53 protein-coding genes and 1 pseudogene (1 of these 54 running past the window's edge) are annotated in these 56,180 nt (G+C 72.5%); 38 read left to right on the forward strand and 16 right to left on the reverse strand.

The window, feature by feature from the left end; genetic code table 11:
• Positions 1-187: 187 nt before the first annotated feature.
• Entirely contained in the window at positions 188-1,057 is an 870-nt protein-coding gene (locus tag G3I54_RS10285) for a hypothetical protein (RefSeq protein WP_164613422.1), read from the forward strand.
• A complete protein-coding gene (gene mycP / locus G3I54_RS10290; protein ID WP_164613314.1) occupies positions 1,054-2,244 on the forward strand; it encodes a type VII secretion-associated serine protease mycosin in 1,191 nt (396 codons plus the stop codon). The genes G3I54_RS10285 and mycP overlap by 4 nt, the downstream gene beginning before the upstream one ends.
• Before the next feature lie 20 nt (positions 2,245-2,264).
• On the opposite strand, the gene G3I54_RS10295 is transcribed toward mycP, so the two are convergent.
• Complete coding sequence (locus tag G3I54_RS10295) at positions 2,265-3,215, reverse strand: DMT family transporter (RefSeq protein ID WP_164613316.1); 951 nt, start codon at positions 3,213-3,215, stop codon at positions 2,265-2,267.
• Between the two features lie 69 nt (positions 3,216-3,284).
• On the opposite strand from G3I54_RS10295, the gene G3I54_RS10300 reads away from it, so the two are divergent.
• From G3I54_RS10300 to G3I54_RS10310, 3 genes are all read left to right on the forward strand, one after another.
• A complete protein-coding gene (locus G3I54_RS10300; RefSeq protein WP_239144320.1) occupies positions 3,285-3,896 on the forward strand; it encodes a TetR/AcrR family transcriptional regulator in 612 nt (203 codons plus the stop codon).
• 62 nt (positions 3,897-3,958) lie between these two features.
• Positions 3,959-4,687, forward strand: coding sequence for an SseB family protein (locus G3I54_RS10305; RefSeq protein ID WP_164613318.1), 729 nt, complete (start codon positions 3,959-3,961; stop codon positions 4,685-4,687).
• Between the two features lie 116 nt (positions 4,688-4,803).
• A complete protein-coding gene (locus G3I54_RS10310; RefSeq protein WP_164613320.1) occupies positions 4,804-5,517 on the forward strand; it encodes an MIP family channel protein in 714 nt (237 codons plus the stop codon).
• Positions 5,518-5,631: 114 nt separating this feature from the next.
• On the opposite strand, the gene G3I54_RS40130 is transcribed toward G3I54_RS10310, so the two are convergent.
• Positions 5,632-6,729, reverse strand: coding sequence for an alpha/beta fold hydrolase (locus G3I54_RS40130; protein ID WP_164613322.1), 1,098 nt, complete (start codon positions 6,727-6,729; stop codon positions 5,632-5,634).
• Positions 6,730-7,056: 327 nt separating this feature from the next.
• A complete protein-coding gene (locus G3I54_RS10320) occupies positions 7,057-8,514 on the reverse strand; it encodes a sulfatase-like hydrolase/transferase (RefSeq protein WP_343240304.1) in 1,458 nt (485 codons plus the stop codon).
• A 497-nt stretch (positions 8,515-9,011) separates the two neighbouring features.
• On the opposite strand from G3I54_RS10320, the gene G3I54_RS10325 reads away from it, so the two are divergent.
• The 4 genes from G3I54_RS10325 to G3I54_RS10340 are packed head-to-tail and all read left to right on the forward strand — an operon-like array spanning position 9,012 to position 15,120.
• Positions 9,012-11,231 carry an MMPL family transporter gene (locus G3I54_RS10325; RefSeq protein WP_164613324.1) on the forward strand — a complete coding sequence of 740 codons (2,220 nt, stop codon included), beginning with the start codon at positions 9,012-9,014 and terminating at the stop codon, positions 11,229-11,231.
• 34 nt (positions 11,232-11,265) lie between these two features.
• Complete coding sequence (locus G3I54_RS10330) at positions 11,266-12,795, forward strand: streptophobe family protein (protein ID WP_164613326.1); 1,530 nt, start codon at positions 11,266-11,268, stop codon at positions 12,793-12,795.
• Between the two features lie 31 nt (positions 12,796-12,826).
• Complete coding sequence (locus tag G3I54_RS10335) at positions 12,827-13,561, forward strand: response regulator transcription factor (protein WP_203685892.1); 735 nt, start codon at positions 12,827-12,829, stop codon at positions 13,559-13,561.
• An 11-nt stretch (positions 13,562-13,572) separates the two neighbouring features.
• Positions 13,573-15,120 (forward strand): HAMP domain-containing sensor histidine kinase, encoded by a 1,548-nt coding sequence (locus G3I54_RS10340; protein ID WP_343240305.1) that lies wholly within the window; start codon positions 13,573-13,575, stop codon positions 15,118-15,120.
• A gap of 83 nt (positions 15,121-15,203) precedes the next feature.
• Here G3I54_RS10340 and G3I54_RS10345 read toward each other — a convergent pair whose 3' ends face one another.
• Entirely contained in the window at positions 15,204-15,566 is a 363-nt protein-coding gene (locus tag G3I54_RS10345; RefSeq protein ID WP_164613333.1) for a DUF1844 domain-containing protein, read from the reverse strand.
• A 332-nt stretch (positions 15,567-15,898) separates the two neighbouring features.
• Here G3I54_RS10345 and infC point away from each other — a divergent pair, with 332 nt between their 5' ends.
• The 9 genes from infC (at position 15,899) to G3I54_RS10390 (ending at position 25,845) form a co-directional block, all read left to right on the forward strand.
• On the forward strand, positions 15,899-16,615 hold the full coding sequence (gene infC, locus G3I54_RS10350) for a translation initiation factor IF-3 (RefSeq protein ID WP_103507614.1): 717 nt from the start codon (positions 15,899-15,901) through the stop codon (positions 16,613-16,615).
• A 121-nt stretch (positions 16,616-16,736) separates the two neighbouring features.
• A complete protein-coding gene (rpmI, locus tag G3I54_RS10355; RefSeq protein ID WP_003970213.1) occupies positions 16,737-16,931 on the forward strand; it encodes a 50S ribosomal protein L35 in 195 nt (64 codons plus the stop codon).
• Positions 16,932-17,038: 107 nt separating this feature from the next.
• Positions 17,039-17,422 (forward strand): 50S ribosomal protein L20, encoded by a 384-nt coding sequence (gene rplT / locus G3I54_RS10360; RefSeq protein WP_003970214.1) that lies wholly within the window; start codon positions 17,039-17,041, stop codon positions 17,420-17,422.
• Positions 17,423-17,536: 114 nt separating this feature from the next.
• Entirely contained in the window at positions 17,537-18,382 is an 846-nt protein-coding gene (locus tag G3I54_RS10365) for an RNA methyltransferase (protein ID WP_164613335.1), read from the forward strand.
• A gap of 173 nt (positions 18,383-18,555) precedes the next feature.
• The gene (locus G3I54_RS10370; protein ID WP_164613337.1) at positions 18,556-19,692 is read left to right on the forward strand and encodes an ATP-binding protein; all 1,137 of its coding nucleotides are present in this window, start codon (positions 18,556-18,558) and stop codon (positions 19,690-19,692) included.
• Between the two features lie 116 nt (positions 19,693-19,808).
• A complete protein-coding gene (gene pheS, locus G3I54_RS10375) occupies positions 19,809-20,948 on the forward strand; it encodes a phenylalanine--tRNA ligase subunit alpha (RefSeq protein ID WP_164613339.1) in 1,140 nt (379 codons plus the stop codon).
• The gene (pheT, locus tag G3I54_RS10380) at positions 20,948-23,461 is read left to right on the forward strand and encodes a phenylalanine--tRNA ligase subunit beta (RefSeq protein WP_164613341.1); all 2,514 of its coding nucleotides are present in this window, start codon (positions 20,948-20,950) and stop codon (positions 23,459-23,461) included. The genes pheS and pheT overlap by 1 nt, the downstream gene beginning before the upstream one ends.
• A 417-nt stretch (positions 23,462-23,878) precedes the next feature.
• Positions 23,879-25,228 (forward strand): transcriptional regulator, encoded by a 1,350-nt coding sequence (locus G3I54_RS10385; RefSeq protein WP_164613342.1) that lies wholly within the window; start codon positions 23,879-23,881, stop codon positions 25,226-25,228.
• A gap of 86 nt (positions 25,229-25,314) precedes the next feature.
• Entirely contained in the window at positions 25,315-25,845 is a 531-nt protein-coding gene (locus tag G3I54_RS10390; protein ID WP_164613344.1) for an NUDIX hydrolase, read from the forward strand.
• Positions 25,846-25,979: 134 nt separating this feature from the next.
• Here G3I54_RS10390 and G3I54_RS10395 read toward each other — a convergent pair whose 3' ends face one another.
• Positions 25,980-26,840 carry a 3-hydroxybutyryl-CoA dehydrogenase gene (locus G3I54_RS10395; protein WP_032793898.1) on the reverse strand — a complete coding sequence of 287 codons (861 nt, stop codon included), beginning with the start codon at positions 26,838-26,840 and terminating at the stop codon, positions 25,980-25,982.
• Between the two features lie 234 nt (positions 26,841-27,074).
• Between G3I54_RS10395 and G3I54_RS10400 the strand changes: the two genes are divergently transcribed.
• Complete coding sequence (locus tag G3I54_RS10400) at positions 27,075-28,364, forward strand: family 10 glycosylhydrolase (protein WP_164613428.1); 1,290 nt, start codon at positions 27,075-27,077, stop codon at positions 28,362-28,364.
• 60 nt (positions 28,365-28,424) lie between these two features.
• Here the strand turns inward: G3I54_RS10400 and G3I54_RS10405 are convergent, their stop codons facing one another.
• Both G3I54_RS10405 and G3I54_RS10410 read right to left on the reverse strand, forming a co-directional pair.
• Positions 28,425-28,634, reverse strand: coding sequence for a DUF1918 domain-containing protein (locus tag G3I54_RS10405; RefSeq protein WP_164613346.1), 210 nt, complete (start codon positions 28,632-28,634; stop codon positions 28,425-28,427).
• 47 nt (positions 28,635-28,681) lie between these two features.
• Entirely contained in the window at positions 28,682-29,725 is a 1,044-nt protein-coding gene (locus tag G3I54_RS10410; RefSeq protein WP_164613347.1) for a DMT family transporter, read from the reverse strand.
• On the opposite strand from G3I54_RS10410, the gene G3I54_RS10415 reads away from it, so the two are divergent.
• The 5 genes from G3I54_RS10415 (at position 29,724) to G3I54_RS10435 (ending at position 34,445) form a co-directional block, all read left to right on the forward strand.
• Positions 29,724-31,178, forward strand: a complete 1,455-nt coding sequence (locus G3I54_RS10415) for a PLP-dependent aminotransferase family protein (RefSeq protein WP_164613348.1) — start codon at positions 29,724-29,726, stop codon at positions 31,176-31,178. The genes G3I54_RS10410 and G3I54_RS10415 overlap by 2 nt on opposite strands.
• Before the next feature lie 70 nt (positions 31,179-31,248).
• Positions 31,249-31,824, forward strand: coding sequence for a histidine phosphatase family protein (locus G3I54_RS10420; RefSeq protein WP_164613349.1), 576 nt, complete (start codon positions 31,249-31,251; stop codon positions 31,822-31,824).
• Between the two features lie 119 nt (positions 31,825-31,943).
• Positions 31,944-33,113: a serine hydrolase domain-containing protein gene (locus G3I54_RS10425; RefSeq protein ID WP_164613350.1), complete on the forward strand. Its 1,170-nt coding sequence runs from the start codon at positions 31,944-31,946 to the stop codon at positions 33,111-33,113.
• Between the two features lie 74 nt (positions 33,114-33,187).
• Positions 33,188-33,685, forward strand: coding sequence for a peptidylprolyl isomerase (locus G3I54_RS10430; RefSeq protein ID WP_164613351.1), 498 nt, complete (start codon positions 33,188-33,190; stop codon positions 33,683-33,685).
• A 220-nt stretch (positions 33,686-33,905) separates the two neighbouring features.
• A complete protein-coding gene (locus G3I54_RS10435; RefSeq protein WP_164613352.1) occupies positions 33,906-34,445 on the forward strand; it encodes a hypothetical protein in 540 nt (179 codons plus the stop codon).
• Positions 34,446-34,556: 111 nt separating this feature from the next.
• Here G3I54_RS10435 and G3I54_RS10440 read toward each other — a convergent pair whose 3' ends face one another.
• The gene (locus G3I54_RS10440; RefSeq protein ID WP_164613353.1) at positions 34,557-34,955 is read right to left on the reverse strand and encodes a DUF5997 family protein; all 399 of its coding nucleotides are present in this window, start codon (positions 34,953-34,955) and stop codon (positions 34,557-34,559) included.
• Positions 34,956-35,013: 58 nt separating this feature from the next.
• On the opposite strand from G3I54_RS10440, the gene G3I54_RS10445 reads away from it, so the two are divergent.
• Together G3I54_RS10445 and G3I54_RS10450 are read left to right on the forward strand one after the other, a co-directional pair.
• The gene (locus G3I54_RS10445; protein ID WP_164613355.1) at positions 35,014-35,829 is read left to right on the forward strand and encodes a LysR family substrate-binding domain-containing protein; all 816 of its coding nucleotides are present in this window, start codon (positions 35,014-35,016) and stop codon (positions 35,827-35,829) included.
• 86 nt (positions 35,830-35,915) lie between these two features.
• Complete coding sequence (locus tag G3I54_RS10450; RefSeq protein WP_239144321.1) at positions 35,916-37,358, forward strand: hypothetical protein; 1,443 nt, start codon at positions 35,916-35,918, stop codon at positions 37,356-37,358.
• On the opposite strand, the gene G3I54_RS10455 is transcribed toward G3I54_RS10450, so the two are convergent.
• From G3I54_RS10455 to G3I54_RS10465, 3 genes are read right to left on the reverse strand one after another with little or no spacing between them, the layout of a single operon-like run.
• Positions 37,269-38,267 (reverse strand): MerR family transcriptional regulator, encoded by a 999-nt coding sequence (locus tag G3I54_RS10455; protein WP_164613357.1) that lies wholly within the window; start codon positions 38,265-38,267, stop codon positions 37,269-37,271. The two genes, G3I54_RS10450 and G3I54_RS10455, sit on opposite strands and share 90 nt — an antisense overlap.
• 3 nt (positions 38,268-38,270) lie before the next feature.
• A complete protein-coding gene (locus G3I54_RS38920; protein ID WP_343240306.1) occupies positions 38,271-39,122 on the reverse strand; it encodes a HEAT repeat domain-containing protein in 852 nt (283 codons plus the stop codon).
• Positions 39,123-39,158: 36 nt separating this feature from the next.
• Positions 39,159-39,767, reverse strand: coding sequence for a GPP34 family phosphoprotein (locus G3I54_RS10465; RefSeq protein WP_164613359.1), 609 nt, complete (start codon positions 39,765-39,767; stop codon positions 39,159-39,161).
• Positions 39,768-39,984: 217 nt separating this feature from the next.
• Here G3I54_RS10465 and G3I54_RS10470 point away from each other — a divergent pair, with 217 nt between their 5' ends.
• Positions 39,985-41,340, forward strand: coding sequence for an ankyrin repeat domain-containing protein (locus G3I54_RS10470; protein WP_164613361.1), 1,356 nt, complete (start codon positions 39,985-39,987; stop codon positions 41,338-41,340).
• A gap of 63 nt (positions 41,341-41,403) precedes the next feature.
• Positions 41,404-41,616, forward strand: a pseudogene (locus G3I54_RS10475) (deoxyxylulose-5-phosphate synthase); the annotation flags it as partial.
• 41 nt (positions 41,617-41,657) lie between these two features.
• On the opposite strand, the gene G3I54_RS10480 reads toward G3I54_RS10475, so the two are convergent.
• Complete coding sequence (locus G3I54_RS10480; protein WP_164613363.1) at positions 41,658-43,007, reverse strand: MFS transporter; 1,350 nt, start codon at positions 43,005-43,007, stop codon at positions 41,658-41,660.
• Positions 43,004-43,669, reverse strand: coding sequence for a winged helix-turn-helix domain-containing protein (locus tag G3I54_RS10485; protein WP_164613365.1), 666 nt, complete (start codon positions 43,667-43,669; stop codon positions 43,004-43,006). The genes G3I54_RS10480 and G3I54_RS10485 overlap by 4 nt, the downstream gene beginning before the upstream one ends.
• Positions 43,670-43,878: 209 nt before the next feature.
• Between G3I54_RS10485 and G3I54_RS10490 the strand changes: the two genes are divergently transcribed.
• Positions 43,879-45,306 carry an NAD(P)/FAD-dependent oxidoreductase gene (locus G3I54_RS10490; RefSeq protein WP_164613367.1) on the forward strand — a complete coding sequence of 476 codons (1,428 nt, stop codon included), beginning with the start codon at positions 43,879-43,881 and terminating at the stop codon, positions 45,304-45,306.
• Between the two features lie 61 nt (positions 45,307-45,367).
• Here the strand turns inward: G3I54_RS10490 and G3I54_RS10495 are convergent, their stop codons facing one another.
• Positions 45,368-46,387, reverse strand: coding sequence for a zinc-binding dehydrogenase (locus G3I54_RS10495; protein ID WP_164613369.1), 1,020 nt, complete (start codon positions 46,385-46,387; stop codon positions 45,368-45,370).
• A gap of 61 nt (positions 46,388-46,448) precedes the next feature.
• Here G3I54_RS10495 and G3I54_RS10500 point away from each other — a divergent pair, with 61 nt between their 5' ends.
• From G3I54_RS10500 to G3I54_RS10540, 9 genes are all read left to right on the forward strand, one after another.
• On the forward strand, positions 46,449-46,757 hold the full coding sequence (locus G3I54_RS10500; protein ID WP_164613371.1) for a metalloregulator ArsR/SmtB family transcription factor: 309 nt from the start codon (positions 46,449-46,451) through the stop codon (positions 46,755-46,757).
• Between the two features lie 358 nt (positions 46,758-47,115).
• Positions 47,116-48,135 (forward strand): aldo/keto reductase, encoded by a 1,020-nt coding sequence (locus G3I54_RS10505; RefSeq protein ID WP_164613373.1) that lies wholly within the window; start codon positions 47,116-47,118, stop codon positions 48,133-48,135.
• A 220-nt stretch (positions 48,136-48,355) separates the two neighbouring features.
• On the forward strand, positions 48,356-49,222 hold the full coding sequence (locus tag G3I54_RS10510) for an alpha/beta hydrolase (RefSeq protein WP_164613375.1): 867 nt from the start codon (positions 48,356-48,358) through the stop codon (positions 49,220-49,222).
• Positions 49,223-49,369: 147 nt separating this feature from the next.
• Positions 49,370-49,945, forward strand: coding sequence for an SMI1/KNR4 family protein (locus tag G3I54_RS10515; RefSeq protein ID WP_239144322.1), 576 nt, complete (start codon positions 49,370-49,372; stop codon positions 49,943-49,945).
• 158 nt (positions 49,946-50,103) lie between these two features.
• Positions 50,104-51,132 (forward strand): N-acetyl-gamma-glutamyl-phosphate reductase, encoded by a 1,029-nt coding sequence (gene argC, locus G3I54_RS10520; RefSeq protein ID WP_164613377.1) that lies wholly within the window; start codon positions 50,104-50,106, stop codon positions 51,130-51,132.
• On the forward strand, positions 51,129-52,283 hold the full coding sequence (gene argJ / locus G3I54_RS10525; protein ID WP_164613379.1) for a bifunctional glutamate N-acetyltransferase/amino-acid acetyltransferase ArgJ: 1,155 nt from the start codon (positions 51,129-51,131) through the stop codon (positions 52,281-52,283). The genes argC and argJ overlap by 4 nt, the downstream gene beginning before the upstream one ends.
• Positions 52,280-53,224: an acetylglutamate kinase gene (argB, locus tag G3I54_RS10530; protein WP_164613381.1), complete on the forward strand. Its 945-nt coding sequence runs from the start codon at positions 52,280-52,282 to the stop codon at positions 53,222-53,224. The genes argJ and argB overlap by 4 nt, the downstream gene beginning before the upstream one ends.
• Entirely contained in the window at positions 53,221-54,426 is a 1,206-nt protein-coding gene (locus G3I54_RS10535) for an acetylornithine transaminase (protein ID WP_164613383.1), read from the forward strand. Before argB ends, G3I54_RS10535 begins: the two co-directional genes overlap by 4 nt.
• A 25-nt stretch (positions 54,427-54,451) precedes the next feature.
• Entirely contained in the window at positions 54,452-54,988 is a 537-nt protein-coding gene (locus tag G3I54_RS10540; RefSeq protein ID WP_019764598.1) for an arginine repressor, read from the forward strand.
• A 10-nt stretch (positions 54,989-54,998) separates the two neighbouring features.
• Here the strand turns inward: G3I54_RS10540 and G3I54_RS10545 are convergent, their stop codons facing one another.
• Positions 54,999-55,712, reverse strand: coding sequence for a L,D-transpeptidase family protein (locus G3I54_RS10545; protein ID WP_164613385.1), 714 nt, complete (start codon positions 55,710-55,712; stop codon positions 54,999-55,001).
• 97 nt (positions 55,713-55,809) lie between these two features.
• Positions 55,810-56,180, reverse strand: the 3' end of a protein-coding gene (locus G3I54_RS10550) for a HEAT repeat domain-containing protein (RefSeq protein ID WP_164613387.1). 1,087 nt of this gene lie beyond the right edge of the window; 371 of the gene's 1,458 nt are visible here — the last part of the coding sequence; its start codon lies off the right edge, out of view; its stop codon occupies positions 55,810-55,812.

Raw genomic sequence — 56,180 nt, forward strand, 5'->3', positions numbered from 1 at the left:
CCCCGCAAGCCCCGCAAGCCCCGCAAGCCCCGCAAGCCCCGCAAGCCCCGCAAGCCCCGCAAGCCCCGCAAGCCCCGCAAGCCCCGCAAGCCCCGCAAGCCCCCCGGCCCCGGCCCCGCCCTCCGCGAGTCCGGCGCCCTCCGGCCCGCCTCCCGTCCCCCGGCGCAGGCCCGTCGGGGCCGTCGACCTGACGCCCGCGCCGGGAGCCGTTCCGCCGCCCCCCGGCGGCTACCCGGTGCCGGTCCGCTACGGCTACCCGGAGACCCCCGCCGAGACCACCACCCGGCTGCGGCCGGTCCGGCCCCGGCAGCGGTGGCGTACCGTCGCGGCCGCCGCCTGCGTCGTGCTCGGGCTCGGGCTGATCGGCGGGGCGGCCACCGGAGCCTGGCTGACCGGCGACTCCTCGGCCGAGACCACCCGGAACCCGTACACCACCGCCCGCGACGCCTGGCACAGCGTCCCCGTCGACACGCTGTTCCCGCGCACCCTCCAGGGCAAGGGCGCGGGCCCCGGCTCCACCCACCGCACCTGGACCCGGCTCGCCGTCGCCGCCGACAGCACCTGCACCGACGGACTCGACCCGCTGCTCCTGACCACGCTCCGGTCCGTCGGCTGCGAACGGCTGGTGCGCGCCACCTACACCGACGCCACCCGCTCCGCCGTCACCACCGTCGGCCTGGTCTTCACCGAGGCCGACGCGCCGGGCATGGAGGCCCTGCGCACCCGGTTCACCGAGCAGAAGCTCGGCGCGCGCAAGGACCTCATGCCGCGGACGTACGCCCCCGAGGGCACCCCCGCGGCCTCCTTCGGCGACAAGCAGCGCGCCAGCTGGACGGTCAACCCGCTCACGGAGATCCCGGTCGTCGTCCTCGCCGTCTCCGGCTTCGCGGACGGCCGCCCCGTCGCCGAACCGCAGCCCGCGCCCGACGCCATGGCACCGGGCGCGGCGACGGACATCGCCCAGGCCGGGCTCGGCCACGAGGCGAAGGGCATCGCGGACCGGGTGGAGCGCGGACTGCGCACGACCGTCGCCGAACTCACGGAGCAGCCCGGATGACCCGACGACCCCACCGCGTCCTCGCCGCGGTCTGCGCCGCCGCCGTCCTCGCCCTCACCCCCGTCGCGCCCGCCCACGCGGACGCCATCCGCGACCAGCAGTGGGCTCTGAAGGCCCTGCACACGGACCGGGCCTGGCAGACCACCCGGGGGCAGGGCGTCACCGTCGCCGTGCTGGACACCGGGGTCGACGACGCCCACCCCGACCTGACGGGCCAGGTGCTCCCCGGCAAGGACCTCGTGGGCTTCGGCGCGGCCCGGGGCGACTCCTCCTGGGCCCTGCACGGCACCGCGATGGCCGGCATCATCGCCGGACGCGGCAACGGCCCCGGGCGCGCCGACGGCATCCTCGGCATCGCCCCCGAGGCCCGGATCCTGCCGGTCCGGGTGATCCTGGAGTCCAAGGACCCGGCCCGCGCCAAGGCCCGCAAGTCGCGCGGCACCGCCCTCGCCGACGGCATCCGCTGGGCCGCCGACAACGGCGCGGACGTCATCAACCTCTCCCTGGGCGACGACAGCAAGTCCGCCCACCCCGACCCCGGCGAGGACGCGGCCATCCAGTACGCCCTGTCCAAGGGCATCCCGGTGGTCGCATCGGCGGGCAACGGCGGCGAGAAGGGGGACCGGATCTCCTACCCCGCCGCGTACCCCGGAGTGATCGCGGTCGCCGCCGTCGACGAGTACGGCACCCACGCCTCGTTCTCCACCCGCCGCTGGTACGCCACCGTCAGCGCCCCCGGCGTCGACATCGTGGTCGCCAACCCGGACGGGCACTACTACATCGAGTGGGGCACCTCGGCCGCCGCCGCGTTCGTCTCCGGCGCGGTCGCCCTGGTCCGTGCCGCCCACCCCGGTCTCGGCCCGGCCCAGATCAAGAAGCTGCTCGCCGACACCGCCCGCGACGCCCCCGCCCAGGGCCGCGACGACGCCCGCGGCTACGGCATCGTCGACCCGGCGGAGGCCATCGAGGCGGGCTCCCGGCTGCGCCCGGCCGACGTGGGGGACCTGGACGCCAAGGCCGCCCCGGCCGGACACCGCGGGCGGTACTTCGGCGACGGCCCGGACCCGGCCCCGGCCGCCGACGGAACGGTCAACTGGGCGGCTCCGCTCGCCGGCGGCCTCGGCGCGGTGCTGCTGGCGGCCGCCGTCGTCCTGTGGCGCGGCCGGAACGCCTCCGGCCGCCGCTGAGCCCTGCCCGGACCGCGGCCTCACCGCCCCGCCCCGGGCAGGGCTTCCGCCCGGTCGCGCGCGCCCGGCTCCGGTTCCGGCTCCCCGGCGGGTCCGTCACCACCCGGTGCGGCCCCCCGGTACACCACGGCCACCGCCACCAGGCCGAGGGCCAGCCCGAGCGCGGTCCGCGGCCCGAACGGCTCCCCGAACATCAGAGCGCCCCAGACCGCCGTGACCGGGGCCATCAGGAACATGAGCGTGTTGACCGCGGTGACGCCCGAGCGCCGCAGGATCAGCCAGTACAGCCCGTACCCGCCGAAGGTGGACAGCACCACCAGCCAGCCGACCGCGCCCCAGAACGCGAGCTCGGCGGGCGGCAGCGCGGTCCCGGTGCCGACGGCGAGCGCGGTGAAGATCACGGTGCTGGCGGCGCAGTGGACGGTCAGCGACACCGAAGGGGCCACCCGGGTGGCGGAACGGCTTTCCAGGAAGGTGGCGGCCACCAGCGCCAGCATGCCGACGAACGGCAGGGCGTAGGCCCACCAGGCCACCCCGGCGGCGGCCGAGGCGTCGGCCAGCGTGACCACGGCGACCCCGCTCACCCCCAGGCACAGGCCGAGCCACTGCCGGGCGGTGACGTACTGGCGCAGCAGCGGTCCGGCCAGCGCCCCCGCCACCAGGGGCTGGACCCCGTCGATCAGGGCCGTGGTGCCCGTGGAGACCCCGAGCTGGATCGCGTAGTAGACGGTCAGCAGATAGCCGCTCTGCGACAGCGCGCCGATCACGGCCTGCCGGGCCACGTCCCGTACGCCCAGGCCCCGCCAGGAGGCCCGTGCCACGGTCACCGCGACCGCGACCAGGACGACCGTCAGCGGCAGGAACCGCCACATCAGGATCGTGAGCGCGGACGCGTTGCCGGCGCCGAGCTTCGCCCCGATGAACCCGGAACTCCAGCACAGCACGAAGGCGACCGGAAGCAGGACGTTCATGATGCACGCACCTCGCTATACAGATCGGTATACCTGCCCTCGACTATACAGATCGGTATACTCGGTGGCATGGATGCCGGTACTTCGAACGAGCTGCGACGGATCACCATGACGCCTGCCGCGCGACGGGCCCTGGCGGCCGCCGAGCGGCTGTTCTACGAGCGGGGCATCCACGCCGTCGGGGTGGACCTGATCGCCGCCGAGGCCGGGGTGACCAAGAAGACGCTCTACGACCGCTTCGGCTCCAAGGAGCAGATCGTCGTGGAGTACCTCGCCGGCCGCGACGAACGCTGGCGTGTCCTGCTCGCCGAGCGCCTCGACGCCGCACCGCCCGAGCCGAAGGCGCGCGTCCTGGCCGTCTTCGACGCCTCGCGCGCCTGGATGGCGGACAACGGCTCCAAGGGCTGCAGCATGATCAACGCCCATGCGGAGATCAGCGACCCGTCCCACCCGGCGCACGCGGTCATCACCGGCCAGAAGCGGTGGATGCTGGACCTGTTCACCCGGCTCGCCCAGGGGCTCGACGGCCTCGGCGCCGACGCGGCCGACCGGCTGGGCCGGACGCTGATGCTGCTGCACGAAGGAGCCCTCGCCGCCCACGGCCTGAAGGTCTTCCCCGACCCCGTCGCCCACGCCCGCGACGAGGCGCGCGCCCTACTGACCGGGGCGACCGAGAGCTGAGCCCCCGCCCCCGCTCGCCACCTGCGGGCGAGCCGCGAGGGGCCAGGCACTACCCTCGTCCCGTGGAGCTCAAGAACATTCCGGACCCCGGTTTCTCCGACGACGACGGCTCGGCGTCCCCCGCCCTGACCAGGGCCCTGGACGCCTGGTCCCGGGACCGGAGCGCCGTCGGCCCGGTCCTCGCGGCACTCCAGGGCGCCCGGCTCCTGGTCCCCGTCGTCGCCGTCCTCGGCGAGGTCGAGGAGGACGAGAAGGGGCTCCGGCGCGAGAAGACCAGCGACATGGCCGTGCCCACCCTCCGGGCCGGCGACCGGCGCGCGCTGCCCGCCTTCACCTCCACCGCCTCGCTGGCGCTCTGGGACCCGGAGGCGCGCCCCGTCGCCGTACCGCTGCACCAGGCGCTCCAGGCCGCCGCCCACGAGAAGGCCGACACCGTCGTGCTGGACCTCGCCGGGCCCGTCGCCTTCGAGCTGAGCGGGCAGGCGCTCCTTGCCCTTGCCGAGAACCGCACCTCCACCGACCCGCTCCAGGACCCCGCCGTCATCGAGGCCGTACGGGAGACCGTGGCCGCCGACCCCGCCGTGGTCCGCGCCCACCTCGGGCCCGGCAGCGCGGACGGCACCCTCGCGCTGGTCCTCGCCCCGGACGCGGTGCCCGCCGAGGCGGCCCGCCGCATCGCCGGTGCGCTCTCGGTCAGCGAGGTGCTGCGGGCCCGACTGGTGAACGGCCTGGACCTGGCCCTTCTCCCCGCCGGCACGGCCACTCCGGGAGAGCCCCTCTTCGCGCGCTGACGCGGCGGGGCTGTCGGGCCCGCCCCGGCCCGACGAGCGCGAAGCGCCCACCGCCGTGAGAATGATCGGGAATCCGGAGAAATCCGGCCGACCGACCAAGCTCGCGAGGTGGTTGCATGAAGACGCGGATCGTGGCGTCAGAGTTCCTCGGCACCCTGCTGCTGGTGTTCTTCGCCGTAGGGTCCGCGGTGGTCGCCGTCGAATACCTCGGCACGGTGGGCATCGCCCTCACCTTCGGCTTCACCCTGCTCGCGCTCGCCTACGCGCTCGGCCCGATCTCCGGCTGTCACGTCAACCCCGCGGTGACGCTGGGCATGCTGATGGCCGGCCGGATCGACCTCCGTACGGCCGTCGAGCGCTGGGTGGCCCAGATCCTCGGCGCGATCGTCGGCGCGGCCCTGCTGTTCCTGCTGGCCAAGCAGATCCCTGGCCTTGAGACCAGTGGCGAGTTCGGCACCAACGGCTACGACGACCGGTCGGCCGTCGGCATCAACATCGGCGGCGCGTTCCTCGCCGAGGTGGTGCTCACCTTCCTGCTCGTCTACGTCGTCCTCGCGGTGACCCACAAAGTGGCGGTCACCGGCTTCGACGGACTGCCCATCGGCCTGGCGCTCGCCGCGATCCACCTGGTGGGCATCCCGCTGACCGGCACCTCGGTCAACCCGGCGCGCAGCCTCGGCCCGGCGCTCTTCGCGGGCGGCGCGGCCCTCTCCCAGCTCTGGCTGTTCCTCGTCGCACCCCTGGTCGGCGGAGTGATCGCCGCCTACGCCCACCGGCTCACCCACCCCTTCCCCAACGTGCTGCCCGAAGAGACGGAGGACGCCGCCTGAGGAGCCGCACACGCGGGAGCCCGCCGCCCCACGGGGGGACGGCGGGCTCCTTCGCGTACGGGGGAGGGCGACGGTTCCGACGTCGGCCGGTTGCACGGGCGCTTGGGCGCGCCGTCAGGTGTGCAGTGCGAGGAAGGCGGCTAGTTCCTCGGCGTAGGCGCGGGGGTCGGCATTCCAGGCGCCGGTGTGGCTCGCCCCTTCCACGGTGACGAGTTCGACCTTGTCGGGCCAGTCATGGGCGAACTCGGCGCTGCTGGCGTACGGCACGACGGTGTCTCCGGTGCCGTGGAAGAGCAGGACGGGCTGTTCCGGCCCGCCGCCGCGCCGGTTGGCGGCCAGGGCGTCGACATCGTCGAAGTCGACGCCGGAGCGCAGCCCGACGATCCCGGCCTGGAGAGCGGCGACGGGAGCGGGGAGACCGAGACCGTCGGCGATGGTGTCGAAGGTCGCGCGGTAGTCGAGGGCGGGCGAGTCGAGGACGACGGCGCGTACGGCGCTGGTGTCTTCTGCGCGTTGGAGGTAGGTCTCGACGATGCCGCCGCCCATGGAGTGGCCGAGCAGCACGACGCCGGTGGCCCCTTGGGCGCGGGCGTAGCGGACGGCGGCGTCGAGGTCGCGCCATTCGGTGTCGCCGAAGTGGCGGGTGTTGCTGCCGTCCCGCGGTGCGCCGGGATCGTTGCGGTAGGTGATGTCGAGAACAGGGTGGCCGAGGTCGTGCAGTTGGGGCATGGTGCGCAGTCCCGCGGCGCGTCCGGCGCCGAGGCCGTGGACCTGGATGACCCAGGTGGTGCCGGAGCCGGGGAGGAACCAGGCGGGCATCGGGCCGAGTTCGCCGGGATAGGTGACCTCCTGGTGGGCGAGGCCGAGGGCTTGCTCCGGATCGGAGTTCCAGACGGTGACGATGACCTTCGCTTCGGCGCCCGGGGCGGGCGAGGCTTCGGAGGTGAGTTCGCGGGTGACGGTGTCGTCGTCGGAGGAGAGGACGGGGCCCAGGGTGCCGTGGTGGCGCAGGTCGGTCTCCTCGTCCTGCCAGATCAGCCCGAATACGCCGGTGCAGCGGCTGTCGGCGGTGGCGGGGAGGGTCACTTCGCCCGGTGCGGAGGCGACGATGTAGGTGTTGAGCGGGGTGTCGTCCATGGGGCGGACGAGCCTGCCCGCGGCGAGCCAGAGCAGTCCGGCGGTGGCGCAGAGGGCGAGGGCGAGGACGCTCACGAGACCGACGACCAGACGTCGGCGCAGTCGGGAACGACGGGTTCGGCGGCCGGACGCGGGGGTCTGTGGGGCGGCTTCGGATCTGGCGGCCTCCTGGGCGGAGGTTTCCGGAGCAACGGCCTCCGGAGCGGTGTGCTCGGGTGGGGTGCGGTCGTGGGGCATGGGCGGTGACGGTTCCCGGTTCATGAGCGCTTGAGGGTGGTGGGGTCGGTGGGGCCGGTTCATGAGTGCTTGAGGGCGGTGCGGGTGAGGCGGCCCGAGGCGCCGTTCGGGCAGGGGCCACCAGGTGGCGGCCGCGCGACGCGCATGGCGCCGACTCCCTCACCTCTATGCCGGATAGGGCAGCAGGCCGGCGTCGATCCCTTCCCAGGCTGTCCTCAGCTCGGCCACCAGTCGCGGTTCGTGTGCCGACCGGTCGGCACACTCCCGCTGGTCCTGCTCCATGTCGTAGAGCGAGTCCTTGTCGTCCTTGTGCGGGAACCTGGCCTTGGCAGCGCGGTGGTACTTCCACTTGCCGCGGCGCAGGGCCCGCTCCTCGCGGGTGCGCCAGAAGAGGTCCCGTTCGGGTGCCTTCTCGCCGCGCAGCAGGTATCCGGTGAGGCTCATGCCGTCCAGCGGGGTGGCCGGGTCGGGGCGGGCTCCGGCGACGTCGAGGAAGGTGGCGGTCCAGTCCGGGGTGAACACGGGTACGCGGCTGACCTGGTGACCGTCGACACGGGCGGGCCACCGCAGGATGGCCGGTACCCGGATTCCGCCTTCGAGTAGCGCGTACTTGCCTCCGGTCAGCGGCCAGCTGTTGGAGTAGCGCTCCCCGCCGTTGTCGCTGGAGAAGACGACGAGGGTGTCGCGTTCCTGCCCCGAGCGTTTCAGGGCCCGCATGACCTCGCCGACGGAGCGGTCGAGGTTCTCGACCATCGCCCGGTACGTGGCCAGGGACCCGCCGTCCAGATGCGCGAGGGCGAGTTGGGCCTGTTCGAGCGGTAGTCCGAGGACGAGCCGCTCCAGCCGCTCGGCCTCCTCCGTGTCGCCCTCGGCGATCCAGGGCCAGTGCGGGGTGGTGAAGTTGAGGTTGAGCAGCCACGGCCTGTCGTGGTCGCGGGCGATGAACTCGCCCGCCCGCTCGGTGAGGACCCGTGTGTAGTAGCGCAGGTCCTTGTAGGGCGTCTCGCCCTCGTACAGGTCGTAGACCCTGTCGCTGGTGAGCTTCGAGTAGTACTCCAGGGCGCCGCCGAAGTTCCCGAAGAACTCGTCCCAGCCCGACCGGGTGGGGGAGTGGTCCGGCAGGAAGCCGCAGTGCCACTTTCCGATCATCGCCGCCCTGTACCCGGCTCGGCCCAGGAGTGAGGCCAGCGTGGAATGGGAGGGTTCGAGACCGACGGCGGACCTCTCCACGATGGGCTCCTCCAACCCGGCCTCCGTACGCCCCGGATAGCGGCCGGTGTAGAGGCTGAGCCTGGTGGGCGAGCAGGTCGAGGACCCCGCGTAGCCGTCGGTGAACCGCACGCCCTGCGAGGCGAGCCGGTCGAGGTGGGGGGTCTTGATGTGCGGCGAGCCGTAGCAGGCGAGATCGGCCCAGCCGAGATCGTCGGCGAGTATGCAGAGCAGGTTCGGCCTCTTGGCCCTTCGGCCCGTGGCGGCCCGGAAGGGCCGCTCCGCGGTGGCCCCGGACGCGGTCGGCGCCGCGTGGGCCACCGAGGCGGGCGGACCCACCACAGCGGCGGCGGCCCCTGCTCCGACCGCACCTCCGAAGGCTCGGCGCGACAGGTTCTGTTCAGGCTTTGGCACGGTTGGCTCCTTGTGCCGGGCGGGACACGGAGTCGGTGCTGCCCGGAAGTTGGGAAGACAGGGCGAGAGCATGAAGCGGTGAGGCAGCTCGACGGGGCCGGCCATGCGCCGTGGCGCCTGTCCGTTTCCGAGGAACTGCCGTTGCCGGTATCAGCTTGGCCACCGCGACGATCGCGCATTCATCTCCGGTGGCCCCCTTCTGTGTGTTCTCTGGGAATCCCCTGGCTCGCAGGCGGGTGAAGAACGGGGCAATCCGGTCGCTTTCTTGACAGCGGCCGGGCCGGATACCCAGGAAATTCCCAGGAACTCTCCGAAAGCGGCGAAGTCCGGTTGGGAGAGTGCGGCCACGCCGGCGGACGACGGCGTCGGCGGACGTGACGTTCGCCTTCCCGGACATGACGTTCACCGGACCCCTGTGCGCGGGTGCCGTGCGACTGCCCGTCAAGGTCGTCCGCCCGGTGGCCTCCCGTAAATCGAACCCTTCCCAGGAGCCACACGTGGCAGCCCTTCTCCACCGACTCGGCCGGTTCGCCCACCGGCGCCGCTATCTCGTGGTCCTGCTGTGGATCTGCCTGCTCACGCTGGGCGGTGTGGCCGCGGCTCAGGCCCCCGCCGCCGGGCCCACGTCCTTCGCCATGCCCGGCACCGAGTCCCAGCGGGCCTACGACCTGATCGACGAGCGGTTCGAAGGGCAGCGGGCCGACGGCGCCACGGCACGGGTGGTCTTCAAGGCGCCGGAAGGCGGCAGGATCACCGACCCGGACCTGCGCGACGTGGTCGCGACCACCGTCGACGAACTCGCCGCCGGACCCGAAGTGGCCCAGGTGACCGACCCGTTCGAGGCCAGGACCGTCAGCGCCGACCGGTCGGCCGCGTACGCCCAGGTGACCTACGAGGTCTCCGGCACGGAACTCTCCGAGCAGACCCGCCGGGCCCTCGCCGACACGATGGCGAAAGCCTCCCGTTCGGGCCTGACGGTCGAGGCCGGGGGCACCGCCCTCAAGGGAGAACGGGGATCCCACACGGCCGAGCTCGTCGGACTCGCCGTCGCCGCAGTCGTCCTGCTGATTACCCTGGGGTCGCTGCTCGCCGCCGGGCTGCCGCTGATCACCGCGCTCATCGGCGTCGGCATCGGCGTGTGCTCCATCACCGCCCTGGCGTCGACGTTCGCACTGGACTCCACCACGTCCGTGCTGGCCACGATGCTGGGGCTGGCCGTAGGCATCGACTACGCCCTGTTCATCGTGTCGCGCTACCGCGGTGAGCTGGCCGACGGGCGGCTGCCGGAGGACGCGGCCGGACGGTCGCTCGGTACGGCGGGCTCGACAGTGGTCTTCGCCGGTCTGACGGTGGTGATCGCGCTCGCGGGCCTGGCCGTGGTCGACATCCCGCTGCTCACGAAGATGGGCGTCGCGGCGGCGGGGACCGTGCTGCTGGCCGTACTCGTCGCGCTGACTCTCGTCCCCGCACTCCTGGGTGTGGCCGGCGGCCGCATCAAGGCACCGAGGACGCGGAACAAGTCGGCGAACCCCGAGCCCATGGACGGCTCCGGCACACCGCGGGCATCGAACATGGGCGGCCGCTGGGCGTCGTTCGTGATCCGCCGCCCCGTGGCCGTGCTGGTGGCCGGCGCGGCCCTGCTGTGCACGCTCGCCGTCCCGGCGGCGTCCATGCGACTGGGGCTGCCCGATGAGGGCTCACAGTCGGTGGCCGGCACGCAGCGCAGGGCGTACGACCTCATCTCGGAGAACTTCGGCCCCGGCTTCAACGGACCGCTCCTCGCCGTCGCCGACGCGCGAGGAAGCGACGACCCGAAGCGGACCGTGGACGAACTCACCACCGTCATGAAGGACATCGACGGAGTCGCCACCGTCGGCCCGCCCCGCTTCGACGACGCCGGCGACACGGCCATGATCACCGTCATCCCCGCAGCACGTCCCGGAAGCGCCGGGACAGAGGCCGCGGTCCACGCCATCCGCGCCGCGGGCGGCGACGTCATGAACGACGGCGGCGGCCGGTTGATGGTGTCCGGCAGCACGGCGATGAACGTCGACGTGTCGCAGAAGCTGAACGACGCTCTCCTGCCCTACCTCGCCCTCGTCGTCGGACTCGCCTTTCTCCTGCTCACCCTGGTCTTCCGCTCTCTCGCCGTGCCGCTGAAGGCCGCCCTGGGCTTCCTGCTCTCCGTCGCCGCCTCGCTGGGCGCGGTCGTCGCGGTCTTCCAGTGGGGCTGGCTCTCCTCGTTGCTGGGCGTCACCGACCCGGGGCCGGTGATGTCGATGATGCCGATCTTCATGGTCGGAATCGTCTTCGGCCTCGCCATGGACTACGAGGTGTTCCTGGTCACCCGCGTCCGCGAGGCGTACGTCGGCGGGCGGACGGCCCGTGAAGCGATCACCGCCGGATTCCGCCACAGCGCCCGTGTGGTGACGGCCGCGGCCCTGATCATGATCGCCGTGTTCGCCGGCTTCATGGGGGCGGACGAGCAGATGGTTAAGACCATCGGCTTCGGCCTGGCCGTCGCGGTGTTCATCGACGCCTTCATCGTGCGGATGACCCTTGTTCCGGCCGTACTGGCACTCATGGGCGACCGGGCGTGGTGGCTTCCCCGCCGGCTCGACGCCGTCCTCCCCCACCTGGATGTCGAAGGGGACGGCCTGCGGGTCGAAGAGAAGCACCAAGAAGGCTCCGTGCTCGCGCACGGCACCCGTTCCTGACGGCCGAATGCCGAATACAGAAAGAACGCTCCTGATGCCCATCCTGTCGAAGAAGAACACCTCCCCGGAACCCATGCCGAAACGCCCAGGAACGGTCGCCGGCCACCTCCTGGAAGGCGTGGGTTCCGTGGTCGTCGCCGTCCTGGCGATGGCGCTCGTGGGGTACGCGGCTCTGCGGAGTCTGCACGCCGAATCGATCGGCACGCCGACTCAGCTGGTGCCGCTGCTCCTGGCCATGGCGGTCGGCGGCTCGCTGACGCTGTCGTCGGCGGGCGGCGCTCCGGCCGTGGGCGACGGAGCGGCCGGCGGCGGGCCGGGTGGTCTCCTCGGAGGCGGGGGAGGCTCCGGTGGTATACGCCTGGAGGTGACCGGCGGTCTGGACCTCATGCCGCTGTCGCTCACGCTCGTCGGCTCCGTGGTTCTCGCCGCGCTCTTCTTCCGGCCGCTCCGGCGACGGGTGAGGCCGACCGGGCCCATGCTCGGCGCTCGCTGCGGAGGGGCGGCGCTCGCCGCGGTGACGCTGTTCGCCGTGGCCGCCTCCCGGGCGTCCGGGACGCTGCGGTTGCCGGAGTACGTCACCTCGCGGCTCGGCGAGGGCAAGGGCGGCGGTCGCGCCGGGGGGCGGGGACTGAGCGACGCGATGAAGGACGTCGCCGTCGATGTCGACGCCGGAGCGGTCGCCGCCCAGGGACTGGCCTGGGCGTCCGTCGTCCTGCTGATCGGCTGGGTCGTCGCCCGCCGTACCACCCTGCCCCGTGGTCTCGCGGCGTCCTCGCTCCGGCTCCGGTGGAACCCGGCGGCCTCCGCGGTCGTCGGCGTCCATCTGACGCTGGCCCTCGTCCCGCTGCTGCTGTCCGCAGCCCTGGCCGCCGTGGCGCTGGGAGGTCGCGATCTGCCGGGCGCGACCGGCAAGGCCGTCGGTGGGCTGCTGCTCCTGGCGCCCAATCTCCTGACCATCCTGCTCACCGCAGGCCAGGGCTACGCCTGGCAGGGGACCATGGAGAGGGATCAGGGCAGCGGCGGCCTCGCGGGCATGTTCGCGGGCCGGGCCGAGGCGGCAGCCGAGTCGGCTCCCCGCGGCAGGAACGTGATGGACGTGGCCGTCGCGGGGATCCCCGTGTGGGCCGTCGGGCTGGCCCTGCTGCTGGCCACACTGCTCGTCTGCGGCTATGTCGCCACCGCGCGCACCCCTCGCCCCACCCCGCGTGAGGCCGCGGACGCGCTCCTCGGCCACCATCTGCGGATCGCGGTGCGCATCGGCGTCGTCACGTCCCTGGGCACGGTCCTCGCGTCCTGGCTCACCACGGCTTCCGGCGGATTCGGCGTCGGTATCATGGGCATGCGATTGGGCGGCGCCACCGCCGACCTCGGCGGGGACTGGGTCCTGGCCTGTCTCACCGGAAGTCTGCTCGGCACCGCCGCAGGCTACGCTGGAAGCCGTCTCCATCGCGTACTGCGCATGCGGCGACCCGCCACGGCTCCTGTCGTGAAGCGCCGCCCCGGCCCGAGCCCGTCCGCGCCGGCGGACCGCGCGTCCGCGGCCGCCGCAGCCAAGAGCCCGTGAACGCGCCACCAGGCGACCGACCCTGTCCAGGATGCCGACGATGACCACGCCCTCCCCGACGTCCGGCGGAAATCTGCTCGTCGTCGACGACGAGCAGACCGTCCGGGAGCTGCTGCCGACCGCACTGCGCTACGCCGGCTTCACCGTGGACACGGCCGCCACCGGCGAACAGGCCCTGGACAGGGCGGCGCAGCACCCACCGGACCTGGTCCTGCTCGACGTGATGCTCCCCGACATGGACGGCTTCGAAGTGATCCGACGCCTCCGTGAGCAGCCGAACGCGGCCACGACCGACCGGCTGGGTCCCGTTCCCGTCATCTTCCTCACCGCCCGCGAAGCGACCCGGGACAAGGTCAACGGACTCCTGCTGGGCGGAGACGACTACGTCACCAAGCCGTTCGACCTCGAGGAGCTGATCGCCCGGATCCAGGCGATTCTGCGGAGGACCAAGGGAAATCCCCACGCGACCTTGAAGATGGCCGACCTCGAACTCGACCCGGACGGGCATCAGACCACCCGAGGAGGCGTGCCCGTCCGCCTTTCGCCCACCGAGTTCCGGCTGCTGCACTTCCTTCTCTCGAATCCCGGGAGCACCGTGTCCAAGTCGCAGATTCTCGAACACGTATGGCGATACGACTTCGGCGGCGATCCCAGCATCGTGGACACCTACATCAGCTATCTACGGCGCAAGATCGAAAAGGGCGGGCCGAAACTCATCCACACCGTCCACGGAATCGGATACGTGATGCGCGGCCCGCGCACGTGAGGGTGCGCACCGTGGCATCGCGGATCCGGCGGGCGGTGAACCGGTACTCTCTGCGCGCGCGTCTGCTGTTCCTGGCTGCGACGCTGCTGGCCGTCGGCCTGGTGACCAACGCGTTCTTCGTGAGCGGCGCGCTGAGCGGGTACCTGATGGAGCAGGCCGACTCCCGCCTCAAGGTCACCACGCAGATCTGTGCCCGGCTTCCCGTCGCCGCGCTGGAAGCCTCACAGGGCGCCGAGCGCGTTCCCCCGCAGTGGAGCCAGTTCAGCAACCCTGTGGTCGTCTACGTGGACGATCGGGGCACGGTCCTCGATCGGATACCACCACCGCGGAAGCTTCCTCGGGGGAGTGGGCCCGACCTTCCCGACCTCGACGCCCACGCCGTCGACGCGCGGAAGGGCGATCCGTTCACCGTCGGCTCCCGGAACGGGCCGGGGCGGTGGCGGGTCATGGCCGTGCCCTACACCTCGGTCACCGGTGCCCCGGCCGACGGTGGCTCCCGGCCCGACAACGTGATCGTGGCGGCGTCCCTCTCCCACGTCGACGACACGGTGAGCGAGATCCGCACGATATCCGTCACCGTGGGCAGTGTCCTGCTCTGCCTCCTCACGGCGGTCGGCTGGCTGGCCGTGCGCTCGGGCCTGCGTCCGCTGGCCCGTATCGAGGAGACCGCGGCGGCCATCGCGCACGGCGACTTCTCCCGCCGTGTCCCGGCCCTGGCCGGGCCGCGAACCGAGACGGGCCGGCTCACCACATCGCTCAACGGCATGCTCGTCCAGATCGAGACGGCCTTCCAGGCCAGGGAAGAGGCCGAGGCGCGCATGCGCCGCTTCGTCGCCGACGCCAGCCACGAGATGCGCACCCCTCTGGTCGGCATCAAGGGATACACCGACCTCTACCGCATGGGCGCGCTGCCGACCCGGCGGAACGTCGACGAGACGATGGAACGTATCGCCCGGGAGTCCGAGCGCCTGGGCCGACTCGTCGAGGACATGCTGCTGCTCGCGAGGCTCGACGAGGCCACGTACCTCGCCCGGCCGGGGGCCGCCGCGCCGGATCAGTATCCGCTGGAACTCGCGCCCATGGACCTGCGTACCCTCGCGGTCGACGCCCTGCACGACATCCACGCCATGGATCCCACCCGGTCCGTCACCCTGACCGGCCCGGACGCCGGCAAGGCCACCTCGGCCCCCGCCCTGGCGGACGAAGCGCGACTGCGGCAGGTGGTCAGCAATCTGGTCGGAAACGCGGTGAACCACACCCCGCCCGGCAGCGGCATCCGTGTCGGCGTCGGCTCGCTGGACGGCCACGCCGTGATCGAGATCGAGGACACGGGCCCCGGTCTGCCGGCCGATGAGCAGAAGCGGGTCTTCGAACGCTTCTACCGCGCGGACAACTCGCGCAGCCGAACAGCGGGCGGCGGCTCAGGACTCGGCCTCGCCATCGTCCACGCACTCGTCAGCGCGCACGGCGGCCGCGTCGAACTGCGCTCGGAGCCCGGGCAGGGGTGCCGCTTCCGGATTCTGCTGCCCCGGCTGGGCAGCGGGACACCGGAGACGTGAGGCCGGGCGGGCCACACGGCGGGCGCACCCGAGGCCGGGCGGGTCCGGACTGTGCGTGCCGCCGTTGCGGACCGACGGATCCGTCAGCCGTAGACGGGACCGGTGTACTTCTCGCCGGGGCCCTGGCCGGGCTCGTCCGGCACCAGCGAGGCCTCGCGGAAGGCGAGCTGGAGCGACTTCAGGCCGTCGCGCAGCGGCGAGGCGTGGAAGGTGCTGATCTCCGTGGTGCTCGCGTCCAGCAGTCCGGCCAGGGCGTGGACCAGCTTGCGGGCCTCGTCGAGGTCCTTGTGGTCCTCGCCCTCCTCCGTGAGGCCGAGCTTCACGGCGGCTGCGCTCATCAGGTTGACGGCGACCGTCACGATCACCTCGACCGCGGGGACCTCCGCGATGTCGCGGGCCATGTCGTCGAAGCCGAGGTTCTCACTGCTGGGGGTCGCGTCACTCATGACCCACACGATAAGGCCAGGCCATCGCCTTCCCGCGCGCGGGCGGCCCCCGGCCTCCTGGTGCGCGCGCCCCGGAAGGTGCGGTAGTCTGGAGGAACGACCGGCCGGACACCTATGTGCCCGGCCCACAAGTGGAGGCTCCGATCTCCCACCTGGCCGTCCGCATCGGACGGCGGGTCACCGGTCAGGCGGTCCCCATCGTTCCGTACGGACGATGGAGCCGCCCGATGCGCCCCGCGGTTGACCGCGGCGGTGCTCCGGTAGTTCATGGAGCCCCGCCTGTGTCCCGTCCGGGGCATTTTTGTCGTTCCGGCTCGGTTGGTCTTGACGTTATAAGACGTTACGCGGCTGTCCGCCAGGCGGTCGCGTGGTGCTACCGAGGAGGATCCATCAGCGCCGAGCCCCGCATCAACGACCGGATTCGCGTTCCCGAGGTCCGACTTGTCGGTCCCAGTGGCGAGCAGGTCGGGATTGTTCCGCTTGCCAAGGCCCTGGAACTCGCACAGGAGTATGACCTCGACCTGGTCGAGGTGGCGGCGACAGCCCGTCCGCCCGTGTGCAAGCTCATGGACTACGGGAAGTTCAAGTACGAGTCGGCCATGAAGGCCCGTGAGGCGCGCAAGAACCAGGCGCACACGGTCATCAAGGAGATGAAGCTCCGGCCGAAGATCGACCCGCACGACTATGACACCAAGAAGGGTCACGTCGTCCGGTTCCTCAAGCAGGGCGACAAGGTCAAGATCACGATCATGTTCCGTGGTCGTGAGCAGTCCCGCCCGGAGCTGGGCTTCCGACTGCTCCAGCGTCTCGCTTCGGACGTGGAGGACCTGGGCTTCATCGAGTCCAACCCGAAGCAGGACGGCCGGAACATGATCATGGTTCTGGGCCCGCACAAGAAGAAGACCGAAGCCATGGCCGAGGCCCGCGAGGCCCAGGCCGCCCGTAAGGCGGAGCGTCAGGGCACGACCGACGCACCGTCCGAGGACGAGACCGCTGAGGCTCCGGCCGCAGCGGCCGAGGCTCCGGCCGAGACACCTTCCGAGGCGTGACCTTCGGGGGCCGCCATCCAGGCGCCCCCGGGTCATCCCGGAATCCCATAGAGATCTGACGCCCCTGCAGTCCGGTGCCCCGCACCGTGAGGGGCGCCACTGACGAGGAGAGAACGGCGCGATGCCGAAGAACAAGACGCACAGCGGTGCCAGCAAGCGCTTCAAGATCACCGGCTCCGGCAAGGTGCTCCGCGAGAGGGCCGGCAAGCGCCACCTGCTCGAGCACAAGTCGTCCAAGAAGACCCGCTCGCTGACCGGCACGGTCGTCGTGGCTCCGGCCGACGCCAAGAAGATCAAGAAGCTTCTCGGCAAGTGAGGTTCGGCCTCCGGCTCGCCCCGGAGGCACGACCTCGATCACACCGGGACCAATTCGTTTCCGGGCCGTGTGAAGACACCCACGGCCCCGCTACAAGGAGTTAACAAGTGGCACGCGTCAAGCGGGCAGTCAACGCCCACAAGAAGCGCCGGGCGATCCTCGAGGCCGCCAGCGGCTACCGCGGTCAGCGCTCGCGTCTGTACCGCAAGGCCAAGGAGCAGGTCACCCACTCCCTGGTCTACAACTACAACGACCGCAAGAAGCGCAAGGGCGACTTCCGTCAGCTGTGGATCCAGCGCATCAACGCCGCTGCCCGCCAGAACGGCATGACGTACAACCGCCTCATCCAGGGCCTGAAGGCCGCCAACATCGAGGTGGACCGCAAGATCCTGGCCGAGCTCGCGGTCAACGACGCCAACGCGTTCGCCGCCCTCGTCGAGGTCGCTCAGAAGGCCCTCCCGAGCGACGTCAACGCCCCGAAGGCCGCCTGATCCAGGCGCCACCTTCCAGGTACGTGAACCGGACCCGCAGGCGGACGCCGTCTGCGGGTCCGGTGCGTTGCCGCTGAACCCCACCGCCGTACGCAGAGAGGCTCGCCGCCGACCATGGGCACCCCCGAACTGATCTCCCCGCGCTCCCCGCGTGTCGCCGCCGCCCGCCGGCTGGCCCGCCGCAACTTCCGCGGCAAGGAGCGCAGGTTCATCGCCGAGGGACCCCAGGCCGTCCGCGAGGCCGCCGCCCACCGGGGCGGCGACGGCGAGCCGACCCTCATCGAGCTGTTCGCCACCCCCGAGGCCGCCGACCGGTACGCCGACATCGTCGAGGCCGCCCACACGGCGGGCGCCCGGGTGCACCTGGCCGGCGACGACGTCCTCGCCGATGTCTCGCAGACCGTCACCCCGCAGGGCCTCATCGGCGTCTGCCGCTTCCTGGACACCCCGTTCCAGGAGATCCTCGCCGCGAAGCCCACCCTGGTGGCCGTTCTGGCCAACGTCCGCGACCCCGGGAACGCCGGTACGGTACTGCGCTGCGCGGACGCCGCCGGCGCGGACGCGGTGATCCTGACCGACGCCTCGGTCGACCTCTACAACCCCAAGTCCGTACGCGCCTCGGTCGGTTCGCTCTACCACCTGCCCGTCGCCGTCGGCGTCCCCGTCGAGCAGGCCGTGCAGGGCCTGCGGGACGCCGGGGTGCGCATCCTCGCCGCCGACGGCGCGGGCGCCGACGACCTGGACGACGAGCTGGACGCGGGCACCATGGGAGGCCCCACCGCCTGGGTCTTCGGCAACGAGGCCTGGGGGCTCCCCGAGGAGACCCGGGCGCTCGCCGACGCCGTCGTCCGCGTGCCCATCCACGGCAAGGCGGAGAGCCTCAACCTCGCCACCGCCGCCGCCGTCTGCCTGTACGCGTCCGCCCGCGCGCAGCGGCCGCGGCGCGCCCCCGACGCGTAAGACGAGCGCCGCCTTCACGGCCCGTCAGCACACGATCCCGGCCATTCCCGCGCCCCTCCCACCGGCGCACTCCTCTCCGCGCCCCCACAGGGTGTCGCCGGTTCACCACCGCCTAGTAGGGTGACGAACTCGGGGGCCCACTGCACCGGTTCGAGAGGTGGGGATACGGGAAGATGGCTGTCGGCATGAGCTCGCCGCGACCGGCGCACAGCACCGCACCACGCGCTGCGGGCGAGGAGCCGGACGGCCTCGGCGCCGGCATCGACCCGGACGACCTTCCCGACGGTCTCGTCGTCGCCGACGAGAGCGGGCACGTCATCTGCTTCAACGCCGCAGCCGCCCGCATCACCGCCACCCCGCGCGCCGACGCGATCGGCCGGCCCCTGGAGGCCGCCCTCCCGCTGGAGGACCTCAAGGGCAAGCGCTGGTGGGCGCTGACCGACCCGTACGGCGGACTCGCCACCCGTAACGGCCAGCCCGAGCGCAATCTGCTGCTGCCCGGCGGCCGTGAGGTCCTGGTCTCCGCCCGTTACGTACGCGAGCGGCCGACCGGCCCGGTGCGCCGGGTGGTCGTCTCCCTGCGGGGCACCGAGGCCCGTCGGCGTACCGAACGCAGCCACGCCGAGCTGATCGCCACCGTCGCCCACGAGCTGCGCTCCCCGCTGACCTCCGTCAAAGGGTTCACCGCCACCCTGCTCGCCAAGTGGGAGCGTTTCACCGACGACCAGAAGCGGCTGATGCTGGAGACCGTCGACGCGGACGCGGGCCGGGTGACCCGGCTCATCGCCGAGCTGCTCGACATCTCCCGGATCGACTCCGGCCGGCTGGAGCTGCGCCGCCAGCCCGTCGACGTCTCCGCCGCCGTGGCCCGGCACATCCAGGCGCTCATCACGGGCGGCCAGGCCCCCGAGCGCTTCCTCGTCCGCACCCGGGGGCCGCTGCCCGACCTGTGGGCCGACCCCGACAAGGTCGACCAGGTCCTCGGGAACCTCCTGGAAAACGCGGTGCGCCACGGCGAGGGAACCGTCACCATTGAGATCGCCCCCGCACCCGCGCCGGGCGCGTGCGACGAGATGGGAACGGCTGTCACCGTGAGCGACGAAGGCCCCGGCATCCCCGAGGAGTCGATGGGCCGTGTCTTCACCCGCTTCTGGCGGGGGAGCAAGCGCGGCGGCACGGGCCTGGGCCTCTACATCGTCAAGGGCATCGTCGAGGCCCACGGCGGCACGATCACCGTCGACCGGGGGCCCGGCGGCGGGGCCGAGTTCCGATTTATTCTGCCTGTGAGCATGCCCGCCTACCTGGTGTGAGCAGCCCACAGGCTCCCCGACCGTCCTGCGGCCTTTAGACTCGACCTTTGGCACCTTTGCGTCCTCCAGTCGTCGAGCGGGGTCGCGCCATCAGCCAATCGGAAGCACGGGAAGAGATGTCGGCACCGAACAAGTCGTACGACCCAGTCGAGGTCGAGGCACTGAAACCGGAAGAGATCGAGCGCATGCGGGACGAGGCGTTCGCCGCCTTCGCCGCCGCCGGCGACCTCGACGCGCTCGCCCAGGCGAAGACCGCGCACACCGGAGGTACCTCGCCCCTGTCGCTCGCCAACCGCGAGATCGGCGCCCTGCCCCCGCAGGCCAAGGCAGAGGCGGGCAAGCGCGTGGGCCAGGCCCGCGGCGCCGTCTCCAAGGCCCTGGCCGCCCGCCAGGCCGAGCTGGAGGCCGAGCGCGACGCCCGGGTGCTCGTCGAGGAGGCCGTGGACGTCACGCTGCCCTACGACCGCGTCCCGGCCGGCGCCCGCCACCCCCTGACGACCATCATGGAGCGCGTCGCGGACGTCTTCGTGGCCATGGGCTACGAGATCGCCGAAGGCCCCGAGGTCGAGGCGGAGTGGTTCAACTTCGACGCCCTGAACTTCGTGCCCGACCACCCGGCCCGCCAGATGCAGGACACCTTCTTCGTCCAGGGCACCACGCCCGACGGCAAGGCGACCGAGGGCGACGAGTCCGGCGTCGTGCTGCGTACGCACACCTCGCCCGTCCAGGCCCGCTCGCTGCTGGAGCGCAAGCCCCCCGTCTACGTGGTCTGCCCCGGCCGGGTCTACCGCACCGACGAGCTGGACGCCACGCACACCCCGGTCTTCCACCAGATCGAGCTGCTCGCCGTCGACGAGGGCCTGACCATGGCCGACCTCAAGGGCACCCTCGACCACATGGTCCAGGCGCTCTTCGGGCCGGACATGAAGACCCGGCTGCGGCCGAACTTCTTCCCGTTCACCGAGCCGTCCGCCGAGATGGACATGGTCTGCTACGTCTGCCGCGGCGAGTCCGTCGGCAACCCGGACCGCCCCTGCCGCACCTGCGGCAGCGAGGGCTGGATCGAGCTCGGCGGCTGCGGCATGGTCAACCCCAAGGTGCTCACCGCCTGCGGCGTCGACCCCCAGAAGTACAGCGGATTCGCCTTCGGGTTCGGCATCGAACGGATGCTGATGTTCCGCCACAACGTCGAAGACATGCGAGACATGGTCGAGGGTGACGTCCGGTTCACCCGGCCGTTCGGGATGGAGATCTGATGCGCGTCCCGCTTTCCTGGCTGCGGGAGTACGTCGACCTGCCGGCGACGGAGACCGGCCGTGACGTACAGGCCAAGCTCGTCTCCGTCGGCCTCGAGGTCGAGACCGTCGAGCAGATCGGCGCGGGCCTCAAGGGCCCCCTGGTCGTCGGCAAGGTCCTGACCATCGAGGAGCTGGAGGGGTTCAAGAAGCCCATCCGCTTCTGCACGGTCGACGTCGGCACGGCCAACGGCACCGGCGAACCGCAGGAGATCGTCTGCGGCGCCCGTAACTTCTCCGTCGGCGACAAGGTCGTCGTGGTCCTCCCGGGCGCGGTCCTGCCCGGCGACTTCGCGATCGCCGCCCGCAAGACGTACGGCAAGACCTCGCACGGCATGATCTGCTCCACCGACGAGCTGGGCATGGGCGACGACGGAACGCACGGCATCATCGTGCTGCCGCCGGAGCACGAGGTCGGCACCGACGCGATCGAGCTGCTCCAGCTCGTCGACGAGGTCCTCGACATCGCCGTCACCCCGGACCGGGGCTACTGCCTGTCCATGCGCGGTGTCGCCCGCGAGACCGCGACCGCGTACGGGCTGCCGCTGCGCGACCCGGCGCTCCTGGACGTGCCCGCGCCCAACGCGTACGGCTACCCGGTCCAGATCTCCGACCCGATCGGCTGCGACCGCTTCACCGCGCGCACCGTGACCGGTCTCCAGCCCGAGGCCCGCTCGCCGATCTGGATGCAGCGCCGCCTCCAGAAGGCTGGGATGCGGCCGATCTCGCTGGCCGTCGACATCACCAACTACGTGATGCTGGAGCTGGGCCAGCCGCTGCACGCCTACGACCGCACCCGGGTCGACGGGCCGATCGGCGTGCGCCGCGCCACCCAGGGCGAGAAGCTCACCACGCTGGACGGCACCGTGCGCGTGCTGGACGCCGAGGACCTGGTCATCACCGACAACCGCGGGCCGATCGGCCTCGCGGGGGTCATGGGCGGAGCCAACACCGAGATCGCCGACGCCGATGGTGAGCACGCGCTGACCACCGAGGTCGTCATCGAGGCCGCGCACTTCGACGCGATCTCGATCGCCCGCACCGCGCGCCGCCACAAGCTGTCCTCCGAGGCGTCCAAGCGCTTCGAGCGCGGCGTCGACCCGCAGGCCGCCGCCGCTGCCGCGCAGCGCACGGTCGACCTGCTGGTGCTGCTGGCGGGCGGCACCGCCGAGGCCGGGGTCACCGAGATCACCTCGCCCTCCGCGCCGCGCACCATCGCGATGCCGGCGAACCACCCTGACCGGGTGGCCGGTGTGGAGTACGGCCGCGAGACCGTCGTCCGCCGCCTCCAGCAGGTCGGCTGCGACGTCTACGGGCAGGACGAGCTGATCGTCACCGTCCCGTCCTGGCGGCCCGACCTGAACGAGCCGAACGACCTGGCCGAAGAGGTCATCCGTCTTGAGGGCTACGAGAACCTGCCCTCCACCCTGCCGACGCCCCCCTCGGGCCGCGGTCTCACGGGCCGCCAGCGGCTGCACCGCCGCATCGGCCGGGCGCTGGCCGGAGCCGGTTACGTCGAGGCGCTGAGCTACCCGTTCATCGGCGACGCGGTCCTGGACCAGCTCGGCCTGGAGGCGGACGACGCCCGCCGCCGCACGGTCAAGCTCGTCAACCCGATCTCCGACGAGGAGCCGGCGCTCCGCACCACGCTGCTGCCGGGCCTCCTCGGCGCACTGCGGCGCAACGACGGCCGCGGCAGCCACGACCTGGCGCTCTTCGAGACCGGTCTGGTCTTCCGGCCCACGGGTGAGGAGACGGCCGCCGTCCGGCTGCCCGTCGACCGTCGGCCCACCGACGAGGAGATCGCCTCTCTGAACGCGGCTCTGCCGCGTCAGCCGCGCCGCGCCGCCGTCGTCCTCGCGGGCGCCCGCGAGCAGGCCGGCTGGTGGGGCAAGGGCACCCCGGCGACCTGGGCGGACGCCGTCGAGGCGGCCCGCTCGATCGCCGCGGAGGCCGGTGTGGAGGTCATCGTGCGCGCCGACCAGCACGCCCCGTGGCACCCGGGCCGCTGCGCCGCGCTGTACGTCACCGTGAACGGCGAGGAGACCCTCTTCGGACACGCGGGCGAACTGCACCCGCGCGTGATCAAGGCGCTCCACCTGCCCGAGCGGACCTGTGCCGCCGAGGTCGAGCTGGACGTCCTGGAACAGGCCGTCGACGGAGCGCTCCAGGCGCCCCGGATCTCCACCTTCCCGGTGGCGACCCAGGACGTCGCGCTCGTCGTCGCCGGGGACGTCCCGGCCGCCGACGTGGAGCGGGCGCTGCGCGAGGGCGCGGGTGAACTCCTCGAATCGCTGCGGCTGTTCGACGTCTTCACCGGCGAGCAGATCGGCGGGGGCAACAAGTCCCTGGCGTACGCGCTGCGCTTCCGCGCCGCCGACCGCACCCTGACCGTCGAGGAGGCCTCGGCCGCCCGCGACAGCGCGGTGGCCCTGGCCGCCGAGCGTACGGGCGCGGTACTGCGCGGGGCGTAACACCCCCAGGGCGTTGAGAAGGGGCGTATCCGGCCACCGGATACGCCCCTTCTCCGTCCCGCCGATCGGCGGAGGGACCACACGCCGGATCCGGAGCGGGAACCGGGAGGAACGCGGTTCCGGCCGCCGTTCCGCAGCCACCCTCCTTCGTCGTCGGTCAGTGGGTCGTGCGGTCCGGGCGCCGTCCGCGCTGCCTCGGAGTGTCGGGCAGGTCAGCAGTGCGGACGGCGCGGGTGCGGGTCGTGGGCCGTTTACGAGGGGGAGCCGACGACCCGGCCGCCTCTTGCGAGGGAGCTCATTCAATCGAGCCCGGGATCCGTGCGGCAGAGCGCACAGCAGGAGGGTTCGGGCATTCCGTTCACACCCCGTGTGAATCGTGCTCCACTAGGCTCATTGCGACACGCACCTGGGGGGACGATGGAGCCCAATGTCCTGCTCGAAGCTCTGGTCGAGGAGGCCGGCATGTCCCGCGCGGGCCTCGCCGGTCACGTCAACCGGGCGGGCCTGACCCGCGGGCTGAGCCTGCGGTACGAACACACGGCGGTCTCCCGCTGGCTCAAGGGCCAGCGCCCGCGCGGCCAGGTGCCCGATCTGATCTGCGAGGTGCTGGCCGGCCGGCTGGGGCGGCCCGTCGGGCTCGACGACGTCGGGATGGGCGCCCACGCCGCGCCGGGGACGGACACCGGCGCCGAGGGCGCCTCGCTCTCCGGCTTCGTCGAGCGGGCCACCGCCCTGTGGCGCTCCGACGAACAGCGGCGACCGCACCTGGCCACCGTGCCCGCCGTCACCGGCACCCCGGCGGTGATGCCGGTCTGGGAGTGGGAGAACCCGCCGGAGGACACCGATGTCTCACGGCCGGGACCGGGCCGGGTGAGCGCGGCCGACATAGCGATGCTCAAGGCGGCCCGCGACCACTACGAGCAGATGTACCGCAAGACGGGCGGCATCGCGACCAGGTCCCGGATCGTCCGCTTCCTCAACGCGGAGGCCGCGCCGCTGCTGCGCGGCGGCTACAGCGACGCGCTCGGCCGGAGCCTGCACCGGGCGACCGCCGGGCTGGTGGCGGTGGCCGGCATCTGCGCCTACGACTCCGACGCGCACGGACTCGCCCAGCGCTACTTCCACCAGGCGCTGCGGCTCGCCAAGTCCAGCGGGGACCGGGGGCTCGGCGGCTATGTGATCGCCCTGCTGGTCACCCAGTCGCTGTTCCTCGGCGACTACCGCCGCTCCATTGCCTTCGCCGAGGCGGCGCTGCGGGCCGCCGGAGCCCACATCACCCCCGCGCTCGCCGCCGATCTGCACGCCATGCAGGCCAAGGCGTACGCCCGGCTCGGCGACGCGGCGAGCGCCCGGGCCTGCATCGGGCGGGCCGAGGCCCAGGCGGGCCGGATCCACACCGGCCGGGAGCCCGATGAGACGGGGTACGTCCAGCCGGGCCTGGTCGACGTCCAGGTGGCGGAGGCGCTCCTCGGCCTCGGGGATCTGCCGGCCGCCCGGGAGCACGCGGCCTCCGCGGTGCGCGCCCCGGCGCACGACCGGGGGCGCGTGCACCGTCTCGCGATGCTGAGCCATATCGAGCTGCTTCAGGGCGAGCCCGACCGCGCGGCCGGTACAGCTGCCGAAATGGCGACACGAGCCCGGGGAATGGAGTCCCAGCGGCTGCGCGACCGGCTGCGGCAGGTCCGCAGCGAGCTGGCCGCGAGCGGCTGCGCCGACGCCGTGGGAACCACCGATCTCATCGACGAGGCGCTCCGCGTGCCTCTGTGAGCTCCACCGACGCCCCGCCGTTCGTTCACCACTGCGGCCGAGCCTGCTGACATGTTGACCCCAACATGTCGAAAGGTGGCACAACCGTGCAGTGGACGAACTTAAGCGAACAGAATGTGTATCAGAACCCGTGGTTCCGGGTGAATCTGGCAGACGTCCAGCTCCCCGACGGCAGCCGTCTCGACCACTTCGTCATCCGGCTGCGACCTGTCGCGGCCGCCACCGTCGTCAACGAGGCGAACGAGGTGCTGCTGCTCTGGCGGCACCGGTTCATCACCGACAGCTGGGGGTGGGAGCTGGCCGCGGGCGTCGTCGAGGACGGCGAGGACATCGCGGTGGCGGCGGCCCGTGAGATGGAGGAGGAGACCGGCTGGCGCCCCGGCGAGCTGCGCCCGCTGCTCACCGTGGAACCGTCGAACGGCCTCACCGACGCCCGGCACCACCTCTACTGGTCCGACGAGGCGCACTGGACCGGGCATCCCAAGGACGCCTTCGAGTCCTCACGCCGTGAGTGGATACCCCTCAAGGTGGTCCCTGACATGATCGCCCGGGGCGAGGTGCCCGCCGCGAACATGGCGGCCGCCCTGCTGATGCTGCACCACCTGAGACTGGGCTGACCCCTGGGCCCGTGCGCGCGTCCCGTACGTGAGCCCCGTACGCGCGAGGAGCCGGCCCCGGGGTGACCGGGACCGGCTCCTGACAGCGAAAGCCCCACGGAACGCGGGCGTACGGGAATCGCGCGTACGGGATCTCAGGCGTACGGGTAGAAGCCCGACCCCGTCTTGCGGCCGAGCCGGCCCGCGTCGACCATCCGCTGGAGCAGCGGGGGAGCGGCGTACAGCGGCTCCTTGTACTCGGCGTACATCGAGTCCGCGACCGAGGCCACGGTGTCCAGGCCGATCAGGTCCGCGAGCTTCAGCGGTCCCATCGGGTGGGCGCAGCCCATCTCCATGCCGTTGTCGATGTCCTCGCGGCTGGCGATGCCCGACTCGAACATCCGGATCGCGGAGAGGAGGTACGGGATCAGCAGCGCGTTCACGACGAAGCCGGACCGGTCCTGGGCGCGGATCGGGTGCTTGCCGAGCACGTCCTGCACGACGGCCTCGGCGCGTGCGATGGTCTCGTCCGAGGTGGTCAGCGCCGGGATCAGCTCGACGAGCTTCTGCACCGGGGCCGGGTTGAAGAAGTGGATGCCGATGACCCGGTCCGGGCGCGAGGTGGCGACGGCCAGCTTCACCAGCGGGATCGAGGAGGTGTTGGAGGCCAGGATCGCGTCCTGCCGGGTCACCACCTGGTCCAGCACCTGGAAGATCTCGGTCTTGACCTGCTCGTTCTCCACGACGGCCTCGATGACGAGATCGCGGTCGGCGAACTCCCCGAGATCGGTCGTGAAGCTCAGGCGGCCGAGGGTCTCGTCCCGCTCCTCCGCGCTGATCTTGCCGCGCTCGGCGGCCTTCGAGAGGGAGTTGTGCAGACGGGTGCGGCCGATCTCCAGCGCTTCGCCGGTGGTCTCGGCGACCTTCACTTCGAGGCCGCTGCGCGCGCACACCTCCGCGATACCTGCGCCCATCTGGCCACAGCCCACCACCCCGACGCGTGCAATGTCGGCCATAGAGTCCGTCACCTCGTGCCTTTCGCTGTTCTCCGTATCGCAGGGTCCCGTGTGATTCCGGTGCCCGCCTCGACCCCACGACGTTACTCCGAATGCCGACGCGGACGTCCCGCGGGTCATGGCGGCTACGGGTGGGCATGATGCGATTACGTAGAGCTATCGAAGTCGGGTGCGGGACGTGGTGGAGAGAGGTGGACCAGGATGCGGCGTACGGGTGTGGCCAGGAGAGCCTTCGTGCTGAGCGCGGCCGGACTGCTGGCGGCGATGACGACGGCCGGTGACGCGGTCGCCTCGCCGGCGGGGGGAACCTCTCCGGCCGGGGGAAGGAGGGGCGGCGGGCGGCCGGCGGCGGGGCCGGGGCAGTTGCGGGGCATGTGGGTCGCCACGGTCGCCAATATCGACTGGCCGTCCGTGCCGGGTCTCACGGCGGTGCGGCAGGAGGCCGAGCTGTTCGCGTATCTGGACCGGGCGGTCGAGCTGCGGCTCAACGCGGTGGTGCTCCAGGTCCGGCCGACCGCCGACGCCCTGTGGCCCTCGCCGTACGAGCCGTGGGCCGACTGCCTCACCGGTCGGCAGGGCGAGGACCCGGGCTGGGACCCGCTCGGCACGGCGGTGCGCGCGGCGCACGACCGGAGCCTGGAGCTGCACGCCTGGTTCAACCCCTACCGGGTGGCGAACCACACGGACCCCACCCGTCTCGTAGCCTCCCATCCGGCCAGGCTGAACCCCGGCTGGGTCGTGCCGTACGGCGGGAAGCTCTACTACAACCCCGGGCTGCCGGAGGTCCGCCGCTTCGTCCAGGACGCGATGCTGGACGCCGTGCGCCGCTACGACATCGACGCGGTGCACTGGGACGACTACTTCTACCCGTATCCGGTGGCCGGGCAGACCTTCGACGACGACGCCGCGTTCGAGCGGTACGGCGGCGGCTTCACCGACCGGGCGGCCTGGCGGCGCGACAACATCGACCGGCTCGTGCGCGAGACGGGGCAGCGGATCCGGCGGATCAAGCCGCATGTCCGCTTCGGCATCAGCCCCTTCGCGGTCTGGCGCAACGCGGGGACCGACCCGCTGGGTTCGGACACCCGGGCGGGCGTGCAGACCTACGACGACCTGCACGCCGACACCCGTAAGTGGGTCCGCGAGGGGTGGATCGACTACATCTGCCCGCAGATCTACTGGCACATCGGCCAGACCGCCGCCGACTACGCGAAGGTCCTCGCCTGGTGGAGCGAGACCGTCCGGGGCACGGGCGTCGATCTGTACGTGGGCGAGGCGCTGTACAAGGCGGGCGATCCCGCCCAGGCGGCTCCCTGGCAGGACCCGGCGGAGCTGTCCCGCCACCTCACCCTCGCCCGGGGGTACGAGGAGGTGGGCGGCCATGTCTTCTTCTCGGGGAAGAGTGTGATGGCGGACCGGATCGGCGCGATGCGGCGCGTGGTGGCCGACCACTACACGGACCGGGTCCGGCTCTACCCGGACCGGGGTCGCACCTACCCCCACCACGGCCGCCCTTCGGGGTGAGCCGGGGGCCGAGGGCTGCGGGGCCGGGATCCGGTGTGCGGGTCCCGGCCCGGCGCGTTCCTACTGCGGCTGTCCGTCCTTCGGCGCGTCCATGTGCTGGACGACGCTGTCGGGGCCCGGTGACATCAGGTGTTCGTGGCCGTCGTCGAAGCGGATCCGGTACGGGGGAGCGCCCCCGTCGCCGAGCACTTCGATGATCTCGGCGACCCGGTCGTGCTGTCCCACGGTCCTGCCGTGCATCAGCAGCCGGTCGCCCGTGTGTGCCTCCATCGGGAGCGACCTCCTCACAGGGGAAGACGGTGTCCGTGTCGACAAGTCTATGACCGTACGGTCCGGGATTCCCGTCCTGCGCGGCGGCCCGCCCGCTGGGTGGCGGCGATACAGACGAGCACGGCCACCGCCGCGACCGGAGCCGCCGCCGAGATCTCCTCGCCGAGCAGGAGGAAGGACCACACGAGCGTCAGCAGCGGCTGGGCGAGCTGGAGCTGACTGGCCCGGGCGACCCCGATCGCCGCCATGCCCCGGTACCAGACGTACAGCCCGAGGAAGGTCGACCCGGCGGCGACCCAGACCAGGCCGATGACGCCGTGGGCGCTCAGGTGCACGGGTTCGAGCGGCAGGGCCACCAGGCTGCCCGCCACCGCGAGCGGCAGGCACAGGACCAGGGCCCAGCCGATCACCTGCCACCCCGGCATCACCCGGGCCAGCCGGCCGCCCTCCGTGTACCCGGCCGCGCACACGAGCAGCGCGCCGAACAGATACAGGTCGCCGGAGGCGAGCGCCCCGCCGCTCTGCTGCACGGTGAAGGCGATCACCACGGCCGCCCCGGCGAGCGCCGCGATCCAGAACGTGCGCGACGGCCGCTCCCCGGTGCGCAGGGACCCAAGCGCCGCCGTGGTCAGCGGCAGCAGGCCCACGACCACGGCCGCGTGCGAGGTGGTGGAGGTCTGCAGGGCCAGCGTCGTCAGCAGCGGAAAGCCCACCACGACCCCGCCCGCGACGACCGCGAGCCCGGCCCGGTGCCGACGCTCGGGCAGCGGCACCCGCGCGGCCACCAGCACACTGCCCGCGATCAGGGCGGCGAGCACGCTGCGCAGGGCGACCAGCGACCAGGGGCCGAAGCTCTCCAGGCCCCAGGCCGTGCCCGGGAAGGTGAGCGAGAACGCCACGACGCCGAGCCCGGCGAGCACGGTGCCGCCCCGGCCGGCCGAGGGCCCCGGCGCGGTCCGGCGGCTCGCCGATGCGCTCCCGGCCGCGTTCCGGGCGGTGTTCGCCGTGGTCGCGGAAGCGGTCCGCGAGGTGACGGCCGGCTCGGCGACCGCTATCGATGTAGGCGTAGTAGCGCTATCCTGTGCTCTCATGCAAGAGCGTAGCAGCGTCGCCGAACTGGTCACTTCCCTGCGGGCCGAGCTGAACCGCTACTCACCCGGTGGAAAGCTGCCGTCCAGTCGGGCACTCGTCGAACGGTTCCGGGTCAGCCCCGTCACCGTCTCCCGCGCCATCGCCCAGCTCGCCGCCGAAGGCCTCGTCACCACCCGCCCCGGCTCCGGCGCCTTCCGCGCGCACCCCCGCACCGAGCTGCCCGCCCCGGGCGACACGTCCTGGCAGGAGGTGTCGCTGAGCGGCGACGGCGGGCCCGAGGTGGTGCCGCGCACCGTCGACGCCTCCGGAGTGCTGGTCACCCTCGCCGCACCGCCGCCCGGCGTCATCGAGCTCAACGGCGGCTACCTCCACGCCTCCCTCCAGCCCGAGCGCGCGCTCTCCGCGGCCCTGGCCCGGGCGGGCCGCAGGCCGGGCGCCTGGGGCCGCCCCCCGACGGACGGGCTGCCCGAACTGCGGTCCTGGTTCGCCCGCGAGATCGGCCCTGCGGTCTCCGGCGCCGATGTCCTGATCACCGCGGGCGGCCAGAGCGCCCTGGCCACCGCACTGCGCGCGCTCGCCCCGCCCGGCGCCCCGGTCCTCGTGGAGTCGCCCACCTACCCCGGGATGCTCGCCGCCGCCCGCGCCACCGGACTGCGCCCCGTCCCCGTGCCGATGGACGCCGACGGGGTCCGCCCCGAACTGCTCGCCGACGCGTTCCGGGCCACCGGCGCCCGGGTCTTCGTCACCCAGCCGCTCTTCCAGAACCCCACCGGGGCCACCCTCGCACCCGCCCGCCGCCCCGAGATCCTGGCCATCGCCCGCGCGGCCGGGGCGTTCGTGGTCGAGGACGACTTCGCCCGCCGGCTCGTCCACGACGACGCCGGACCGCTCCCCGCGCCGCTGGCCGCCGACGATCCCGACGGCGTCGTCGTGCACGTCTGCTCGCTGACCAAGGTCACCTCGCCCAGCCTCCGGGTCGGCGCCCTGGCCGCCCGGGGCCCGGTGCTGGAACGCCTGCGGGCCATCCAGGTCGTCGACAGCTTCTTCGTACCCCGCCCGCTCCAGGAAGCCGCCCTGGAACTCGTCGGCTCCCCGTCCTGGGGCCGCCACCTGGCCGCCGTCGCCGTCGAGCTGAGGCACCGCCGTACGGCCATGGCGGCCGCCCTCGGCAGCGAGCTGCCGCGACTCACGCTGCCGCACCTCCCGGCGGGCGGCGGCAGCCTCTGGCTCCGGCTCCCGGGCGGCGGCGCGGCAACGGGCGCCGACGAGACCGCCGTCGTCTCGGCCGCCCTGCGCGCCTCCGTCGCCATCGCCCCCGGCCGCCCCTACTTCTGCGCCGAACCCCCGGCCGGACACGTCCGCCTGAGCTTCGCCGCGGTCTCCGGAACGGCCGAGATCGCGGAGGGCGTCCGCCGCCTCCGTACCGCTTTCGACGGCCTGGGGCCGGTCTGACCGGCGGGCTGCCGGGCGCGAAGGCGTAGGCCCTCTTGACCAAACAGGCGTTCGGCCTCACGATCCCGCCATGACGCTTCGGGTCTCCCTGGTCGCAGCGGCGCGCAGCTCCTCCCGGCTGGCCGAACGCTTCGACGACGACCGGCCGCTCGATCAGGCCGGCTGGCACGAGGTGCAGCTCGTCGCCCACACGCTCGTCCCGCTCGCCGCCGCCGAGCTGCGCTACTGCTCGCCCACCCCGCGCAGCCGCGCCACCGGAGACGCCCTCGGCTTCGCGCCGATGGCACAACCGGCCCTGCGCGACTGGGAGATGGGCCGCTGGCGCGGACTGACCCTGGGCGAGGTCACCGCCCGGGAACCGGCCGCCGTGGACCTCTGGCTCTCCGATCCGCGCAGCGCCCCGCACGGCGGCGAGTCGATGCTCGGCTTCATCGGGCGGGTGGGCGGCTGGCTGGACACCCGCCCGGCCGACGACGGCCTCGTCGTCGCGGTCGCCGAACCCGCCGTGATCCGCGCGGCCCTCGTCTACGCCCTGAACGCCCCGCCCTCCGCGTACTGGAACGTCGACGTCCGCCCGCTGTCCACCATCACGCTGACCGGCCTGCCGGGCCGCTGGAGCCTGAGCCTGGAGGCGGGCATCCGCTGACCCGTACGTCACCGCCCCTCGCCGCCCACCGCGGCTCTTCCCTCCGGTCCGACCAGTCGGTACGTTGCGGGGGCATCCGGTTCCGCAGCCGGAGGCGCGTCCACGACGAGGGAGGCCCCGTGCCGCAGATCCACGGCCACTGCGACGACCGGTTCGCCGGGGTCCGGGACGCCTTCGAGGAGAACTTCGCGGACCGCGGCGAACTGGGCGCGGCGGTGACCGTCCTGGTCGACGGCGAACCGGTGGTCGACCTGTGGGGCGGCTGGGCCGACGCCGCCCGCACCCGCCCCTGGGAGCGGGACACCGTGGTCAACGTCTGGTCCACCGGCAAGGGCCCCACCGCGCTCTGCGCCCATGTCCTGGCCGACCGGGGCCTGCTCGACCTGGACGCCCCGGTCGCCGCCTACTGGCCGGAGTTCGCCGCGAACGGCAAGGAATCCGTCCTCGTACGCCACCTCCTCTCGCACCGCTCCGGAGTGGCCGGGCCCGACACCCCGCTCACCCTGGAGGAGCTGTACGACTGGGACACGGCCTGCGCCCGGCTCGCCGCCACCGCACCCTGGTGGGAGCCGGGAACCCGCTCCGGCTACCACGCGATCAGTTACGGGTTCCTCGTCGGGGAGGTGGTCCGCCGGATCACCGGGCTGCGGCCCGGGGCGTTCCTCCGGCAGGAGATCACCGGCCCGCTGGGCATCGACTTCACCTTCGGCCTCCCGGAGCACGAGACCCACCGGCTCGCCGAACTCGTCCAGGAGCGCCCCGACCGGGCCGCCCAGGCGGCCCTCCTGGAACGGATGACCCCGGTCGCCGTCGCCTCCCTGCTCAACCCGCCCACCGGCCGGGCCGCGGCGAACACCCCCGCCTGGCGGGCGGCGGAGATCCCCGCGGCCAACGGCCACGGCACCGCCCGCGCGGTCGCCGCGCTCTACGGGATCCTGGCCGGACGCGGCAGCCTCGACGGCCGCCGGATCCTCTCCGAGAAGGCCGCCGCCCGCGTCGGCGAAGGGCAGGGAGCCTGCCGCGACCTCGTCCTCGGCGACGGCTTCGTCCACGAGACGGAGATCGGCCTCGGCCTCTGGCTGAGCGGTGCGAACCGCTCGTACGGCCCCGACCCGCGGGCGCTGGGCCACGACGGCGCGGGCGGCTCCTGCGGTCTGGCCGACCCGGATGCCGGTATCGCGCTCGGGTACGTCATGAACCGGATGGGCTCCCGGCTCGCCGACGACCCGCGCAAGACGGCCCTGGTGGACGCGGTCTACGCGGCCCGCGGAGGGGCTGCCCGGGGGTGAGCGGAACGGGTCGTCCGACGTGCCGACCCAACCCGGGTTTCACCTGCGGTTGCCAGGAATGTGAGGATGTCACCATGACAACCAAGGTCTACTTCGACATCACCATCGACGACGCGCCCGCAGGGCGGATCACGTTCAACCTGTTCGACGACGTCGTCCCCAAGACGGCGGAGAACTTCCGCGCGCTCGCCACCGGCGAGAAGGGCTTCGGCTACGCCGGCTCGTCCTTCCACCGCGTCATCACCGACTTCATGCTCCAGGGCGGTGACTTCACCCGCGGTGACGGCACCGGCGGCAAGAGCATCTACGGCGAGAAGTTCGCCGACGAGAACTTCAAGCTCAAGCACGACCGTGTGGGCCTGCTCTCGATGGCCAACGCCGGACCGAACACCAACGGTTCGCAGTTCTTCATCACCACGGTGCTCACCCCGTGGCTGGACGGCAAGCACGTGGTCTTCGGCGAGGTCGCCGACGACGACAGCATGGCCCTGGTCCGCAAGATCGAGGCCCTCGGCTCCGGCAGCGGCCGCACCAGCGCCAAGGTCACCATCGCCGAGTCCGGCGTTCTCTGACCGACCCGGTCATCCGACGGGCCCGCGGTAGGGCCGTTCCACCGACGTACGCGTCGGCGGAACGGCCGGCCGCGGGCCCGTGGCATGTCTCCGATGGTCCACCCGGACACCCGGACACCCGGACACCCGGACACCCGGCCGGTGGCCGGGTCCGGCCATTTCCTGGCGCCCGCCCCCGCGCTCGGGCAGAATTTGTTGTGTCCACGACGGGGGAGATTCGATGCGACGCACCGAAGCCGCACGAGAACTGGGCGGATTCGTCCGCGAGCATCGCACCGACGGCGGAAGACGCCTGCGTCTGGCCGGGATCCTGCTGGCCGTCGGCGTCGTCGGCACCGCCCTCGGAGTGCCCGTGACCATCGCCTCCATCGGCACCACCGATGGCGCGCCCGAACTGGCGGGCCTGCTGCTCGGGGTGGGGCTGGTCGGGCTGGGCCTCGGGGTGTGGCGTCTGATGCAGGCCCACCGCACGCGGGAACAGTGCTTCGACGTCCACGAACGCGGGCTGACCCACCGGATCGCGGGCACCGCGACGCTGATTCCCTGGGCGGACATCGCGCGGGTCGGGGCCGCCTCGGCCGAGGACGGACGCCCGCTGGCCGAGGCCCGGGGGATGGGCTTCGGCTTCGCCATCGAACTACGGAGCGCGCGAAAGATCCGGGTGGACACGTTCACCGAGGACGCGCGGGAACTGGCCGAGACGATTCACCGCGCGGTCAGCCTCGGCGAGTTTCCGCAGGGCCGGGGTCGCCGGCCCTGACATCGGGCGCGTTGACCGCCGGCCCTGACGTCAGGCGCGTTTCACCGTCGGCTCTGACATCAGGCGCGTTTCACCGCCGGTCCGCCGGTCCGTCGGCCGCTGATCGCCGGACTACTGGTCGCCGGACTGAGCGGCCCGCTCAGCGTTGCGCTCCTTGATGCGAGCGGCCTCCTTGCGCACCTCGGCCTGCGTGGCGCGCTCCTTCTGGAGCCACTCGGGCATCTCGTCCTTGAGCGCGTCGATCTGCTCCGTGGTGAGCGGCTCGGTGACCCCGCCGCGGGCGAGCCCCGCGATGGAGATGCCGAGCTTCGCCGCGACGACCGGGCGGGGGTGCGGCCCGGTGCGGCGCAGCTCCACCAGCCAGGCGGGCGGGTCGGTCTGGAGGGCGTTGAGCTCGGTGCGGGAGACGGCACCCTCCTGGAAATCGGCGGGGGTGGCCTGGAGGTACACACCCAGCTTCTTCGCCGCCGTGGCGGGCTTCATGGTCTGGGCGGTCTTGTGCGACGTCATGGGTCCAGGGTATCGACCATGGGACATACCTCCGACCACCGACCGGTAGCCTGGTTCCGTGACAGGCTCGGACATCCCCTCATCCTTCAGGCTCGCGTACGTTCCCGGCGTGACGCCCACCAAGTGGGTGAGGGTCTGGCACGAGCGGCTGCCCGACACCTCCCTGGAGCTCGTCCAGGCCACCGCCGCCCAGGCGCCGGGCCTGCTGGCCGACGGCGGCGCCGACGCCGGTCTCGTACGGCTCCCGGTCGACCGGAACGTCCTGAGCGCGATCCCGCTCTACACCGAGACGACCGTCGTCGTGATCCCCAAGGACCATGTCATGACCGCCGCCGAGGGGGCGTCGCTCGCCGAGCTGGCCGACGAGATCGTGCTGCACCCGCTGGACGACGTCCTCGACTGGGAGACCCTGCCCGGTCGCCCCGCGATCGAGCGCCCGGCGACCACGGCGGACGCGATCGAGCTGGTGGCGGCGGGGGTGGGCGTCCTCCTCGTCCCGCAGTCCCTGGCCCGCCTCCACCACCGCAAGGACCTCACCTACCGTCCGGTCCCGGACGCCCCCGAGTCGCGCGTCGCCCTGTCCTGGCCCGAGGCGGAGGAAACCCCCGACCTGGTGGAGGAGTTCATCGGGATCGTCCGGGGGCGCACCGTCAACAGCACCCGGGGCCGCGCGGCCACTCCGGCGCGCCCGACGACGAAGGCCAAGGAAAAGGCGAAGGACAAGGCCAAGGACAAGGCCAGGAGCAAGCGGGCCGCCGGCGCGGGCGGCGGATCGGGCGGTGGCCGCAACAAGCCCGCGGCGGGCAGGAAGCCCCCGTCGGGCGGCAGGTCCGGCGGCCAGAGCGGCAAGCGCGGAAAGCCACGGGGCCGGTAGCGCGTCCGGATCCGCCCCGTAACGCCACCCCAGGCCGGTTGCCTCGTTGATCGGGCAACCGCCGTATGCAGGGGAGCGTCCGCCCGATGCCGAAGATCCGCCGCCCGATGCCGAACAACGGCAGCCTGTCGCCCAGCACCCGCAGCCTGTTGCCGGCCACGCGCAACCCCTCGCCGGGTACGCGCGGATCGTCGCCGGGCACGCGCAGAACCCGGCACCTCGGCCTCGTCGGGATGCTGCTCATCGCCGTGGCCTTCGCCGGGCTCCAGCTGACGGCGGTCACCGGACGCGCCTCGCCCGACACGAAGAACTACCTCTCCTACGCCCTGAGTCTGAGCGGCGAGAGCCGCCAGGAAGCGGGCCGCCGGGCCATCGTCCACTCCTGTGCCAGCGGGCAGCAGGGGCCCCTGGACTCCATCCCCTGGACCAGCCGGAAGGCCGCGGGTGAATCGGAGGAACAGTGCGTGCGCCGGCTGAACGACTCGGTCGCGTACTGGTCCCGCCACGGCAACACATCGGGGATGACCGCCCCGTTCGCCAACCAGCGGTTCATGGCCATCTTCGAGGCCAGGCCCGGCTATCCGCTGTTCCTGGTCCCCTTCGTGACCGTGTTCGGCACCACCTGGGGCCTCTGGCTCGCCGGGCTCGTCGTCGCGCTGGCGGGAAGCGTCTGCGTGCTGCTCACCCTCCGTGCCGCGGGCGCTTCCCGGCGCGCCGGTCTGGCCGGGCAGGCCCTCTACCTCGCCCTGCCCACCGGCACCGTCGCCATGAACCCCCTGAGCGACGGGCTCTCCCTGGCGCTCGGCACGGCGGTCCTCCTCGGCTGCGTCCTGCTGCTGCGGGACCGGCCACGCACCGGCGCGGCGCTCGTCGCGGGCGGTCTCGCGCTGATGTTCTTCGTCCGGTACTCGCAGGCACTGCTGCTGGCAGCCGCTCTCGCGGGCGTCTTCCTGGCCTGGTCCGGATGGCTCCGCCTGAAGCGGCGGCGGACCGCCCCCGTACTCCGGGCGGCCGGACTGTGCGGTGTGCTGGCGGCGATCGTCTACGCCGGGGCGCATCTGCTGTCCTGGCCCATGGGTCAGGACAGCGCCCAGGATCTGCTGACCCACCACTACCAGCGCCCCGATCTGCCCGACCCCTGGCCCGAGTTCTTCGTCCAGGAGCGGGTCTTCTGGACGGCGTGGCTCCGGCGCCAGGCCACCTACCCGGTCCTCCCCGTCCTGCTCGCGCTCTCGGCCTGGGCGCTGCTGAGGCGGCGCTCCGTGGTGCTGCCCGTGGCCCTGGCGGCAGGGGCGGCAGGCCTCCTCAACCAGGCGGGCCACCCGAACCTCGATCAGCTGCTCGGCCACCGCCTCATCGTGTTCGTCTGGCTGCTGCCCGTCCTGGCGGTCCCGCTGCTCCTGGACCGGCCGGCCGGGCCCGAGTCCGGGCGGGAACCGTCACCCCGCCTCGCGCAGCCGGAGAACGTACGCGGCGGTCAGCGCGACGGCGCGGTCCGCGTCGGCCAGCAGCTCCCCGAGGGCCCGTGAGGCGGCCGGCCCCGGGACGCCCGCCAGCGCCTGGGTCAGCCGCCCGCGCGCCGACGCGGAGGTGGCGTCATGGGCGAGGCGGTCGACGAGCGCGGCCGTGATCCGGTCCGCCGCCGCGTCGTCGCCGGCCAGCACGCTCAGCGCGTCGGCCGCGTCGGTGTCGTTCCTTCCGGCCACGACCATGTCGACGAGTTCCGGGACCGCGTCCGCCTCACCCTGTGTCCCGAGCGCCACAGCGGCGTGGCCGCGGACCACGGAATCGGGGTTCGCGAGGGCGTCCCGCAGCAGCTCGGTTGCCTCACCGCCGGGCATCTCGGCGAGCGACCGTACGGCACGCTCCCGCACCGCGGCCTCCGGTGAGCCGAGACCTTCCGCCAGCAGCGCCGGCCCGCCGCCGCCCGATCGGGCCAGCGCCCATCGAAGGGCCCCGGCGACGTACGGGTCGCTCTCGCCGAGTGCCGCCTCGGCCAGGGCCTCCACCGGAACCTCGGCGACCGGGGCGAGGGCCGCGCGCTGGCGTGCGTCGGCGTTCTTCGACCCCAGGGCGCCCAGCAGCGTGACGACCTGGAGGACGTCCTCCCAGCCGGCCGGGTCCGTGGCGTGGACCCGGCGCAGCCGTGTGAGCAACTCGGTCTCCGCCGCGATGCGTTCGCGCGTCCGACGGATGAGGTCGTCGACGAGCGTGGACGGTGTGAAGCCGGGATCGTCGAGAGCGCGCCCGATCTCACGCAGCGACAGCCCCATCGCCCGCAGGCTCTCGACATGGAAGATCCGCTGGATGTCCGCCCCGGAGTACTCCCGGTAGCCGGACCCGGTGCGGCCCGAGGGCCGCACCAGACCGAGCGACTCGTAGTGCCGGAGCATGCGGGCACTGACCCCGGACCGCCGCGCGACCTCACCGATCAGCACGCTTCACGGCCCTTCCTCGCCGGAGCCGGAGCCGGAGCCGGAGCCGGAGCCGGAGCCAGAACCGGAACCAGAACCAGAGCTGGCACCAGAACCGGCACCAGAACCGGTGCCGAGGGCCACGATCCGCTTCGCCTCCTCCAGCGCGAACGTGAACCCGGCGTCCGGGTCGCGCAGCAGCCGATCCGTGGCGAGCGCGTGCGCGCGTACCCGCGGGTCGGGGGCCTTCGTCGCGGCGGCCAGAGCCGATGCCATCGCGTCCCCGAGCGCGACCAGCGCCCGGCTGAGACTCAGCCGCGTCTCCCGCCCGCCGCGCCCGAGCTGCGTCGCCAGCAGCGCGGCCAACGCCACCTCCTCCTCTTCCGGTACGAGCACGACCGCCGCCCGCCAGGCGCTCCGCGCCACCTCGTCGTCGGCGTCGGTCAGGAGCGCCCGGGTGATCGCCGGCCACGCCCGCCGGTCCCCGATCTTGGACAGCGTGTGCAGCGCCTGGCTCCGCGCCGACGCACGCTCCGAGCGGACCTCGCGGAGCAGCCGGGGAAGGGTGACGGACTCCGGGTGGCGGGTGAGCGCCCAGGTCAGCATGTCCCGGACGAAGAAGTCGGACTCGACCGCGCACCGCTCGACGAGCTTGTCGACGAAGCGCGGGTCCGGCATCGTGCCGACGGCCAGCGCGGCCCGCAGCCGTACGGCCGAACGACCGTCCTCCAGCCCCCGAAGCGCTCGCACCGTGCCGGCGTCCGCGCCCGCGCCCGTACCGGCGCCCGGGTCCGTGCTCGCGTCCGCGTCCATGCCCGTGCCGTGTCCCGTGACCGTCATCGAGACCACCTCCTCGACCAGCAGTGAAAAGCTTGTCACCGTGTCAAGGTCAAACCGGAGCGGCCGGGCCCCGGCTCACGGTCCGCGCCAGACGTTGGCGAAGGCCGTGTTCTCGATGGTGCGCCGCTGGCGTACGGCCTCCAGCTCCATCACCGCTTCATGGACGGTGGCGACCACGGCCGTCACCGTCTCGTCGCCGAGGCGGGGTTCGTCCTCGGCGGACGGTCCGTCGTCGAGGCCCACGGCCGAAGCGAGGGCGGCCAGGACGGGTTCACCCTCCTCCCGGCGGCCGACGGCGTGGCGGCGGGAGGGCGTATCGACCAGCTCCACGCGCTTGGGGCCGAAGGGCAACCGGCCGCTCCGCTGCTGCGTCAGCTCGCCGTCCTTCTCCAGCGCGTCCTGGTAGGCGGCCGAGAGGTCCCGGCCGCGACGCCACAGCCAGTCCTCGATCCGCTCGTACGGCGGCTGCCGGGTGATCAGCGCGGCGGCCTCGCCGAGCAGCCGGTCGTCCGGCGCCGACGAACCGCCCGGCACGATGAGGTCGCCGTCCACGGTGATGGCTCCCGCGCCGATGAGATCGAGGAGTTCGGCCCCCGCGAGTGCGAGCGACAGATCGCCCTGCCCCACGGTGTGCTCCGGCTCCGGGTCCATGGCGATGATGAACAGGTCTTTCGCCGTGGTCATGAACGGCTCCCCTCAAATGCGGCCGACTCAGGCATCGACCGAGGATGGGACCTCACCGCCCGAGCCCGCCCGGCGAGGCGACTGTCACGACCAGTATCGCCTCCGACCGGTGGGCGGGGACCGGCCCCGCTGACCGCCGACGGCTTACCCTCGCCCGGGAGCGGGGTTTTCTGCCCGTTCGGACCTGAGGCGCATCACGGAGCGGGGGCGGCGAAGCATGGGCGCGGAAGAACTGGTGGCGGCGGTTCGGCGGAGGGACGCGGAGGCGGTGACCGCGTTGCTGGGGGCGGGAGCGGACCCGGACACCCGCACGGACGACGGCCTGCCGGTGCTGTGCCTGGCGGTCGACGCCTATGACACGGCCGTCGCGGGGGCTCTGGTCGAGGGCGGCGCCGACCCGGACCGCGTGCTGCCGGACGGAACGACCGCGCTGGTAAGGGCCGTCGAGGGGGGCTCGCCCGCGATGACGGCGGCCGTGCTGGGCCGGGAGCCCAGGTTGCGCCTTCCGGAGGACCGGAGGACGTACCTGCTCTCCTTGGCCCGGGACCGGTACGAGCGGGGCGCGGAAGCCGTGCTCCGGGGCAGGGCGGGCGGAACCGGCCCGGTCCGTCGGCGCCGCGTGAAGGACGACGCGTACGACCACGTGACGCAGGTGACGCTCGGCGATGTCACGGTCCGCGCCGGACACGGAGCGATCCTCACGGACCTGGAGTGGGCCTTCCGGGTCCTGACGCCCGTGGAGGAGCTGATGACCAGGGCCGTGGCGCCGCGCGACCGGGACCATGTCGACCGGTCGTCCGCCCGATGGGTGCTCGGCGAACGCCGCAGCAAGGAGACATGGACCGCCGTCACGGAGTACCGCCACAGCCCCGATCCGGAGCACCGCCACTTCGTCCTCGACGTGCTTGGTCACTATGAGTTGACGGGTTCGAGCCGGCGGAACTCCTACGAGAAGGAGACGGCGGATCTGCTCGTGGACTGGGCCGCGGAGGGGGAGGACGATCCGGGTGTCCTCGCGGAGGTGCTCCGCGCCCTGGGCGAGGTGGTGCACCGGGAAGCGGAGGCCGTGGGGCTGCGGCACGCCGGTCACCCGGACCCGCGCGTCCGTGCGCAGGTCCCGGGCCTCCTCCTCGACCGGGACCACACACCCCCCAGGGCCGGCGCGGCGGCCCGGGCCGCACTGCTGGAACTCGCCGCGGACGAGCACGGGACGGTGCGTGCGATGACCGGCGGGGTCCTGGCAGCGGCCCACGACGGAAGCCCCGCTTTCACGGACGCCGTCGTCGCGCTGCTCCGGGATCCGGTGGACGAGGTGCGGGCCCGTACCGCGGAGGCCGCGGCCGACGGCACGGACGGCACAGCGGCGGTCGCCGACGCCCTGGTGGCACTGCTCGACGAGGACGACCTCGGAACCCGGCTCGACGCCGCGTACGGCCTCCTCCGTCGGAACGACCCACGTACCGGGAAGGCGATCGACCGCGTGGGATCGCACGTCCGCCCCGGCTACGAGCACGACCACCGCCTCGCCGCGCTCTGGAGATGGGAGTGGGACCGGAAGGATCGCGAAGCGTGAGGAAACCGCCCGCCCGGACGGCGCCCCGATCCACGTGACTTGGACGACCCGCCTGCTCGGTCGGGAACGTCGTGAGCGGGACCGCGGCGGCGGGACATCGCGGCATGGCGGGCCCTCGGCGTGCTGCTCAACGCGGGCGTGGGCTTTCACAAGAGCTGCTGCGGCGGGCCCGGACACCGGCCTCGGGGGCTGCGTGAGGTGCGCGAGCGGATGACGTACGCGCGGCGCAGCGGTACGCCGGTCGCCGAGGCGCTCGTACGGTACAACGTGCCGTAGCGCGTGAGTGCCCGAGCCGGGCACTCACGCCCCCGCAAGCATCATGTCGCCGCGTCCGCCCGGTCCTGCGAGGCGTCCACCTGTTGCTCCTGCCCGGTCCGCTGCTCCGGGGCGCCCCGCCCACGCGTACGGTCCATCTCGCGCCACTCAGGCCGCAGTCCGGCCAGATTCGTGGTGAGGAAGTACGCGGCACCGCAGGCGACCAGCACCGGTGCGAGGCCGGCGGCGGTCACCGCAGCTCCGGCGATCAGCCCACCGAGCGGGATACCGGACCAGGCCAGAGAGTCGCCGAGGGCGTTGACGCGGCCCAGCATCCGGCGTGGCACCCGCTCGATGAGGACGGCCCCCAGCACCGGGTTGACGAAGCCCGCGCCGAACCCGCTGAGTGCGAAGACGGCCAGTACCACCCCCAACGGGGCATCGAGGGCGAGGGCCAGGAACCTCGGCGCCCCGGCCAGCAGGAACCCGCCGAGCACCACCACCCTCCGCCGCAGCCGGTGCGCGACCGCCGCGGCGATCAGGCTCCCGCCGACCCCCGCGGCGCCCATCACGCCGCCCATCAGGCCGATCGCGGCCGGCCCGTTGCCGGACTCCCTGGCCCAGACGGGCACGAGCACCGAGACGAACGCGGCATCCAGCAGATTGGTGATGCCGACCATGACGGTGACGGTCAGCAGCAGCGGTTCGCCGCGCAGGAAGGCGAAGCCTTCGCCGAAGCGTCGCCAGTAGCCCGGTTCCGGCTCCCCGGCGGGTGAGGGGGTCTCCTCGGCCGGACGCCCCATGCCGGGAGGCAGCGCGAGTCTGATGATCACCGAACCGAGGGCGAAGCAGCCCGCGTTGACGGCGAGCGCGGTCAGGGGGCCGAGCAGCGCCACCAGTGATCCGCCGACCGCCAGGCCGACGGTGGAGGCGAGCCGCTCGACCACGCCGGACAGACCCGTGGCCCGCTCCAACGGCACCCGGCCGCGCTCGGCCGCTTCCGGGACCATCACCTCTTTTGCCGAATCACCGGGGCCCCGGGCCGCGCCGATCAGGGCGACCAGGGCCAGCAGAAGAGGAAAGGAGAGCAGGTCCCGGGCGTGGAGCAGCGGAATCGCGGCGGCGGCGGTCGCGCTGGCCAGATCGGTGGTGCGAGAGACGGCCCGTGGGCCGATCCGGTCCACCAGCGGGCCGGTGAACGCCTTGACCACCACATAGGGCGTCATCTCGCAGAAGGCGACGAGTCCGGTCTGGGTGGCACTGCCGGTCGTGACGAGCACGAACCAGGGCAGGGCCACCACGGAGATCCGCGTGCCGGTGAGCGACACGGCCATGGCCGCCAGCACCCCGCCCAGCGGCCGTAAGGATCTCCTGCCGGACAGGGCGTCGGCCTTCGAGGTCCCGTCCGTCATGATGTCGGGCCTTCTTCCGCTTCCTGGGGGCCGGAAGAGGACGACGGCTCGGAGGGCGCGTCCAGTTCGGGCAGGACCTGCGTGATCACGGCGACCCTTTCGGCTCCTTCCGGGGCGTTCGCCGCCGCACCCGGGTCGTCCCGCCGGTAGCGCGAGATGACGTCCTTCAACTCCCGGTCCAGGGCGGCGGCTTCCTCGGGGGTGAGGCGCAGGGCCCAGTCGCTCATGTCGAAGGTGTTGCGCCATGCGCGGGGCATCGTCTGGAGCCCGTTCAGGGTCTGCTGGGTGCGCAGGCTGTAGATCGCGGCGACGGACTGCTCGTACGCCAGTGCCGCCTCGGGCTCCCGCTCGGCCAGCTCCGGATCGTTGAACCACGTCGTCCGGTGCACCGAACGCCACCAGCGCTCCCGGGCGTTGCCGCGCTCGGTGTCCTCCTCGACGAAGCCCGCCGCGCCGAGCTGCCGCAGGTGGTAGCTGGCCGTCCCGGAATTCACCCCCAGCCGCTCCGCGAGGCGGGTGGCCGTCGACGGGCCGTACTTCCGCAACAGCCCGACCAACTGCACGCGTACGGGATGCGCCAGGGCGCGCAACCCCTTGGCGTCCAGAACCACCGCGTCCGCGTCGACATCCGGGTCGCCCGGCCTCTCCGCTGCATTCGTCATGCGGCACACGGTAGTCCGCAAAGGACTCTTCGCAAAGGGTTCTTCGCAAAGGACTCTTCGCAAAGAACTGTTCGCGAAGAGCCCTTTGCGGTGCAATACGGTGAAGTGAAGTGAAGTGAAGTGCGGTGTCGTGCCGTGCCGTGCCGGGCCGTTCGGTTTGGTTCGGTGCGGTTCGTTCGCGGGACGCCGTGGCCATTAGGGTCGCTCGCGTGACTACCGCGATCGTTGTCGGCAGTGGGCCCAACGGGCTCGCCGCCGCTGTCGTCCTCGCCCGCTCGGGGGTCCGGGTCACCGTGCTGGAGGCGGCCGACGAGATCGGCGGCGGTACCCGCTCGGGCGAGGTCGTCATGCCGGGGCTGCTGCACGACCACTGCTCGGCCATCCACCCGATGGCAGCCGGATCGTCCTTCCTGCGGAGCCTCGATCCGGAGCGGCACGGGTTGAGCTGGCGTCGGCCGGAGATCGACTGCGTCCACCCGCTCGACGGCGGCGAGGCCGGCGTGCTGCACCGTTCGGTCGAGGCGACCGCCGCCGGGCTCGGCCGGGACGGTTCACGCTGGCGGCTGGCGTTCGCCGGGCCCGCGGCCCGCTTCGATCTGCTGACCGAGGACATCATGGGGCCGCTGGTGCACCTGCCCAGGCACCCGCTCGCCCTGGCTCGGTTCGGCCTGCCGGCCCTGCTGCCGGGCTCGGCCGTGGCGCGCCTGTTCACCACCGAGCGGGGCCGGGCGTTGTTCGGCGGGGTGGCCGCGCACGCGTTCCGGCCGCTGCACCATCCGCTCTCCGCCGCCATCGGCCTGGGCATCATCACCGCCGGGCACCGGCACGGCTGGCCCGTCGCCGCCGGCGGATCGCGGTCGATCACGGCGGCGCTGGCCTCGGTCCTCGCCGAACACGGCGGCACGATCGAGACCGGCGTCGAGGTGCGGCACGCACAGGACCTGCCACCCGCCGACATCACGATGTTCGACCTCGCGCCGCGGGCCGTCGCCGACATCGTCGGCGACCGGCTGCCGCCCCGCGTCGCCCGCGCCTACCGGCGCTTCCGGCACGGCCCGGGCGCCTTCAAGGTCGACTTCGCGGTCGACGGCGGCGTGCCGTGGGCGAACCCGGACGCCCATCGGGCCGGCACGCTCCATCTCGGCGGCCCGTACGCCGAGATCGCCGCCACCGAACGGGACATCCACGCGGGCCGCATGCCCGAGCGCCCGTTCGTCCTTGTCGGCCAGCAGTACCTCGCCGACCCCCAGCGCTCCGTCGGCGACATCCACCCCCTCTACAGCTACGCGCACGTGCCCCACGGCTACACCGGCGACGCGACCCAGGCGGTGATCAACCAGATCGAACGGTTCGCCCCCGGATTCCGGGACCGTATCGTCGGCCACGTGGCCCGATCCACCACAGACATGCAGGCCTACAACCCCAACTACGTGGGCGGCGACATCGTCACCGGCGCCAAGGACCTGCGCCAGCTGGTCCTCGGCCCGCAGTCCACGCTCTCCCCGTACGACACCGGTGTCCCCGGCCTGTACATCTGCTCGGCCGCCACACCGCCAGGACCGGGCGCGCACGGCATGTGCGGCGCCAACGCGGCCGAGGCGGCCCTGCGCCACCTCCACCGCCCGCGCCCGGCCTAGCCCCCGCCCGACGGGCCCAGGGCTTCCGGGCAGGGGGCCAGGCACCCTTCCCGTCGCCCGATCAAGGTGAAGGCGTCGTCCGGTGCGGTGGCTCGTCGAGGGGGTGCACGGCGACGGCGATCTTGCCGCGGGGGCGTCGGCGGCCCTCGCCGGGAGAGCCGCCCTCCAGCAGCGTGTGCGCGTCCGCGATGTCGGCCAGCGGCAGCACCTCGCCGATCACCGGCCGGAGCTCGCCCCGGTCGACCAGCCGGCTGAGGGCGTCGAGCTTCGCCCGGCCGGGGCTGACGAAGAGGAAGTGGTAGGTCGCGTTCACGCCCCACGCGGCGAGCAGGTTCTGCGGCTCGGGGATGTCCACGATGGACACCACGCGGCCTCGGTCGGCGAGGACCTCCGGGCTGCGGGTGAGAGTGTCCCCGCCCACCGTGTCCAGCACGACGTTCACCCCGCCCAGCTCGCGGACCTGCGGTACGTAGTCCCCGGCCGAGAAGTCGATCACGGTGTCGGCTCCCAGCCCGGTGACGAACTCGTGGTCCTTCGCCCGCGCGGTGGTCACCACCTCGGCTCCCAGCGCGTGGGCGACCTGGATGGCGGCCGAGCCGACCCCGCCCGCTCCGCCGTGCACCAGGACCCGTTCCCCGGCCTGCACCCCGGCTCGTTCGACCAGCGCCTCCCACGCCGTCACGCCCACGAGCGCGAGGCCGGCGGCCTCGACGTGCGACAGCCGCGCGGGCTTGCGGGCGACCAGGGCCTGGTCGACCACGTGGAACTCGGCGTACGTCCCCTGCCCGGCGAACACCGGCGCCAGATACCAGACCTCGTCGCCCGGCTGGAATTCGTCCGCCCCGGGGCCGGTGTCGACCACCACGCCGGACACGTCGTTGCCGATCACCGCCGGCAGCGGCACCTGGTCGCGGTAGTCGCCGCGCCGGGTCTGCAGATCGAGGGGGTTCACGGATGTGGCATGCACGCGCACCAGCACCTGGCCGGGGCCGGGAGTGGGTCTCGGCAGCTCTCGGGCGGCGAAGGCGGTGTCCGCGGCGCCGAAGTGGACGAGTTCCATCACACGCATCGAAGTCGACATGCGGCAAGCGTAGATCGTCATATCGCGAATTGCCAATATGTCCCTGCGTTACGATCACGGCATGTTCTCGGAGGCGGAGTTGCTGGCTGTGTTCCGGGCCCTGTCCAACCCGGCTCGCCGCCAGATGCTGGTGTGGCTGAAGGAGCCGATGAGCTTCCCGGGTCAGGAGCCCGGCGATGTCGAGATCGGTGTCTGCGTGAGCGACATCCAGCAGCGTGCGGGGCTGGGGCAGTCGACCACCTCGCAGTACCTCGCGATGCTGCGGCAGGCGGGGCTGGTGATCGCCACCCGGCGGGGCAAGTGGACCTACTACCGCCGCGACGAGGCGAACATAGCCCGCCTCTTGGAGACCCTGCACGACGTGTTCTAGATCCTGGCGCGGCTCCGGGGCGGCACCACCGCGCCGGCGTGTGCCGGGCTCGATCCCCGCTGCGGCGACCTCGGCGCTTCGGCCTGTGGTGGGCGCCGGCTTCTCCGTCCTGATGGTGGTTGACTAAGCGGAACCTTGTTCCGTATCGTATGCGGAGCAAGGTTCCGCTTTGGGCTGAGTCGAGGCGGGGCGCGCAGTCCGCCCTGCCCCCGACCGCCCCACCCGTCGCCGCCCGGCGAGACCGGCAGCAGGGCCGCGGGAAGAGGCTTGACGCTCCGCTCGCTTGTGGTGGCAGGGCCCCGGGTCGGCCCCACGCGCGGTGCCGACACCCACCGATCCGTCATGGAGGAACACAGCCATGCAGCACCGCACCTTGGGCCGCACCGGTGTGCAGGTCAGCTCGCTCGCGCTCGGCGCGATGAACTTCGGCAAAATCGGGCGCACCACCCAGGACGAGGTCACCGCCATCGTCGACGCCGCCCTGGAAGCCGGGATCAACCTCATCGACACCGCCGACGTGTACGGCGGCGGTGAGTCGGAGGAGATGGTCGGCAGGGCTGTCGCCGGCCGCCGCGACGACGTCGTGCTGGCCACGAAGGCCGGTATGCCGATGGGCGAGGAGCGCAACCACCGGGGCGGCTCGCGCCGCTGGCTGGTCGCCGCGCTGGACAACAGTCTGCGCCGTCTCGGCGTCGACCACGTCGACCTCTACCAGGTCCACCGATGGGACCCGAGCGCCGGCGACGAGGAGACCCTGTCGGCCCTGACCGACCTGCAGCGCGCCGGGAAGATCCGCTACTTCGGCTCCTCGACGTTCCCCGCTCACCGCATCGTGCAGGCCCAGTGGGCCGCCCGTGAGCACCGCCTGAGCCGCTACGTCACCGAACAGCCCAGCTACTCGATACTTCAGCGCGGGGTCGAGACCCACGTCCTGCCCGTGACCGAGGAGTACGGCCTCGGTGTGCTGGCGTGGAGCCCGCTGGCCTCGGGCTGGCTGTCCGGAGCGGTCCGTGAGGGCCGCGAGATCGCCACCAATCGCTCCACGTTCATGCCGCAGCGCTTCGACACCGCACTCCCGTCCAACCGGGCCAGGCTCGACGCGGTCGAGCGGCTCGCCAAGGTCGCCGACGGCGCCGGTCTGACGATGATCCAGCTCGCCCTCGGCTTCGTGACCGCGCACCCCGCCGTGACCGGCGCGCTCGTCGGCCCTCGCACGCTGGACCACCTGCACTCGCAGCTCGCCGCCGCCGACATCGTGCTCTCCGGCGACGTGCTGGACGCGATCGACGCCATCGTCGCCCCCGGTGTCGACCTCGCCGCACACGAGAAGAACGACACTCCGCCCGCGCTGCTCGACCCGTCACTGCGTCGCCGGTAGCCCTCCGAGGGCGGTATCCGCGCCATCCGTATCCGAGCCACTCGCTCCGGTTCCCGGGCGCCCCGGCCGTCGTCGAGGCGCCCGGGAGGGGGCGGGCCGGGTCAGGGTCGATCTCAACGGGGCGCCACCCTTCTAACCGTATAAAGGCGTTTGACAGGTTAGGTCATTCCGTGTTTACGTGGCCAGAGCTAACCGGACCAGACGATCAAAGGGGTTAGATATGCGTGCGGTGCGCCACCGGACCGAGACTGTCGACGGCCATGAGATCTTCTACCGCGAGGTCGGCCCCGCCGACGCCCCCGCGATCGTCCTGCTGCACGGCTACCCGACCAGCTCGTTCATGTTCCGCGAGCTCATTCCGCTGCTGGCCGACGACTACCACGTCATCGCGCCGGACCACCTCGGCTTCGGCCACTCCGACGCCCCCCTTGTAGGGGAGTTCGAGTACACCTTCGACGCCCTCGCCGACCTCACGTCCAAGCTCCTCGATCAGCTGGGCCTGGACCGCTATGCCCTCTACGTCCAGGACTACGGCGCCCCCATCGGGTGGCGCCTCGCGCTCAGGCACCCCGAGCGGATCTCCGCTCTCGTCACCCAGAACGGCAATGGCTACGAGGACGGTTTCATCGAGTCGTTCTGGGCCGATGTCTGGGCCTACGGGGCGAACCCCGGCCCCGACACCGAACCCGCCGTCCGTGCCGCGCTGAGCATCGACGCCATCCGCTGGCAGTACACGCACGGCGTGCCCGACCCGAGCCGGATCAGCCCGGACACCTGGGAGCGCGACGTCGCCCTCGTCTCCCGTGAGGGCAACGACGAGGTCCAGCTGGCGCTGTTCCGCGACTACCGGAACAACCGCCCGCTCTACCCGCTGCTGCACGAATTCCTGCGCACCAGCGAGGTGCCGGTGCTCGCCGTGTGGGGCCGCAACGACGAGATCTTCGGCCCGGACGGCGCACGGGCCTTCGCCCGCGACGCCAAGGATGCGGAGGTGCACCTGATCGACGGCGGCCACTTCCTGCTGGAGAGCCACCTTGACGTCGTCGCGGGCTACCTGCGCGGCTTCCTCGGGCGCGTGCTGAGGTGACGACGCGGCATGGTCGGCAACTCGGCAAGCTGGTTGGCCGGCATCGAGGCAGGTGCCCTGTGTGACCGAGCGAGTGATCGGCCCCATCGGCCAGGTCCGCGCTCATCGGCTACCCGATGGACGCCCGCTCTCAGTAACGTCCGTTCCATGACCGTCCTCCAGGCACTGGATGCCCTCGTCCGCCTCTGCCCATCGCCCGCCGATCCGCCGCCCGCGGTGGACTGGGCGCAGGCCGAGCACGCCCTCGGTACGGCTCTGCCCGCTGACTACAAGCAACTCGTCGAGACATACGGCGACGGCGTCTTCGACGAGACGATCTGGCTGCTCGTTCCCGACTCCATCCACGACGCATTCAATCTGCGCGTGCAGGCGACGGAACGGGACGGGGTCCTGGCCGGGCTGTGGGAAGTGGGCGAGGAGAAGCCGGTCGGCCTGCTGGAGGCGGGGGCGCGGATCCTGCCGTGGGCATTCGACGGGTTCAGCGGGGCGTTCCTGTACTGGCTGGCACGGCCCGGTCGGCATCCCGACGAGTGGACCGTGCTCTACAACGAGGGGCAGGGCCCGCTGTGGGAGCCCCACGACATGGGGTGCCTCGACTTCCTGCTGGCGGTGCTCACAGGGGCGGCGGAGACGGAGTACTTCGGCCACCTCCGCGAAGTGCTGAAGCCGACGGAGCACCGCTTCGCGTCGGCCGATCAGATCCTCGGAACGCCCAGGCGGTGACGCCGCAGGCCGCTCTCGGCGTTCCCGCCAGGGGTGTTCGTTCTCCTCGTTTGCCGACTGGGCTGCACCGGCACGGCTGAGGCGGGGAGGGTCGGCAGGCTCTTTGCATAAAACTGCGTCGATGCGTATAGTCATGCCATCGATCAGGAGGGTTACCGATGGTGGTACGAGCAGCAGTGGCAGGGGCGAGCGGATACGCCGGCGGGGAGCTGCTCCGCCTTCTGCTGGCGCACCCCGAGGTCGAGATCGGCGCCCTCACCGGGTACTCCAACGCCGGGCAGACTCTCGGATCGCTCCAGCCGCATCTGCGGCCGCTGGCCGACCGGGTGCTGGAGCCCACCACCGCCGAGGTCCTCGCCGGTCACGACGTCGTCTTCCTGGCGCTCCCGCACGGGCAGTCCGCCGCCGTCGCCGAGCAGCTCGGGGCGGACGTTCTCGTCGTCGACATGGGGGCCGACTTCCGGCTCAAGGACGCCGGTGACTGGGAGGCGTTCTACGGGTCACCGCACGCCGGGACCTGGCCCTACGGGCTGCCCGAGCTGCCGGGCGGGCGGGCCGCGCTCGCCGGGTCCAAGCGGATCGCCGTGCCGGGGTGCTACCCGACCGCCGTGTCCCTCGCGCTCTTCCCGGCGTACGAAGCGGGCATCGCCGAGCCGGAGGCCGTGATCGTCGCCGCGTCGGGCACCTCGGGTGCGGGCAAGGCGGTCAAGCCGCATCTGCTCGGCTCCGAGGTGATGGGCAACATGACCCCGTACGGCGTCGGCGGCGGGCACCGCCACACCCCCGAGATGATCCAGAACCTCAGCGCCGCCGCCGGTGAGCCGGTCACCGTCTCCTTCACGCCCACCCTCGCGCCCATGCCGCGCGGCATCCTCGCCACGTGCAGCGCGAAGGCGAAGCCCGGCGTGAGCGCGGAGAGCCTGCGCGCGGTGTACGGGAAGGCGTTCGCGGACGAGCCGTTCGTGGACCTCCTGCCCGAGGGGCAGTGGCCCGCCACCGCCGCGGTGTACGGCTCCAACGCCGTACAGGTCCAGGTCGCCCACGACCCGGCCGCCGGACGGATCATCGTCATCTGCGCCATCGACAATCTCGCCAAGGGCACCGCGGGCGGCGCCCTGCAGAGCATGAACATCGCCCTCGGACTCCCCGAGGACACAGGTCTCACGACGATCGGAGTTGCACCGTGAGCGTCACGGCAGCACAAGGGTTCTCTGCGGCGGGCATCGCCGCGGGAATCAAGGAGAGCGGGAACCCGGACCTGGCCCTCGTGGTCAACAACGGGCCGCGCCGCGCCGCCGCGGGCGTCTTCACCTCCAACCGCGTCAAGGCCGCCCCGGTGCTCTGGTCGGAGCAGGTCCTCAAGGGCGGCGAGGTCACCGCCGTCGTCCTCAACTCCGGTGGCGCCAACGCCTGTACGGGGCCCAAGGGCTTCCAGGACACCCACGCCACCGCCGAGAAGGTCGCCGAGGTGCTGGACGGCCACAGCGCCGGTGAGGTCGCCGTCGCCTCCACCGGGCTCATCGGTCTTCTGCTCCCCATGGACAAGCTGCTGCCCGGCATCGAGCAGGCCGCCGCCGCGCTCAGCGAGCACGGCGGCGAGAAGGCCGCCATCGCCATCAAGACCACCGACACCGTGCACAAGACGGCCGTCGCGGGCGGCGAGGGCTGGACCGTCGGCGGCATGGCCAAGGGCGCGGGCATGCTTGCCCCGGGCCTGGCCACCATGCTCGTCGTCCTCACCACCGACGCCGATGTGGCGGCCCCCGAGCTGGACGCCGCCCTGCGCGACGCCACCCGGACCACCTTCGACCGGGTCGACTCCGACGGCTGCATGTCCACCAACGACACCGTGCTGCTGCTCGCCTCCGGCGCCAGCGGCATCACCCCGGACCAGGGTGAGTTCGCCGAAGCCGTACGGACCGTCTGCGACGACCTCGCCCGGCAGCTGATCGGCGACGCCGAGGGCGCGTCCAAGGACATCCGGATCGAGGTGATCAACGCGGCCACCGAGGACGACGCCGTCGAGGTCGGCCGGTCCATCGCCCGTAACAACCTCCTCAAGTGCGCCATCCACGGCGAGGACCCCAACTGGGGCCGTGTCCTCTCCGCCATCGGCACGACCAAGGCCGCCTTCGAGCCGGACCAGCTCAACGTCGCCATCAACGACGTCTGGGTCTGCAAGAACGGGGGAGTGGGCGAGGACCGCGACCTCGTCGACATGCGCTACCGGGAGGTCAAGATCACCGCCGACCTCGCCGCGGGCGCCGAGTCGGCCGTCATCTGGGCCAACGACCTCACCGCGGACTACGTCCACGAGAACAGCGCGTACAGCTCGTGAGCGCCGCGCGGAAGCACACCGCACTCCCGAAGGCGCAGATCCTCATCGAGGCCCTGCCCTGGCTGACCCGCCACAACGGCAAGACCGTCGTCATCAAGTTCGGCGGCAACGCCATGATCGACGAGGAGCTGAAGGCCGCCTTCGCCCAGGACGTCGTCTTCCTGCGGCACGCCGGCCTCAAGCCCGTCGTCGTGCACGGCGGCGGCCCGCAGATCAGCGCCCAGCTCGACAAGCAGGGCCTGGTCAGCGAGTTCAAGGCCGGGCTGCGCGTCACCACCCCCGAGGCGATGGACGTCGTCCGGATGGTGCTCGCCGGACAGGTCCAGCGCGAGCTCGTCGGTCTCCTCAACCAGCACGGCCCCCTCGCCGTCGGCATGACCGGCGAGGACGCCCACACCATCACCGCCACCCAGCACCGGCCCACCATCGACGGCGAGTCCGTCGACATCGGCCGGGTCGGCGAGATCACCGCCATCGACACCGGGGCCATCCAGGCTCTGCTCGACGACGGCCGTATCCCGGTCGTCTCCTCCATCGCCCGCTCCGCCGACGACCACCACGTCTACAACGTCAACGCCGACACCGCGGCCGCCGCGCTAGCCGCCGCCCTGAACGCCGAGACGCTGATGGTCCTCACGGACGTGGAGGGGCTGTACGAGGACTGGCCCAACAGCGACGACGTCATCAGCCGGCTGACCGCCAGTCAGCTGGAGAAGCTGCTGCCCGAGCTGTCCAGCGGCATGGTCCCCAAGATGCAGGGCTGTCTGCACGCCGTGCGCAACGGTGTCGAGACCGCCCGCGTCATCGACGGCCGGGTCCAGCACTCGATCCTGCTGGAGATCTTCACCGACGAGGGCATCGGCACCATGGTCGTGCCGGACGCCCCCATCGACGTACACGCAGCCGACGTACACACAGGGCCTGAACAGGGGGCATCATGACCGGCACCGACAGCGGCGGACTCACCTCGCGCTGGCAGGGCGCGCTGATGGACAACTACGGCACGCCCCGGCTGCCGCTCGTCTGCGGCGAAGGCGCGTACGTCTGGGACGAGGACGGCACCCGCTACCTCGACTTCGTCGGCGGCATCGCGGTCAACGCCCTCGGCCACGCCCACCCCGCCGTCGTCGAGGCCGTCTCCACCCAGATCGCCTCCCTCGGCCATGTGTCGAACCTGTTCATCGCCGAGCCGCCCGTCGCGCTCGCCGAGCGGCTGCTCCAGCTGTTCGGCCGTCAGGGCCGGGTCTTCTTCGCCAACTCCGGCGCGGAGGCCAATGAGGCCGCCTTCAAGATCGGCCGGCTCACCGGGCGCACCCACATGGTCGCGACCGACGGCGGCTTCCACGGCCGGACGATGGGCGCGCTCGCCCTCACCGGCCAGCCGGGGAAGCAGGAGCCGTTCCGGCCGCTGCCCGGCGACGTCACGCACGTGCCGTACGGAGACGCGGACGCCCTGCGCGCAGCCGTCACCACCGACACCGCGCTCGTGATCATCGAGCCGGTGCAGGGCGAGAACGGCGTCGTGGTCCCGCCCAAGGGCTATCTGGAGGCGGCCAGGGAGATCACCCGGGCGACCGGCGCCCTGCTCGTCCTGGACGAGGTGCAGACCGGGATCGGCCGCTGCGGCCAGTGGTTCGAGCACCAGGCCCACCAGGGCGTCGAGCCCGACATCGTCACCCTCGCCAAGGGCCTCGGCGGCGGTCTGCCGATCGGTGCGACCGTCGCCTTCGGCCCGGCGGCCGACCTGCTGAAGCCGGGGCACCACGGCACCACCTTCGGCGGTAACCCGGTCGCCTGCGCCGCCGGACTCGCCGTCATCGACACCCTCGCGGCCGACGGAGCGCTCGACGAGGTCAAGCGGCTCGGCGAGAAGATCCGCGACGGCGTGGAGGCGCTGGGACACCCGCTGGTCTCCCATGTCCGCGGCAGTGGCCTGCTGCTGGGTATCGTGCTCACCGGACCCCTCGCACCGCAGGTGCAGCAGGCGGCCCAGGGAGCCGGCCTCCTGGTGAACGCGCCCGCCCCCGATGTCGTACGGCTGATGCCGCCGCTGATCATCGGTGACGCGGAGGTGGACGCGTTCCTGGAGATCCTGCCGAGCGCTCTCGACGCGGCACACGGGGACGGACGATCCGGAGCATGACCCTCCGGAGAATGAGGCGACGACGATGACCGAGGCGCAGGAAACCGAGCACGGCGGGCCGTCCGTGCCGCAGACCCGCACCGCCCGCCACCGCCGGATCGTGGACATCCTGAACCGGCAGCCGGTCCGCTCGCAGAGCCAGCTGGCCAAGCTCCTCGCCGACGACGGGCTGAGCGTCACCCAGGCGACGCTCTCCCGCGACCTCGACGAGCTGGGCGCGGTGAAGATCCGCAACACCGGCGGCGAGCTGATCTACGCGGTGCCGAGCGAGGGCGGATTCCGCACCCCGCAGGCGCCGCTGGGCGGCTCGGCCAAGGAGGAGCGGATGCGCAGGCTCTCGGCCGAACTGCTCATCTCGGCGGAGGCCTCGGCCAACCTCGTGGTGCTGCGCACGCCGCCGGGCGCGGCCCAGTTCCTCGCCTCGGCCATCGACCAGGCCGAACTGCACGACATCCTCGGCACGATCGCGGGCGACGACACGCTGATGCTCATCAGCCGCGACCCGAACGGCGGCCAGGCGCTCGCCGACCATCTGCTGAGGCTCGCTCAGAACGACCGCTGAGAAGTTCCGTTCAGTAGCGCGTGATCGCGGTCGGGCCCGAAGAGGTCCCGACCGCGATGTGCGGTTCCCGCTCCGGCTTCGCCCACGCCAGGATCTCCGCCATGGCGTCGGCGGGTACGGACACACAACCCGCCGTCGCCCCGCGCCCGTTCACATGCAGGAAGATGCCCGCGCCCCGGCCCAGTACCGGGCGGTCGTAGTTGAAGCCGATCACCAGCGCCCGGGCGTACTGCGTGCCGTAGGAGACCAGGTGCTCGGCCTCCGCCGCCCGGCAGTGGGAGGGCCGCGGTTCCACCCAACGGTTGTACGCATCCGAGTCGTTGTCCTGGCACCACCAGGAGTCCTCGTTCACCTTCCGGTACGGATACGTCGTGCCGGCCGGGGCGTCCTCGATGCCGAAGGCGTACGGCAGGTCGTAAAGACCGGTCGGCGTGGTGCTCGTGCCCTGCTCCCGGGTTGCGCCGTCGGCCAGCCCGTTCGCCCCGAACCGCGCGGGCGCGGAACCCGCCTCCGTCCACCGGCCCCCGCGCCGCTCCCACCAGGTCACCGTGCCCGTCGTGGAGCCGGTGTCCGGGGCCTCGGCGGTGATCAGCTGGGAGCCGCCGCCCGTGTCCGCCAGCCGGTCCGGCAAGGGCGGCGGTACGTCGGAGGCGTCGGCGGGCCCGGCCCCGAGGGAGCCGGCCAGGGCGAGGAGTGCGGCGGCGGTCACCAGTGATCTGCGCATGCTCCGGACCGTACGGCGACCGGCGGACCCGCCCCACCGGACCTGCTCCGTACGGCCCAGCGGCGCACACCGGACGGGGCCTCACCGGGCGGGGGCGTCACCGGTACCCGGGCTCCGGCCGCCGCTGCCGCCCCGCCGCCCGCAACAGCCGATCCGCCGCCACCCGCACCGCACGCGGCCGGTCCGGCCCACTCCGCTCGCGCAGCAGGAGCTCCGGAATTCCGGCGGCGTCCGGCAGCAGGGCCCGGGTCGCCGCCCGCACCACGGCCGGGCTCGGGTCGTCCAGCGACGGCGTCAGCCGCTCCCGTTGCACCACGTCCAGCGCGCGCAGTCCGGTGATCGCGTTCAGGCGCACGGCGGGCAGCGGGTGCTCGACGAGAGCCCACAGCGTTTCGGCGTCCGCCGCCCGGTCGCCGCACTCGCCGAGGCCCGCGGCGGCTCCGGGGCGCGCGGCGGGATCGGTGCACA

This window comes from Streptomyces sp. SID14515, from assembly GCF_010548505.1.
GTDB lineage: Bacteria > Actinomycetota > Actinomycetes > Streptomycetales > Streptomycetaceae > Streptomyces > Streptomyces caviscabies.

Excerpts from the sequence above, each read along its gene's own strand:
- pheS (WP_164613339.1), top strand. The coding sequence starts at position 19,809 with ATGTCGGCACCGAACAAGTCGTACGACCCAGTCGAGGTCGAGGCACTG.
- G3I54_RS10395 (WP_032793898.1), bottom strand. The coding sequence starts at position 26,840 with ATGGCCGACATTGCACGCGTCGGGGTGGTGGGCTGTGGCCAGATGGGC.
- G3I54_RS10485 (WP_164613365.1), bottom strand. The coding sequence starts at position 43,669 with ATGACGAATGCAGCGGAGAGGCCGGGCGACCCGGATGTCGACGCGGAC.
- pheT (WP_164613341.1), top strand. The coding sequence starts at position 20,948 with ATGCGCGTCCCGCTTTCCTGGCTGCGGGAGTACGTCGACCTGCCGGCG.
- mycP (WP_164613314.1), top strand. The coding sequence starts at position 1,054 with ATGACCCGACGACCCCACCGCGTCCTCGCCGCGGTCTGCGCCGCCGCC.
- G3I54_RS10450 (WP_239144321.1), top strand. The coding sequence starts at position 35,916 with ATGCCGAAGATCCGCCGCCCGATGCCGAACAACGGCAGCCTGTCGCCC.
- G3I54_RS10535 (WP_164613383.1), top strand. The coding sequence starts at position 53,221 with ATGACCGGCACCGACAGCGGCGGACTCACCTCGCGCTGGCAGGGCGCG.
- G3I54_RS10365 (WP_164613335.1), top strand. The coding sequence starts at position 17,537 with ATGGGCACCCCCGAACTGATCTCCCCGCGCTCCCCGCGTGTCGCCGCC.
- G3I54_RS10480 (WP_164613363.1), bottom strand. The coding sequence starts at position 43,007 with ATGACGGACGGGACCTCGAAGGCCGACGCCCTGTCCGGCAGGAGATCC.
- G3I54_RS10510 (WP_164613375.1), top strand. The coding sequence starts at position 48,356 with ATGCGTGCGGTGCGCCACCGGACCGAGACTGTCGACGGCCATGAGATC.
- G3I54_RS10505 (WP_164613373.1), top strand. The coding sequence starts at position 47,116 with ATGCAGCACCGCACCTTGGGCCGCACCGGTGTGCAGGTCAGCTCGCTC.
- G3I54_RS10310 (WP_164613320.1), top strand. The coding sequence starts at position 4,804 with ATGAAGACGCGGATCGTGGCGTCAGAGTTCCTCGGCACCCTGCTGCTG.
- G3I54_RS10295 (WP_164613316.1), bottom strand. The coding sequence starts at position 3,215 with ATGAACGTCCTGCTTCCGGTCGCCTTCGTGCTGTGCTGGAGTTCCGGG.
- G3I54_RS10440 (WP_164613353.1), bottom strand. The coding sequence starts at position 34,955 with ATGACGTCGCACAAGACCGCCCAGACCATGAAGCCCGCCACGGCGGCG.
- G3I54_RS10335 (WP_203685892.1), top strand. The coding sequence starts at position 12,827 with ATGCCGACGATGACCACGCCCTCCCCGACGTCCGGCGGAAATCTGCTC.
- G3I54_RS10415 (WP_164613348.1), top strand. The coding sequence starts at position 29,724 with ATGCAAGAGCGTAGCAGCGTCGCCGAACTGGTCACTTCCCTGCGGGCC.
- G3I54_RS10515 (WP_239144322.1), top strand. The coding sequence starts at position 49,370 with ATGACCGTCCTCCAGGCACTGGATGCCCTCGTCCGCCTCTGCCCATCG.
- G3I54_RS10410 (WP_164613347.1), bottom strand. The coding sequence starts at position 29,725 with ATGAGAGCACAGGATAGCGCTACTACGCCTACATCGATAGCGGTCGCC.
- G3I54_RS10435 (WP_164613352.1), top strand. The coding sequence starts at position 33,906 with ATGCGACGCACCGAAGCCGCACGAGAACTGGGCGGATTCGTCCGCGAG.
- argC (WP_164613377.1), top strand. The coding sequence starts at position 50,104 with ATGGTGGTACGAGCAGCAGTGGCAGGGGCGAGCGGATACGCCGGCGGG.
- G3I54_RS10540 (WP_019764598.1), top strand. The coding sequence starts at position 54,452 with ATGACCGAGGCGCAGGAAACCGAGCACGGCGGGCCGTCCGTGCCGCAG.
- G3I54_RS10500 (WP_164613371.1), top strand. The coding sequence starts at position 46,449 with ATGTTCTCGGAGGCGGAGTTGCTGGCTGTGTTCCGGGCCCTGTCCAAC.
- G3I54_RS10385 (WP_164613342.1), top strand. The coding sequence starts at position 23,879 with ATGGAGCCCAATGTCCTGCTCGAAGCTCTGGTCGAGGAGGCCGGCATG.
- G3I54_RS10470 (WP_164613361.1), top strand. The coding sequence starts at position 39,985 with ATGGGCGCGGAAGAACTGGTGGCGGCGGTTCGGCGGAGGGACGCGGAG.
- G3I54_RS10430 (WP_164613351.1), top strand. The coding sequence starts at position 33,188 with ATGACAACCAAGGTCTACTTCGACATCACCATCGACGACGCGCCCGCA.
- G3I54_RS10330 (WP_164613326.1), top strand. The coding sequence starts at position 11,266 with ATGCCCATCCTGTCGAAGAAGAACACCTCCCCGGAACCCATGCCGAAA.
- G3I54_RS10465 (WP_164613359.1), bottom strand. The coding sequence starts at position 39,767 with ATGACCACGGCGAAAGACCTGTTCATCATCGCCATGGACCCGGAGCCG.
- G3I54_RS10420 (WP_164613349.1), top strand. The coding sequence starts at position 31,249 with ATGACGCTTCGGGTCTCCCTGGTCGCAGCGGCGCGCAGCTCCTCCCGG.
- G3I54_RS10495 (WP_164613369.1), bottom strand. The coding sequence starts at position 46,387 with ATGTCGACTTCGATGCGTGTGATGGAACTCGTCCACTTCGGCGCCGCG.
- G3I54_RS10345 (WP_164613333.1), bottom strand. The coding sequence starts at position 15,566 with ATGAGTGACGCGACCCCCAGCAGTGAGAACCTCGGCTTCGACGACATG.
- G3I54_RS10370 (WP_164613337.1), top strand. The coding sequence starts at position 18,556 with ATGGCTGTCGGCATGAGCTCGCCGCGACCGGCGCACAGCACCGCACCA.
- rpmI (WP_003970213.1), top strand. The coding sequence starts at position 16,737 with ATGCCGAAGAACAAGACGCACAGCGGTGCCAGCAAGCGCTTCAAGATC.
- G3I54_RS10545 (WP_164613385.1), bottom strand. The coding sequence starts at position 55,712 with ATGCGCAGATCACTGGTGACCGCCGCCGCACTCCTCGCCCTGGCCGGC.
- G3I54_RS10300 (WP_239144320.1), top strand. The coding sequence starts at position 3,285 with ATGGATGCCGGTACTTCGAACGAGCTGCGACGGATCACCATGACGCCT.
- G3I54_RS10405 (WP_164613346.1), bottom strand. The coding sequence starts at position 28,634 with ATGGAGGCACACACGGGCGACCGGCTGCTGATGCACGGCAGGACCGTG.